This window comes from Streptomyces sp. NPDC025793 (assembly GCF_055558375.1).
In genome coordinates this window covers 1-41,271 of sequence record NZ_JBVHMR010000051.1, presented here as the reverse complement: position 1 = coordinate 41,271, position 41,271 = coordinate 1, and the positions used below count along the sequence as shown (strand labels likewise).

The 41,271-nt window shown below is 70.0% G+C and carries 42 protein-coding genes and 1 pseudogene; 16 read left to right on the top strand and 27 right to left on the bottom strand.

Annotated features, from left to right (window positions below; translation table 11 throughout):
• The 12 genes and pseudogenes from ACZ4MF_RS42860 to ACZ4MF_RS42805 form a co-directional block, all read right to left on the bottom strand.
• Nucleotides 1-269, bottom strand: a pseudogene (locus ACZ4MF_RS42860) (dehypoxanthine futalosine cyclase); the annotation flags it as partial.
• Between the two features lie 70 nt (nucleotides 270-339).
• Nucleotides 340-1,077 carry a prepilin peptidase gene (locus tag ACZ4MF_RS42855; protein WP_467498998.1) on the bottom strand — a complete coding sequence of 246 codons (738 nt, stop codon included), beginning with the start codon at nucleotides 1,075-1,077 and terminating at the stop codon, nucleotides 340-342.
• On the bottom strand, nucleotides 1,074-4,037 hold the full coding sequence (locus ACZ4MF_RS42850) for a BTAD domain-containing putative transcriptional regulator (RefSeq protein ID WP_467498996.1): 2,964 nt from the start codon (nucleotides 4,035-4,037) through the stop codon (nucleotides 1,074-1,076). The genes ACZ4MF_RS42855 and ACZ4MF_RS42850 overlap by 4 nt, the downstream gene beginning before the upstream one ends.
• Before the next feature lie 105 nt (nucleotides 4,038-4,142).
• The gene (locus tag ACZ4MF_RS42845) at nucleotides 4,143-4,604 is read right to left on the bottom strand and encodes a pilus assembly protein TadG-related protein (protein WP_467498994.1); all 462 of its coding nucleotides are present in this window, start codon (nucleotides 4,602-4,604) and stop codon (nucleotides 4,143-4,145) included.
• Nucleotides 4,601-5,023, bottom strand: a complete 423-nt coding sequence (locus ACZ4MF_RS42840) for a TadE/TadG family type IV pilus assembly protein (protein ID WP_467498993.1) — start codon at nucleotides 5,021-5,023, stop codon at nucleotides 4,601-4,603. The genes ACZ4MF_RS42845 and ACZ4MF_RS42840 overlap by 4 nt, the downstream gene beginning before the upstream one ends.
• Entirely contained in the window at nucleotides 5,023-5,403 is a 381-nt protein-coding gene (locus ACZ4MF_RS42835) for a TadE family protein (RefSeq protein WP_467499005.1), read from the bottom strand. The genes ACZ4MF_RS42840 and ACZ4MF_RS42835 overlap by 1 nt, the downstream gene beginning before the upstream one ends.
• A gap of 147 nt (nucleotides 5,404-5,550) precedes the next feature.
• Nucleotides 5,551-5,802, bottom strand: a complete 252-nt coding sequence (locus tag ACZ4MF_RS42830; RefSeq protein ID WP_467498991.1) for a hypothetical protein — start codon at nucleotides 5,800-5,802, stop codon at nucleotides 5,551-5,553.
• A 64-nt stretch (nucleotides 5,803-5,866) separates the two neighbouring features.
• On the bottom strand, nucleotides 5,867-6,790 hold the full coding sequence (locus ACZ4MF_RS42825; protein ID WP_467498989.1) for a type II secretion system F family protein: 924 nt from the start codon (nucleotides 6,788-6,790) through the stop codon (nucleotides 5,867-5,869).
• Complete coding sequence (locus ACZ4MF_RS42820; protein ID WP_467499004.1) at nucleotides 6,787-7,731, bottom strand: type II secretion system F family protein; 945 nt, start codon at nucleotides 7,729-7,731, stop codon at nucleotides 6,787-6,789. The genes ACZ4MF_RS42825 and ACZ4MF_RS42820 overlap by 4 nt, the downstream gene beginning before the upstream one ends.
• Before the next feature lie 2 nt (nucleotides 7,732-7,733).
• A complete protein-coding gene (locus tag ACZ4MF_RS42815) occupies nucleotides 7,734-9,041 on the bottom strand; it encodes a CpaF family protein (protein ID WP_467498987.1) in 1,308 nt (435 codons plus the stop codon).
• The gene (locus ACZ4MF_RS42810; RefSeq protein WP_467498985.1) at nucleotides 9,038-10,027 is read right to left on the bottom strand and encodes a hypothetical protein; all 990 of its coding nucleotides are present in this window, start codon (nucleotides 10,025-10,027) and stop codon (nucleotides 9,038-9,040) included. Before ACZ4MF_RS42810 ends, ACZ4MF_RS42815 begins: the two co-directional genes overlap by 4 nt.
• Nucleotides 10,028-10,047: 20 nt before the next feature.
• Nucleotides 10,048-10,800, bottom strand: a complete 753-nt coding sequence (locus tag ACZ4MF_RS42805) for a hypothetical protein (protein ID WP_467498984.1) — start codon at nucleotides 10,798-10,800, stop codon at nucleotides 10,048-10,050.
• 263 nt (nucleotides 10,801-11,063) lie between these two features.
• Here ACZ4MF_RS42805 and ACZ4MF_RS42800 point away from each other — a divergent pair, with 263 nt between their 5' ends.
• From ACZ4MF_RS42800 to ACZ4MF_RS42785, 4 genes are all read left to right on the top strand, one after another.
• The gene (locus tag ACZ4MF_RS42800; protein WP_467498982.1) at nucleotides 11,064-11,453 is read left to right on the top strand and encodes a hypothetical protein; all 390 of its coding nucleotides are present in this window, start codon (nucleotides 11,064-11,066) and stop codon (nucleotides 11,451-11,453) included.
• A 317-nt stretch (nucleotides 11,454-11,770) separates the two neighbouring features.
• The gene (locus tag ACZ4MF_RS42795) at nucleotides 11,771-12,421 is read left to right on the top strand and encodes a hypothetical protein (protein ID WP_467498980.1); all 651 of its coding nucleotides are present in this window, start codon (nucleotides 11,771-11,773) and stop codon (nucleotides 12,419-12,421) included.
• Nucleotides 12,409-13,476 (top strand): hypothetical protein, encoded by a 1,068-nt coding sequence (locus ACZ4MF_RS42790; protein ID WP_467498978.1) that lies wholly within the window; start codon nucleotides 12,409-12,411, stop codon nucleotides 13,474-13,476. The genes ACZ4MF_RS42795 and ACZ4MF_RS42790 overlap by 13 nt, the downstream gene beginning before the upstream one ends.
• Before the next feature lie 120 nt (nucleotides 13,477-13,596).
• Nucleotides 13,597-18,042 (top strand): FtsK/SpoIIIE domain-containing protein, encoded by a 4,446-nt coding sequence (locus ACZ4MF_RS42785; protein ID WP_467498976.1) that lies wholly within the window; start codon nucleotides 13,597-13,599, stop codon nucleotides 18,040-18,042.
• A 91-nt stretch (nucleotides 18,043-18,133) separates the two neighbouring features.
• Here the strand turns inward: ACZ4MF_RS42785 and ACZ4MF_RS42780 are convergent, their stop codons facing one another.
• Nucleotides 18,134-18,409: a WXG100 family type VII secretion target gene (locus ACZ4MF_RS42780; protein WP_071383406.1), complete on the bottom strand. Its 276-nt coding sequence runs from the start codon at nucleotides 18,407-18,409 to the stop codon at nucleotides 18,134-18,136.
• Nucleotides 18,410-18,813: 404 nt separating this feature from the next.
• On the opposite strand from ACZ4MF_RS42780, the gene ACZ4MF_RS42775 reads away from it, so the two are divergent.
• Genes ACZ4MF_RS42775 through ACZ4MF_RS42765 form a run of 3 tightly spaced genes read left to right on the top strand, consistent with a single transcriptional unit; the run spans nucleotide 18,814 to nucleotide 21,288 of the window.
• Nucleotides 18,814-19,131, top strand: a complete 318-nt coding sequence (locus ACZ4MF_RS42775; protein ID WP_467498973.1) for a hypothetical protein — start codon at nucleotides 18,814-18,816, stop codon at nucleotides 19,129-19,131.
• Nucleotides 19,132-19,173: 42 nt separating this feature from the next.
• Nucleotides 19,174-20,793 (top strand): alpha/beta hydrolase, encoded by a 1,620-nt coding sequence (locus tag ACZ4MF_RS42770; protein WP_467498971.1) that lies wholly within the window; start codon nucleotides 19,174-19,176, stop codon nucleotides 20,791-20,793.
• 9 nt (nucleotides 20,794-20,802) lie between these two features.
• Nucleotides 20,803-21,288 carry a hypothetical protein gene (locus ACZ4MF_RS42765; RefSeq protein WP_467498969.1) on the top strand — a complete coding sequence of 162 codons (486 nt, stop codon included), beginning with the start codon at nucleotides 20,803-20,805 and terminating at the stop codon, nucleotides 21,286-21,288.
• Between the two features lie 192 nt (nucleotides 21,289-21,480).
• Here the strand turns inward: ACZ4MF_RS42765 and ACZ4MF_RS42760 are convergent, their stop codons facing one another.
• Both ACZ4MF_RS42760 and ACZ4MF_RS42755 read right to left on the bottom strand, forming a co-directional pair.
• Nucleotides 21,481-22,518: a hypothetical protein gene (locus ACZ4MF_RS42760; RefSeq protein ID WP_467498967.1), complete on the bottom strand. Its 1,038-nt coding sequence runs from the start codon at nucleotides 22,516-22,518 to the stop codon at nucleotides 21,481-21,483.
• Complete coding sequence (locus ACZ4MF_RS42755; RefSeq protein ID WP_467498965.1) at nucleotides 22,506-23,159, bottom strand: hypothetical protein; 654 nt, start codon at nucleotides 23,157-23,159, stop codon at nucleotides 22,506-22,508. The genes ACZ4MF_RS42760 and ACZ4MF_RS42755 overlap by 13 nt, the downstream gene beginning before the upstream one ends.
• 887 nt (nucleotides 23,160-24,046) lie before the next feature.
• Between ACZ4MF_RS42755 and ACZ4MF_RS42750 the strand changes: the two genes are divergently transcribed.
• Entirely contained in the window at nucleotides 24,047-24,577 is a 531-nt protein-coding gene (locus ACZ4MF_RS42750; RefSeq protein WP_467498963.1) for a hypothetical protein, read from the top strand.
• A gap of 157 nt (nucleotides 24,578-24,734) precedes the next feature.
• On the opposite strand, the gene ACZ4MF_RS42745 is transcribed toward ACZ4MF_RS42750, so the two are convergent.
• Nucleotides 24,735-24,965: a winged helix-turn-helix domain-containing protein gene (locus ACZ4MF_RS42745; RefSeq protein ID WP_467499002.1), complete on the bottom strand. Its 231-nt coding sequence runs from the start codon at nucleotides 24,963-24,965 to the stop codon at nucleotides 24,735-24,737.
• A gap of 214 nt (nucleotides 24,966-25,179) precedes the next feature.
• Between ACZ4MF_RS42745 and ACZ4MF_RS42740 the strand changes: the two genes are divergently transcribed.
• From ACZ4MF_RS42740 to ACZ4MF_RS42730, 3 genes are read left to right on the top strand one after another with little or no spacing between them, the layout of a single operon-like run.
• On the top strand, nucleotides 25,180-25,515 hold the full coding sequence (locus tag ACZ4MF_RS42740; RefSeq protein ID WP_467498961.1) for a hypothetical protein: 336 nt from the start codon (nucleotides 25,180-25,182) through the stop codon (nucleotides 25,513-25,515).
• Nucleotides 25,512-25,853 carry a hypothetical protein gene (locus tag ACZ4MF_RS42735; protein WP_467498959.1) on the top strand — a complete coding sequence of 114 codons (342 nt, stop codon included), beginning with the start codon at nucleotides 25,512-25,514 and terminating at the stop codon, nucleotides 25,851-25,853. The genes ACZ4MF_RS42740 and ACZ4MF_RS42735 overlap by 4 nt, the downstream gene beginning before the upstream one ends.
• A complete protein-coding gene (locus ACZ4MF_RS42730) occupies nucleotides 25,850-26,080 on the top strand; it encodes a DUF7848 domain-containing protein (protein ID WP_467498958.1) in 231 nt (76 codons plus the stop codon). The genes ACZ4MF_RS42735 and ACZ4MF_RS42730 overlap by 4 nt, the downstream gene beginning before the upstream one ends.
• Nucleotides 26,081-26,271: 191 nt before the next feature.
• Here the strand turns inward: ACZ4MF_RS42730 and ACZ4MF_RS42725 are convergent, their stop codons facing one another.
• Nucleotides 26,272-26,415 (bottom strand): hypothetical protein, encoded by a 144-nt coding sequence (locus ACZ4MF_RS42725; RefSeq protein WP_467498956.1) that lies wholly within the window; start codon nucleotides 26,413-26,415, stop codon nucleotides 26,272-26,274.
• Between the two features lie 89 nt (nucleotides 26,416-26,504).
• The gene (locus ACZ4MF_RS42720) at nucleotides 26,505-27,353 is read right to left on the bottom strand and encodes a menaquinone biosynthetic enzyme MqnA/MqnD family protein (protein WP_467498954.1); all 849 of its coding nucleotides are present in this window, start codon (nucleotides 27,351-27,353) and stop codon (nucleotides 26,505-26,507) included.
• Between the two features lie 286 nt (nucleotides 27,354-27,639).
• Between ACZ4MF_RS42720 and ACZ4MF_RS42715 the strand changes: the two genes are divergently transcribed.
• Nucleotides 27,640-27,843 carry a cold-shock protein gene (locus tag ACZ4MF_RS42715; protein ID WP_003974443.1) on the top strand — a complete coding sequence of 68 codons (204 nt, stop codon included), beginning with the start codon at nucleotides 27,640-27,642 and terminating at the stop codon, nucleotides 27,841-27,843.
• A gap of 121 nt (nucleotides 27,844-27,964) precedes the next feature.
• Here ACZ4MF_RS42715 and ACZ4MF_RS42710 read toward each other — a convergent pair whose 3' ends face one another.
• On the bottom strand, nucleotides 27,965-28,528 hold the full coding sequence (locus tag ACZ4MF_RS42710; RefSeq protein ID WP_467498952.1) for a helix-turn-helix domain-containing protein: 564 nt from the start codon (nucleotides 28,526-28,528) through the stop codon (nucleotides 27,965-27,967).
• A 68-nt stretch (nucleotides 28,529-28,596) separates the two neighbouring features.
• Here ACZ4MF_RS42710 and ACZ4MF_RS42705 point away from each other — a divergent pair, with 68 nt between their 5' ends.
• From ACZ4MF_RS42705 to ACZ4MF_RS42695, 3 genes are all read left to right on the top strand, one after another.
• Entirely contained in the window at nucleotides 28,597-29,340 is a 744-nt protein-coding gene (locus ACZ4MF_RS42705) for an AzlC family ABC transporter permease (RefSeq protein ID WP_467498950.1), read from the top strand.
• Nucleotides 29,337-29,651 carry an AzlD domain-containing protein gene (locus ACZ4MF_RS42700; RefSeq protein WP_467498948.1) on the top strand — a complete coding sequence of 105 codons (315 nt, stop codon included), beginning with the start codon at nucleotides 29,337-29,339 and terminating at the stop codon, nucleotides 29,649-29,651. Before ACZ4MF_RS42705 ends, ACZ4MF_RS42700 begins: the two co-directional genes overlap by 4 nt.
• 224 nt (nucleotides 29,652-29,875) lie before the next feature.
• Nucleotides 29,876-30,079, top strand: coding sequence for a hypothetical protein (locus tag ACZ4MF_RS42695; RefSeq protein WP_467498946.1), 204 nt, complete (start codon nucleotides 29,876-29,878; stop codon nucleotides 30,077-30,079).
• A 102-nt stretch (nucleotides 30,080-30,181) separates the two neighbouring features.
• Here ACZ4MF_RS42695 and ACZ4MF_RS42690 read toward each other — a convergent pair whose 3' ends face one another.
• From ACZ4MF_RS42690 to ACZ4MF_RS42670, 5 genes are all read right to left on the bottom strand, one after another.
• The gene (locus tag ACZ4MF_RS42690; RefSeq protein WP_467498944.1) at nucleotides 30,182-33,238 is read right to left on the bottom strand and encodes an AfsR/SARP family transcriptional regulator; all 3,057 of its coding nucleotides are present in this window, start codon (nucleotides 33,236-33,238) and stop codon (nucleotides 30,182-30,184) included.
• A gap of 158 nt (nucleotides 33,239-33,396) precedes the next feature.
• Complete coding sequence (locus ACZ4MF_RS42685) at nucleotides 33,397-34,191, bottom strand: AfsR/SARP family transcriptional regulator (RefSeq protein ID WP_362823413.1); 795 nt, start codon at nucleotides 34,189-34,191, stop codon at nucleotides 33,397-33,399.
• Nucleotides 34,192-34,304: 113 nt separating this feature from the next.
• Nucleotides 34,305-35,123, bottom strand: coding sequence for a hypothetical protein (locus tag ACZ4MF_RS42680; protein WP_467498942.1), 819 nt, complete (start codon nucleotides 35,121-35,123; stop codon nucleotides 34,305-34,307).
• Nucleotides 35,124-35,249: 126 nt separating this feature from the next.
• Nucleotides 35,250-36,152 (bottom strand): LysR family transcriptional regulator, encoded by a 903-nt coding sequence (locus ACZ4MF_RS42675; protein ID WP_467498940.1) that lies wholly within the window; start codon nucleotides 36,150-36,152, stop codon nucleotides 35,250-35,252.
• 198 nt (nucleotides 36,153-36,350) lie between these two features.
• The gene (locus ACZ4MF_RS42670) at nucleotides 36,351-38,294 is read right to left on the bottom strand and encodes an AMP-dependent synthetase/ligase (RefSeq protein WP_467498939.1); all 1,944 of its coding nucleotides are present in this window, start codon (nucleotides 38,292-38,294) and stop codon (nucleotides 36,351-36,353) included.
• 233 nt (nucleotides 38,295-38,527) lie between these two features.
• On the opposite strand from ACZ4MF_RS42670, the gene ACZ4MF_RS42665 reads away from it, so the two are divergent.
• Nucleotides 38,528-39,346 carry a MaoC/PaaZ C-terminal domain-containing protein gene (locus ACZ4MF_RS42665; RefSeq protein WP_467498938.1) on the top strand — a complete coding sequence of 273 codons (819 nt, stop codon included), beginning with the start codon at nucleotides 38,528-38,530 and terminating at the stop codon, nucleotides 39,344-39,346.
• 196 nt (nucleotides 39,347-39,542) lie between these two features.
• On the opposite strand, the gene ACZ4MF_RS42660 is transcribed toward ACZ4MF_RS42665, so the two are convergent.
• The 3 genes from ACZ4MF_RS42660 to ACZ4MF_RS42650 form a co-directional block, all read right to left on the bottom strand.
• Entirely contained in the window at nucleotides 39,543-40,193 is a 651-nt protein-coding gene (locus ACZ4MF_RS42660) for a TetR/AcrR family transcriptional regulator (RefSeq protein WP_467498936.1), read from the bottom strand.
• Between the two features lie 10 nt (nucleotides 40,194-40,203).
• Complete coding sequence (locus tag ACZ4MF_RS42655) at nucleotides 40,204-40,512, bottom strand: DUF4229 domain-containing protein (protein ID WP_467499000.1); 309 nt, start codon at nucleotides 40,510-40,512, stop codon at nucleotides 40,204-40,206.
• Nucleotides 40,513-40,586: 74 nt separating this feature from the next.
• Complete coding sequence (locus tag ACZ4MF_RS42650; protein WP_467498934.1) at nucleotides 40,587-41,111, bottom strand: GNAT family N-acetyltransferase; 525 nt, start codon at nucleotides 41,109-41,111, stop codon at nucleotides 40,587-40,589.
• Between the last annotated feature and the right edge of the window lie 160 nt (nucleotides 41,112-41,271).

Genomic DNA, 41,271 nt, shown 5'->3' with positions numbered 1-41,271 from the left:
TCCTTGGGGGCCGCGTAGAAGGCGCAGAACTTGCACGCCGTGACGCACACGTTCGTGTAGTTGATGTTGCGCTCGATGATGTACGTCGCGATGTGCTCGGTCCCGGCGTACTTGCGGCGGCGTACGGCGTCGGCGGCCGCGCCCAGCGCGTGCAGCGGGGCGTCGCGGTAGAGGACGAGAGCTTCCTCCGGGGTGATGCGTCCGCCGTCGGCGGCTCGGTCGAGCACGGCTGTGACATCAACAGAAGCGAGGTCGGCCTTCTCGGTCACCGGGCTGCCTTTCCGCAAGGAACGTGGACGGACCGAACCAGCCTACGCCAGCCGTTTCACCCCGCTGACCTCAGGCCGCGCAGGCGCCGATCAACAGTCCGGCCAGGGCGCCGGACAGCAGGAACGGCCCGAACGGGATCGCCGTCCTGCGCCCCGCCCGCCGTACGACGACCAGCGCGCCGCCGTACACCGCGCCCAGCAGGAAACCGGCGAAGGCGCCGAGCAGCACGACGGACCAGCCGTACCAGCCGAGCATCGCGCCCATCCCCACCGCCAGCTTCACGTCGCCGAAGCCCATGCCGGAGGGATGGACGAGGAACAACAGGAGATAGCCCGCGCCCAGGGCGAGCGCACCGTACAGCGCGGTCAGCCAGTGGCCGGCGTGCTCGGGCAGCAGCGCGGCGAGGCCCAGCAGGGCGAGGGCGGCCGGGGCGAGCGGCAGGGTCAGCGGGTCGGGCAGCCGCTGCACCCTGAAATCGACCACGGCCAGCAGCACCCCGACGGGCGCGAGCAGCAGCCAGACCGCCAGTTCCGGCCGGGTTCCGGTGGCGGCGGTGAGGGCGGCGCACAGGAGAGCGGTGACCGCGGCGAGGAGGGAGGCCTCCCCGGTCCGCCCGCGCTCCCCGCCGCGCACGCACTCCCCGCAGCGTGCCGGTCCGAGCCAGCCGCGCAGCGCGTGTCCCCGCGGGCACCGGTCTCGCCAGCCCTCCCCCGCCGGGACCGCGAAGCGGCAGGCGGCTCTGGGGAGCAGCGCCCCCGCCGCCGCACCCCACAGCACGGCGGCGGTCCAGAGCGGCACGCCGCTCATCCGGCCGCGGTGGCGCCCTCGCGCCAGGTCGGCAGGAGTTCGTCGAGAAGGGCCTCGGTGCGTGGCGGGAGACCTCGGGCGCCGCTGCGCGAGCGGAGATCGGCGGCGCGGGCGCGCAGTCGGTCCGGGTCGCCGGTGGCGTGGGTGGCGCGCAGCACCTCGTTCCACAGGCGCTCGTCCGTCGGAGCAGTCCGCAGCGCCGCGTCGAGTGCCTCGATCGCCTTTTCCGCGCGGTCCTTCTCCAGGTGGAACGCCGAGAGCGCGAGGCCGATATCCGCGATCAGCAGCGGGAGTTGGGCGTCGATGATCTCGTGGCCGAGCCAGTCGTAACGACCCTCCGGCCGGTCGGCGAGGAGCGGGCCCCGTACCAGCACCAGCGCGTCGGTGAGCATGCGTCCGCGGACCGCGCGGTTTTCGGCCCCCTTGCCCTGGGTGGCCTCGTGGTAGAGGGAGCGCAGCACGTCCAGGTCGGAGACGACGGACGTGGCGAGAGTGAGCCGGCCGGTCTCGTCGGCACGCAGTCGCGGGCTGCCGTCGGGGTCGGTGCCCAGCCAGGCGCGCAGCCGCTCGACGAGTGCGTCGCGGACGTCCTCGGTCACACCACGGGGCCACAACGCGGCGGCGAGCACGCGCGGGTGGACGCCTTCCCGGTGCATGAGCAGCAGCGCGAGCGCCTCCCGGAGCAGGGTGCTGCGGTCGTCGTCCGGGGTGTCGAGGCCGATGATCTCGTACGGCCCGACGAGGCGCGCGTAGACCGCGGGCCGGCCCTGTTCGGTGACGTCGACGAGGAAGGGCGGGGTGGTGGCCGGGCCGTCCGGATCGTGCTCCGGGTCGGCCTGGGCGAACAGTTCAACGACCGCGCGCTGCTGCGCGGCCGGCAGCAGTTGGGCGTCCAGTTCCAGCCCGAGAAGTGGCGCGAGCAGCTTGCCCTCGTGCGTGATCTGCATCTCCCAGGCGGCGCCGGGCAGGTCGTCGGCCTCGGTGCCGACGAGGTAGCCGATGCCGAGGCGGCTGGCGTCGGCGGCGAGTTCGGCGAGTTTGAGCGCGTCCTCGGCGGAAGGCTGGGCGGCGAGCAGCACCAGATGAGGGGCCCAACGGGTGTGCTGGGCGGGGCCGGTGCGGCCGGTGAGGACCGAGTCGTGGCCGGCGGCGCCGAGTGCGCCGCGCCGCTGCCGGGTCTCGGCCTCCATGGTCTCGGTCAGCGCCTCGATGCCGTCGAGGTGGCGCAGCCGGTTGGGTGCCAGGGCGGTGAGGTCCTCGCCGAAGCCCACGAGGGTGATGGTCATGCGGTCCGACCAGCCGTTGGTGGCGAGCTCGGCGGCGACCGAGGCGAACACCGCGGCCCGGTCGGACGCGCGACCGCTCAGCGAGACGATGCCGGGCACCGCCTCCAGGTTGAGCAGCAGCCGGGAGTCGTCCATGGTGCCGAGGCTGACCAGGCCGGGGTAGGGAGCGGCGGTGTCCGTGTCGCCGTAGCGCTCGGCGTCCGTGCGGGACAGCACCCAGAAGGTCTGGTCCTGCCCGGGCCGCCAGGGTGCCGGCGGTTTTCCGGCGGGCTGGGCGAGCTGCAGGTGCAGATCGCCGCGGCTGAGCCAGGCGGCATAGACCACGGGCAGCGGACGGGACTCTGCGGCGAGGGCGGCGGCGAGCCCGCGCAGCGACCGGTCCAGCAGCCGTACGCCCTCGGGGTCGGCGCCGACGAGCAGCGCGTCCTGGGCGCTTCGGGCGTCGCCGGTCGGGGTGGGGGGTTCCATGCCGCGCCGGCCGCCGACGGCGGCGAGCGCCGACTGCCACAGTGCCTGTCGGCGCCGGTGGCCGAGGGCGGCGAGCAGTCCGGCGGCGAGCAGCGGGGCGCCGACAAGGGCTTCGGACAGGCCGAAGGAGGATGAGGAGGAAGCGTCCCGGGCGGCGGTGGCGTGCTGCCGGCCCGCCGCTGCGGCGCCGTCGCCCGCGGTGCTGGTGGCCGGCCCCCGCTGCGCGGGTACGGACGCGTGGCCGTCGCCCTGGGCGTGCCGGCCGTTCTGCTCATGCGCGTGGGCGTGGTGGCCGGATTTGTCGTACTGCTGGATCTGCTTCTGCGCGGCCGGGGAGACGTGCGCGTCGGGCATCTCGACGAGTTCGCCGCCGTGGGCATCGCCGGGCATCTCCATGATCCAGCCGGGACGGATCAGGCTGGCCTCGGTGAGGCGTGAGCCGTCGGTCTGGAGACGGTCCTTGTTGAGTTCGTAGATCTCCTTGTACCGGCGCCCGTCACCGAGGTGGCGCTGGGCTATCTCCCACAGGGAGTCGTGGTGACGGCCCTCGGGCGGCTGGATCCGGTAGAACTTGGTGCCCTCGTGCTTGCCTCCGTCCGACCGGGCCTGCGCCGCGGCGTGGTCCGCCTGCTCGGCGACGGCCGCTGCCGCGCGCTGGGCCTCGGCCTGCTGCGGGGAAAGGAGACCCGGCGTCTGCTGGGCGGCGGCGACCGTGCCCTTCTGGTTGCCCTCCAGGCCGGCGTGCTGCCCGAGCTGCGACAGCCCGGGCGTGAGGCTGGCGGCGGTGGCACCGACGAGGAGCAGCGCGGTGACGAGCTGCCGTGCGAGCAGCTGGCTCGGGCCGGCGCCCGGGACGCGGCCCGGCAGGCCGACGCCGGAGACGGCGGCCTTGATCTCCACGAGCACGCAGGCGGTGAACTGGGCCCAGGCGAGCCAGACGACGACGGTGAGCACGTGCAGGAAGGTCTGCACGGTGATCTCCTGTGTCAGCCAGTCCTGCGACGGCAACCCGTGCGGCAGCGGCCAGCCCACGAAGACGGCGAGCGCACCGGGTACACCGACGACGAGCGCGAGCAGGGCGACGAACGCGAGGAACGCCATGACGAAGTCCCCGAACGTGCGCCGTCGTACCTGTACCGGGTGAGGTGTGCGGTTCCGCGGGCCCGTCGGGCTTCCCGTCGAGCCTGATGTGCTGCGTCGCGCCATGGCGGGTGTCCTGGGTCGTGGGGGCGGGAGTGTGCGGTGGGGCGTTGTCGAGAGCCTGCAGAGATCCTATGGACCGGGACTGACAGTGTGGAAACAGCGCATTCCTCAGCCGACCTCGTTCTTCGCCACGGACCGCCCGCGCACGACCACGTCGCCGCCGTAGAACAGCCCTGTGAACACCGGCTGGTACGTCAACTGGACCTCGACCTCCACCTGGTCGGCGTCCGCGGCGACGCAGTGGGTCGCGCCGATGTCGGCCGTGCTCATGCCCATCTCACGGGCGAACGCCTTCACCCGGGCGTCGCAGTCCTGGTACTTGATCGGCGCCGCGCCGCCCTGGTTCTCGTACAGGGCGTTCTTGTCGATGTCCTGGGCGGCGTACCGGGCGGCCTGTTCCGCGATGTCGGCGGCGCGTTCCCGTTTGGAGATGGACAGGCCGCCGTCTATGACGAAGGCCGCCAGCGAGAGGAAGACCAGGGCGAAGATGATGACCGCGCCCGCGCCCGAACCCCCGTCGTCCAGACGGCGGCGGCGCGCGGCCCACCAGGTGCGTACGACGTCTCTCACGCCGACCTCCGGAACGGGTCGAGCGGGGAGGAGAAGCTGGCCGAGAGGTGGGTGGGGATGTCCAGGCCCAGCATGGCCAGACCACGCACCTGGCAGCTCACCTCGACCGTGAAGATGCTGTCGGGCGCGAAGCCCTGGCTGGTCTGGACGACCGAGACCGGGCCGGAGCAGACGTCCGACAGGTCTGCCTCGGCGGCCCTGCGTGCCTCCTCCATCGCCGTCCCATGGTCCTTCTGGATCGAACCCGCGCGGGCCGCGTCGCGGGCGGCGCCGTCGATCGCGCCCCGGCCGTCGACGAGTTGGCCGAAGGCCACCAGCACCAGGATGAAGAGGATCATCACGGGGGCGAGGATGACCACCTCGACCGTGGACAGCCCGCGGTCGGCGGCCGCGCAGCGCCTTCTCAGCCAGGAGCGCATCAGTTCCCGGGCTCCTTCACGAACCGCTCCACCGGGCCCGACGACTGGGCGTGGACGGTCAGGTCCAGCCCGGGGAAGACCGTCGGTACCCGCGCCGTGATCACCACGCCCACCGTGTGCTGCTCGGGCTGCACCGTCTGCACGTCCGGCGAGAGCACCAACTGCGGACCGAGCTGCTGGATGTACGAGTCGACCACGTCCCGCGCCTCACCGCGCCACGCGCCGGGCTGCGCATCGGCCGTGGCGCGGGCCTTGCGCGCCCCCGCCTGGGCCGCCGCCTGGGCCACGTGGTCGGCGAAGAAGTACAGCGCGAACTGGACGGTCGCGAAGATCATGAAGAAGAGGACGGGCGTGAGGAACACGAACTCGATCGAGGTCATGCCGGAGTCGCCGTTCCGGCCACGCGCGGCCGCGGCCCGCCGCCGCACCCGTCTGCCGGCGTTGCCGAAGACGTTCACCGGCGCCCCCGTCACCCCGTCACCCCCCGTACCCCGTCGCCCGAGCCACCCGTCGTGTCGTACGTACGCTCAGCAGGTCTTGGACGCGCTCGCGCCCTTGATGCAGTTGCCGACCTTGTTGGCGCCGTCGCTCAGCGCGCTGTTGATGATGGCGGCCACCACGCCGACGATCGCCACCACGACCGCGGAGATGATGACCCACTCCACCGCCGAGGCACCGCGGTCCAGTTCACCGGACCGGGCCCGCTCCACGCGGCCGCGCAGGTAGGTGACCAGAAAATCCACTGCCGGGATCCCGGTACTGAAGTTCCGTCCGTTCATGATGAGTTGTCCTCTTTGTCGTCTCGTCTCGTGCAGCAGTTGGTCGAAGTTCTTCCGAGACCGCTCACACCTGGAACACCCGCATCGCCGCGGGGAAGATCAGGAACACCAGGAAGCCGGCACACAGCAGCAGCTGCGCCACGAGCATCGACTGGGACTTCTCGCCCGCGCTGCCCTCGATCTCGGCGAGTTCGCGGTGCCGCATGGTCTCGGCGCGAGAGGCGAGCGACTCACGCACCTTGGCACCGTCGTCCGCGACGAGCGCCAGCGACGCCGACAGGTCCTTCAGCTCCTCCACACCCAGTTCCTCGCCCAGCCGGCCCAGCGCCTGCCACTGGCTGTGCCCGGTGATCCGGGCGTCGGCCAGGGCGCTGCGGATGCGCTGGTTGGCCCAGCCGTCGGAGATCTCGGCCGCCGCCATCAGGGCCTCCGGCAGGCCGCGTCCGCCCGCCAGGCTCATCGACACCAGGTCCAGGTACGCCCCGATGACCCGGCGCAGGTCCCGGCGCTTGTCGGCCGCGTCCCGCCGTACCTCGACGTCGGGCAGGAAGAAGAACACCGCCGCGCACGCCAGGGCCAGCCAGACCGGGATGACCGGGCTGGAGCCGATGCCCATCGTCCAGACCACCGCGAAGAGGAACGGCCCGAAGAACAGACCGGCGACCGCCAGCAGCACCTTGGTCGCGAGGAACCTCTCCCAACTCCGCTCCAGGACGGCCAGGTCGGCACGGAGTGAGCGCTGCTCCCAGCCCTGCTGGAGGTAGAACTCCGAGACGCGGGCTCCGACACGGGCGCGCAGCGCGCCGAACCGGCCCTCGTCCTCCTTCGTCCGGCGCGCGGACTCGTACGCCGTTCCACGCGCCCGCAGCGCGTCGATCCGCGCGACCTGGGCGACCGCGCTGCGCCTGGTCGGCATCAGCGCACGGATCAGGGCGTAGATGCCCAGCCCGAAGACGACGCCGACGACGATCGGCAGGGTGAGGCTCATCCCCGCACCCCGTCTTCCTGGGCCACCGCGGAGCGGGGCCGCACGAACAGCACCGCCGACTCGTCCCGGACCAGGAACCGCTCGGGCGTCTCGATCGTGGACAGCTTGCGCAGCCACCAGAACCCGAGCGCGAACAGGGCGCAGACGAGCGCGAGGACGAGCTGTCCGACGGGGGTGCCGTACGGTGCGACGAAGTCCCGGTTGAAGACGGCGAGTCCGAGGACGAACGCGACCGACACGGCGACGACGATCTGCACCGAGCGCCGGGTGGAGGCGCGTTGGGCCATCACGCGCTGACGCATGTCGACCTCCTCGCGCGCCGACTTGGCGAGCGCGCCGAGCACCTGGCGCAGACCGGGGCCGCGCAGCCGGGCGTTGAGGATCAGCGCGGCGACGATGATGTCGGCGGAGGCGTCGTCGATCTCGTCGGCGAGCAGCTGCAGCGCGTCGGGCAACGGAGTGCGGGCACGCAGCCGGTCGACGAGCGCGTCCAGATGAGGCCGCAGCACCGGGGCGGCCGCCCGCGCGGAGGCGGGGATGGCCTGCTCCAGGCCGACGGCGCCGGCGATGGTGTCGCGCAGGGACTCGGTCCAGGAGGCGAGGGCCTCGACGCGGCGCATGGCGGCGCGTTCCTCGGCGGCACCGCCGAAGAGCCGGTTCCAGAAGAAGACGAGGACGCCCGCGGCGATACCGGCGACCACCCAGCGGGTCAGCAGCAGCACGACAAGGCCGACACCCACGGCGAGCGAGCCGCGCCGTCCGGCGAACCGGGCGAGTTCGGCGGCGCGTTCGTTGGCACGCTGCTTCTCGTGCTCGGGCTTCGCCGGCAGGCCGCGGACAGCGATCAGGAGCAACGCGAGTCCGCCGCCGGCGGCGACACCGCTGCCGATGGCGTACAGGACCGTGGTCGAGTACAGGGCGCCGAGCGCACCGAGGTCCATGCTCACCCCCAGCTTCCGTGGGGCCGGTAGCCGTGCGGCATCAGGTCCTCCAGGCAGGCGATGGGTGCATGTGGCACGACCCGTCCGTCGGCGGCCTCGGCGAAGACCTCGCTGGACAGGACGCGGCCGTCGACGCCGTTGACCTCACGGACGGAGGTGACCATGCGCTGCAGCCGGCCGCCGCTCTCGTAGTTGTTGCGCCGCTGGATGAAGACGACGAAGTTGACCGCGCCCGCGATCAGCATCTGGCTGGCCTCGATGGGCAGCCGCTCGGACGCCTGCAACGCGTAGGTCGAGATACGGTTGAAGACCTCGCTGGAGCTGTTGGCGTGGATCGTGGACAGCGAACCGTCGTTGCCCTGCGACATCGCGTTCAGCATGGTGACGATCTCGTCGCCCAGCACCTCGCCGACGATGACGCGGGAGGGATTCATGCGGAGGCTGCGGCGAACCAGTTCGGCCATGGAAATGGCGCCATGCCCCTCGGAGTTGGGCAGTCGCTCCTCGAACGCGACGACGTTCGGGTGCAGTTCGGGGAAGGTGTCGAGGCCCAGCTCCAGGGCGCGCTCGACGGTGATGAGCCGCTCGTGCTGCGGGATCTCGTTGGCGAGCGCGCGCAGCAGGGTGGTCTTTCCGGCGTTGGTCGCACCGGCGATCATGATGTTCTTGCGGGCCCGGACCGCGCAGGCCATGAAATGGGCGACCTCCGGCGTCAGCGTGCCGTTGCCGACCAGGTCGGCTATGAACACCTTGCCCATGCGGGCACGCCGGATGGACAACGCGGGCCGCCGGGCCACGTCCATGACCGCGGAGAGCCGGGAGCCGTCGGGCAGCCGCAGGTCCAGCTGCGGGTTGGCCGAGTCGAACGGCCGCGAGGACAGACCGGAGTAGGCGCCGAGCACCTGGATCAGCTCGATGAGCTCCTCGTCGGTCTCCGCGACGGGCTCGCCCTTCACCTCACGCCCGTCGGCGTACCCGACGAAGACCTGGTCGCAGCCGTTGATGTCGATGTTCTCGACCTCGGGGTCGTCCAGCAGCGGCTGGAGCCGCCCCACGCCGAACAGCGCCGCGTGCACGGCGGCGGCGTACTGCTCCTCGGTCTCGGCGTCCAGCGGCGCACGGCCCGCGTTGATCTCGGCGCGGGCGTGCTCCTCCAGGATCTGCGCGATCACCGCGCGCGCGTACTGCCGCTCGTCCTCCGTGGACATCGGCGCGACGCCACTGACCTGGTCCAGCCGCCGCTGCTCGGCGATCCGGTCACCGGCGTCCTGCCGGAACCGCTTGACCAGCTGATGGTCGACCGCGGTCATCGGCCGGCCCCCATGTGCCCCTGCCGGTGCTGGTACGGCGGCTGCGGCTGGCCTTGCTGGGGCTGGCCTTGCTGAGGCTGGTACGGCGGCTGGTACTGACCCTGGTGGGTCTGCTGAGCCTGCTGGGGCTGCTGACCCTGGTGCGGCTGCTGCATGTGGTGGCCCTGCTGGGCCTGGGCGGAAACAGCCCAGGCGGCGCCGTACTGCTGGTTCAGATCGCCGGCGATCTTACGGGCCGAGCGGACCAGCAGCGACTTGTCGAGGCGGCCCCGCTTGCGCCCGGCCAGCATGTCGGCGCCGGCCGGGTCGTCCGCGAGGGTGCCGACGACCCTGGCACCGGTCTGGGCGTGCACCAGCATGTCGTTGACCTGGTTGACGAGCTTGCCCGAACCCGCCGGGTCGGCGATCAGGACGACGCCGACGAGCGGGGTGGCGAGCGCCGCGGCACCGCGCGAGCCGCCGTGCAGCCGCGCGGACAGGTGGGCAGCCCGGTCCCGGACCCGGGCCAGTGCCTCGGGCTCGGTGCGGGAGAGGAGCAGGACGAGCGCCGCGTGGGGGAACAGCTCGACGGCCGGGGTGTCACCGCTGACGCGTCCGCAGTCGGCGATGACGTCGGCGGGCGCCTGGGGCGAGTCCGCGAGGGCGGCGAACGAGCGCCCGAGCGTCGGCCACAGGCTGACCAGCCCGGCGGCCTGTTCGGCGACACCGAGCCCCACGAGCACTTCCAGCCCACCGCTCAACGGCTGGACATGGTCCCAGAGTTGATCGGGCACCAGCCCGCGCCGGGCCGTCGCGGCGATCGACAGCAGTCCGGTGTTGGGATTGAGCGGCCCGCCGTGCGCGGCCGTGCTGCGGTACACGAGATCGCCGCCCGCCGGGTCGGTCTCGGCGAGCAGAACACGGCGCGGCCAGACCGCGGCGAGCGCGACGGCCGCGGTGGTGACGCCGGGGGAACCCTTGTCGGCGGCGAGAGCGATGAGCGCCATGAGATCCGGGGTCCGCCTTACTAGTTGCCGGAGCCGGAGCCGGAGTCGGAGACGTGCACGACGGCGACCGCGCCGTTCGAGGCGGCACGGGTCACGGCGGCGGCGTCGGCCTGGTCGACGATCAGGGTCAGCGAGAGATTGCCGCTGCTGATGGTGGCGTCGCCGCCGTCCTTCTTGTAGCCGACCTTGGCGGTGGCGACGGGGGCCCCGGAGGACGCGGAACCGGAGGACGAGGACCCGGTCCCGGCCCCCGTACCCGTCTTGCCCGACCCCGAACCGCCGCTGTCGACGTTGTAGACGGCGACCGTGTCACCGGCCTGGATGTCCGCCGGGTACTGGCCGTCCTTCAGAGACACACCGACGACGGCCTTGCCGGCCGGCAGCACGTCGCCCTTGGTGAACATCTGGCCCACGACGACGGTGCCCGGGTAGATCGTGGTCCGCGCCTTGTAGTCCTTCAAGGCGCCCAGCTGGTCCCACCGGACGTAGTCGATGCTGTTGTCCGCGGCCACCATCACGGACGTGGAGTTGCTGCTGTTGACGGACTGCCCGACCTGGATCGGCTGCGTCACCTTGACGACCTCGATCCGGTTCCCGGCCCGCAGCACGAGCGTGGTCGCACCGAGGGCACCGAGCAGGATGAGCAGCACCGCGAGCGCGGCGAGGGCGGGCTTGCGCTCACGGGGCGGGGTGGGGAGGCGGTCACCGACGGGTGACTGCGCCGGAACGGCGGCACGCCCGGCACCGGCCCCCGTACGCTCTTGGATCTTCACGCAATTGCCCCCGAACAGCCAAAGAATTCTTCAAGTAGCTGGTTACTTCGTCAAATTACCCTGTGTGCAGCCAAGTTCAGGCGTCGAGCCTCCGCACGGTATCAACACCATATAGACCACTCAAGGGCGATCCCCTCCCGCCCTGAGACAGCGGACTTGACCACACGTCACATCGTCACTGCAGTTCCGCACTTGGTGCAGTCATTACGAAAACGCCGATGACCAGGGCTCGCCAGATCCCCGAACCACCCAGGAGAGCCCGCATGAAGCGTTCGACCATCCTGGCCGCGTTCATGCTGTCGCTGCTGCCCCTGGCCGCGCTCACCGGGTGTGGCGGCGCAGGCGCCAAGCGCAGCCCGGACACCCCGACTTCGCCGACATCGGCCTCCCCCACAAGGACAGTCAGTCCAACCCAACAGGTTCAGCAACGAATCCCCACCGGCACGGACGCGGCAGGGTACCTCGCGTCGAAGCCGCACTCCGACTACGGCCCGGCCACGTCGCAGAAGGACCTGACGATGGACAAGCCCGCCTGCTTGTCGGCGGGTTACGCGATGAACAGCCTCCCGATCGGCTCCCCGCAGGCGTCCCTGACCCGGATAGCCGCCAAGAAGGAGCCGGACGGGGTCAGAACCGTCCCCCACGGGCGGTGACGAGGCTCTCGCCCTCGCCACCGACTTCGACGACGCGTACGGTCACACCCAGACCGTCCGGACGCAGGTCTTCCGCTTCGGCGACCCGATGGCCACGTACTTCGCCATCGACAGTCAGGCCTTCCTCCAGCGGACCACCGGCGACGCCAAGGTCCCGCCGGCTGTCGTCAAGGCGCAGAACGCAAAGCCGACCTGACTAATTCTTTTGAATTTCCGTGAGTTTGCTTGACCTTGAGAGTATCTGCCTGCAGAAACCGAACAGCGCACCGGTAGCGTCATGCATCCTGACTCAACTCACGTCTCCGGGGGAGCCGATCGTGAAGAGCCGTTCCGTGCCCGTAGCTGCCGTGCTGGCCGCGACAGCATCCCTGTTGTTGACCGCGTGCGGTGGTGGCGGCAGCTCGTCAAAGGGCAACGACAAGATCGCCGGCGCCGGCACTGCGAACTCCTCGCCTTCGCCCAGCACTTCGCCGAACGATGGCGCACCCCGCCCCAGGATCACGCTGCCCACCGATGTGCACGATGTCTTCGCAGGCTGGAATACCGCAGACCCCAAGACCGGCCCAGTACTCGCCGACTCCGAACGGCGTATCGACGCCACGAACTACGCCCTCTCCCAGGCAAACCCCGACGAGCCGTCGCTCGGCTTCTACTACACAGGGGATGCCCTCGTGGGAGCGGCTCAGTGGGTCAAGCAGGTCAAGGATGCGGGCCTCACTCTGACAGGGACGACTCGCTACTTCGACCCCCAAGTCAACGTGTACGCGGCGAACAGCGCGACGCTGAGCTACTGCTCATTCGAAGGCAAGGCATACGGGAAAAGCCGGAAGACGGGAAAGATCGACACGACTCCGGTGACCGACAAATCGTACATTCTCTACACTGCGCGCCTTGGAAAGAGCACTAAAGGCGTCTGGCAGACATCCGCTCTCAGGAGCGACAGGGGGAACAAGGCATGCATGCCCTGATCGGCGGTCGCTCGACGACCACCTGGCAGAGATGGACCATCGTGGCAGGCGCCACCGCCCTGACCTGCGGCGTGATCGCACCGCCCGCCTGGGCGGACCTGAGCCCGGGCGGCGGCACCCAGGGCAAAACGAGCACCAGTGCGCGACAGGACGGCCACACGATCGAGTCCCGCGTCTCCTTCTCCGGCTCCACCCGGTCCGCCGGCGACCCGTCGTCCTCCGCGGTCACCCCCGTCGGCAACTGGACGCCGCCCGCCTGCTGGTACGAGCCGATATCGGCGCAGCAGTTCTCCAAGGAAATGGAAGACGGCTACAACCAGGTCGTCAACGACCCGGGCCAGCCCGACTACGCCAAGGAGGCGACGGGCGAGTACCGGAACATGTACAAGAACGGCAAGTACAAGAACTACAACCTGGACAAGTCCAATGAAGGCAACTGGTGGGTCTCCACACAGGACCCGTCTCGGTTGAACGATCCGGCGGCCTGGGAATGCAGTGACCTCCCCTTCTGGGTGAAGAACGGCGACACCCCGCCGGTCAAACAAGCGATCTCGCCGGAGATCCTGGCCGAACTCGCCTACAACCGAATCAAGTTGCCGGACACCAAGGTCTCGCTCGCTCCGGCCGACGTCACCAAGGTCAATCTCCCCACCTGGGCCTGGCTGGACAAGGCCACGTTCAAAAAGGTGTCCGTTACCGCCTCGCTGAACGTCCCCGGCCTGAACATCCAGGCCACCACGACCGCCGAGCCCGTCTCGCTGAAGCTGGAGCCCGGCACGCCCGATGCCAAGACCTTCCCTTCCTCCGGTGAGTGCGCCTTCAGCAGCGATCATTCGATCGGGCAGGCCTACGCCAAGGGGATGGCCGACCAGACCCCACCCTGCGGCATCACGTACCTGCGCTCCTCCGGCAACGGAACGTTCCCGCTGAAGGCCACGGTCACCTGGGCGATCACCTGGACGGGCACGGGCACGCCGGGCGGAACACTGCCCGATGGAACGTTCGGCAAGGAACAGGACGTGAAGGTCCAGGAGATCCAGTCCGTGAACCACTGAAGTGCGGAACTGAGTTGGCACTCGAAGGCGGCCCGTCGACGTCGGGCCGCCGACCGGGCCGGATAGCCTTGCCGGCATTCGACGTGGCGGCGCCACGGTCCCCAGGAAGGAACACGGCCGATGCGGCTGTCCGTGACGGTGGTCCGACAGGGCACGGATCCACAGGACGTCATCCTCGACTTCGGTGAGGACGCGAGCGTCGCCGAGGTGGCCAAGACGCTGGCACCCTCGGCCGCCCCCACCACCGTCACCGCACTGCGGCACGGTCGGTACGACCCGTACGACGCACGACCCGGCGGTGCGTCGGCACCCGGCGCCTCAGACGGCCTGTGGGCCGACGGCCGGTACTGCGAACCAGACCTCCCGGCGGGCGACGTGCTCCGCGATGGCATGCGGATATCCGTCGACGACGCCATCGGACCGTTTCTCCGGTCCGGTGAACCTTCCGGGCGCTACGAGTTGCGGGTCACCGGAGGTCCCGGCGCAGGCAGAGTCGCCCGGCTGGCCGCGGGCGTGAGCACGATCGGATCGGGGCCCGGTTGCACCGTCACAGTCCCCGATCCCCACCTCCCCCACGAAGCGCTGCGGGTGAGCGTCGCCGTCGACGGCCGGGTCACCCTGACGCCGGGAGCGGCGGGCGCCGAGGTTCTCCTCGACGGGGAGGCCGTTGCCGGGGAACGCGAGTGGCCGCTGGGCGCGCTCCTCACCTGCGGCAGTTCCCTGCTGGTCCTCGACAGTCCGGTGGAACCCGACGCGCACCTGGCACCCATGGGCGAGGGCGGACTGGCCTACAACCGCCCGCCCCGGCTGAGTTCGCTCCCGCCACGCGCGAGGCTCGTGGTTCCGGACTCCCCCGGCAAAGCCGAGCGCCACCGCTTCCAACTGATCGCCTCGATCACCCCGTTGATCTTCGGCGTGGTCATGTACCTCATGACCAAGCAGACGTACACGCTGCTGTTCTGCTTGATGAGCCCGGTCATGATGGCCGGCGAATGGGTCAGCCAGAACCGCGAGGGCAAGAAGAAGCACCGCACCACCATGAAGGAGTACAAGGCCCAGAAGGCAAAGTACGACGAGGACCTGTCCCGCCTGTGCGCCGCGGATCAGCGAGCCCGGCGTGACGCCTACCCGGACGCCGCCTCTCTCCTGCTGTTCGCGACCGGACCACGGCGACGTCTGTGGGAACGCAGGCTCACCGATCCCGACGCCCTGGTGCTGCGCGTCGGCGTCGCCGATCTTCCGGCGAACATCGAACTCGCCGCCTCTCGGTCGAGGGCCGACGAGGGGCCGCCTGCACCGCCGCTCGTGCACGATGTGCCGCTACCGCTGCCGTTCACCGAACTGGGCGTCGTGGGTCTGGCCGGAGCGCGTACCCAGGCGCTGGCCGGCGCCCGTTGGTTCGCGGTCCAGTCGGCTGTCCTGCACAGCCCGCGCGATCTGTCGATCGTGGTGCTCTCTTCCACCCCGGACGCCGGGGACGCCTGGAGCTGGGCGCACTGGCTGCCCCACACAGCGCCGCGCAACGGGCAGGACTGCGTCTCTCTCGTGGGCGCCGACTCCGAGACCGTCGGGCGACGCGTCACCGAACTGCTCAACGAATTGAATCGCCGTAAGGAGGCTGCCACTCCCGCCGGCGGCATGGGTCGGCTGCGGCCCGACCCGTACACCCTGATCGTTCTGGACGGGGCGCGGCTGCTCCGCCGAGTGCCGGGCGTTCCCCAACTGCTGCAGGAAGGGCCGCTTTACGGCATGTTCGCGCTGTGCGTGGACGAGGATGAGCGGCTGCTGCCCGAGGAATGCCGCGCGGCGATCTGCTGGCCGACCGGCTCCGCCGACCGCGTGCTGCTGCGCGGTGCGGGACTCGACGCACTGGGTGAGGTGCTGGCCGACCAGGTGTCCCGGGAGTGGTGCGAACTGGTGGCCCGCTCACTGGCTCCCGTCCGCGACGTCAGCCGCGACGACGCCGACAGTGCGCTGCCGTCGGCGGCACGTCTGTTGAACCTGCTGCAGATGCCTGATCCGACGGGCGCCGCCATCGAGCTGATGTGGCGCTCCGGCGGTGCCACCACCCGCTTCCCGGTCGGCGTCGGGGCCGAGGGCACCTTCTCGCTCGACCTCCGGCTGGACGGGCCGCACGGGCTCGTCGCCGGCACCACAGGTGCCGGCAAGTCCGAGTTGCTGCAGACCCTCATCACCTCGCTCGCCGTGCACAACCGGCCCGACACCCTGAACTTCGTTCTGATCGACTACAAGGGCGGCGCCGCTTTCCAGGACTGCGCCCGCCTTCCGCACACCGTCGGCATGGTCAGCGACCTCGACGCGCATCTGACCGAGCGCGCCCTGGCCTCGCTCGCCGCCGAACTGAGACGGCGCGAGGAACTCCTGCTCCAGGCTCCCGCGAAGGACATCGAGGACTACACCGACACCCGTCAGCTGCGGCCCGAGCTGGAGCCGATGCCCCGGCTGGTCATCATCATCGACGAGTTCGCCTCGCTGGTCGCCGAGCTGCCCGACTTCGTCGCCGGTCTGGTCGACATCGCACGCCGCGGGCGCTCTCTCGGTGTGCACCTCATCCTCGCCACACAGCGTCCCGCGGGCGTCGTCAGCCAGGACATCCGCGCCAACACGAACCTGCGCATCGCACTCCGCGTGACCAACCGCGACGAGTCCGCGGACGTGATCGACGCGCCGGACGCGGGGAGCATCGCGAAATCCACTCCGGGCCGGATGTACGTACGCTCGGGTGCGAACGCGCTGGTGGCCGTCCAGTCCGCGCGCATCGGCGGCCGTCGGCCCGGGCAGTCGTCACGGCCCGCCGTCGGCCTCGTCCCGCTGCCGTGGAACGCGATCGGCCGTCCCCTGCCCAAGGCAGCCGCCGACGGCGACGACGGCACCATGGTGACGGATCTCGCGGTGCTGGTGGACGCCATCGCGGACGGGTCACGCCGCATGGGCTTCGGCGAGCCGCACAGCCCGTGGCTGCCGCCGCTGCCCACCCACGTCGCCCTCGCCGACCTGCGTCAGGAAACCGGTCCCGCACAGGGCGACCTGTCCCCGGCCGTCTTCGGCGTCATCGACGTACCCGCCCGGCAGGCCCGCTCCCCGCTTCACCTGGACCTGGTGGACGGCGAGCACCTGCTGATCGTCGGCGGTCCTCGCTCCGGACGCTCCACCACGCTGCGTACGCTCGCCGCCTCCGTGGCCATGACCACGTCCCCGTCCGACGTGCACCTCTACGGCATCGACTGCGGAGCCAACGTTCTCCTGCCGCTGACCAGGCTGCCGCATGCGGGCGGTGTCGTCACCCGCGACGAGACAGAACGCCTGGTACGGCTCCTGGGCCGCCTCCAGGGCGAGGTGACACGGCGCCAGCAACTCCTCGCCCACCTCGGCTTCTCCAGCGTCGCCGAGCAGCGGGCGTCGGCGCAGGGCGAGGACAGGCTGCCGTACATGGTGCTGCTCCTCGACGGCTGGGAGAGCTACGTCCAGACGTTCGAGGGTTACGACTACGGCAAGCTGATCGAAGCCGTCACCCGCCTCTTCCGTGAGGGCCCCGCCGTCGGCCTGCGCGTGGTGATGACCACGGACCGCAGCGGCACGACCGGAACCGTGACCAGCTCTTTCGGTGAGCGGCTGATCCTGCGGCTCACCAACCCCGACGACTACGGCATGGTCGGCATCAACCCGCGTTCCGTGCCCAAGGACATGCCGCCCGGCCGCGCCCTGCGTCTCACGGACGACGGCGTCCAGGAATGCCAACTGGCCCTGCTGGCCGCCGACCCGGCCGGCAAGGCCCAGGTGGAGGCAGTGCAGCAGATCGCCACCGAGGCCGCCCGTGTGCACCCGCGGCCGCCGCGACGGCTTCGGCCGATGCGGGTGGACGCCCTGCCCATCCGGTGCACGGCCAGGGAAGCCCTCGCCCTCGACCCGGAGTTCGTCCCCGCCTCGGACCTGTGGGCTCTGGTGGGCGTCGGGGGCGACGAACTGGCGCCGCTGGGGGCCGACTTGTCGGAGGCCGGTCCCGGCTTCGTCATCGCCGGCCCACCGAAGTCGGGCCGGTCGAGCACGCTCACCACGATGGCACGGTCACTGACCCGGCGCGGCCTGCCCGTCGTTCTGGTCACCCCGAAACGCTCTCCACTGAAGAACCTGGAGGGCGAGCCCGGCGTCCTCGGCGTCCTGACCGGCGACGCCTCGCAGCACGATCTCACCGAACTCCTGTCACCGGTGTCGACCGAGCGTTACGCGGTCCTCGTGGACGACGCGGAACTCCTCTACGACTCCGCGCTGGCCGAGGGTCTGGAGGAGGTCGTCCGCAGCGGACTGGACGGCGATCACGCCGTCATCGCGGCCGGTTCGGCCGAGGTCCTGGGATCCCAGTACCGCGGCTTCGTGGTCGAGGCGCGACGCAACCGCCACGGCCTCCTCCTCGCTCCCACCCCGGACGCCGGCGAACAGCTCTTCGGCCTTCGCCTGCCCCGCACGACCGCGGCAGGCCCCGCGGGCCGCGGAATCCTGGTCCAGGGCAGCTCGACGACTCAGGTGCAGGCGGTCGTCGACGACTGAGGACGCCAGAGAGACCCACGGCACGAGAAACGGCCCGGGGGCGGGGAGTCCGAAGCTTCGGACTCCCCGCCCCCGGGCCGTAACTACTGGCTCAGTGACCCGAAGTGGCCCGGCGGATGTTCTCGTGGTGGGTCTGCGAAGCCTGGTGGGCCTCGTGCAGCAGGTCCACGATCTTCTGCAGGTGCGGCTTCATCGAGGACCACTCATGGCGGAACTTGTCCGCCAGCGGGCCCGTCCAGTACGCCTGGCTCTCGTCAGAGGCGGAGTTCAGACCGGAGAACACCGACTCCAGGTTGATCTTCTGGCTCTTGAAGTGATTGACCAGCTTGTTCAGCGCTTCGAGATCGGCACCACTGATATTAGCCATGGCTAACCGCTCCTCCCCGTATCAAAAACCTCTGCTGCGAACCCGTCGTCCGCGAGTGGCACCGTACTCTACGCCACTCGCGAAACCTCAGTGCCAGCCTATTCCTCTACAACACACGCCACCTGTATGCCCGTTGGTTCCCACATGCCATGATGTTGCTTCGCGGTGGTACATGCGCATGCGACGGAAGCGGGGAGAGGTCATGGGGGATCCGGCAGCCCAGCAGAAGGTCGACCTGCCCGGCAGAAGAAAGACCACCACGATCAGTACCGGCTCCGGCCGGCGACTGGGGGCAACCCGTAGAGCGTCCACCGATCTCGGAGCGGTTCACCCCAGATCCTGCTTGGTTCCCCATGGCATCATGCTGGGAACGTCAAGGACCGATGGAGCTTGAGAGGGAGCCCATGGGGAGTACCGATGGTCAGGCGAACGTGGACAACCCGTACCTTGCAGCCCTGAAGTCGCTGAAGGCCAGCCTGCAGAAGCAGACCGCAGACCTCAGAACACTGCTTGAGACGACATCTAAAGACATTGGTTCCGGGAAGGTATGGGTTGGCAAGGCCGCCGATGCCTGGCATGCGGAACTCGAAGGTCGGCGTACCCACATGAAGGCCCTGATCGACAAGGTCATCCCGGCAGTCGACGCTGAGATCGCCAAGTGCCCGGACAAGGTGACCCCTGGCCTGGCCAAGATGATGCGAATGGACCTTGAACGCAACTGATAGGCACGGCCGACGTACGCGCATGCAACGGGGAGAGGCAGCATGGGGGATTTCTCCGGGATAGACCCGGATGCTCTACTGAGGACAATCGGCTCCTTCAAGGGAGACAAGGAGAAGCTGCGCAACGGCGCATCATCGATCAAGAGCCAGTTGGGCCGATTCGGCATAGATGTCCAGGCGCTGAACAGTCTGACTGCCATCTGCGGCTGGCTCGACGACCAATTGCCCATGCTCCAGCGCCGACAGGCTCTGGGAGCAGCCCTGGAGAAGCAACACCCAGGGCTCAGTACCGTCCGCATTCCGGAGCCGTACTCCATGGGAGCGGCCGACGCGGCCCTGCTCCAGCAAGCGCTCGCGAGCAAGGATCAGGCCGCGGTCAACCTGGTTAAGAGTGACCTCCGGAAGCACCTGAACGACCCGGAGTTCCTGAAGGCATACTCTGACGCCGCTCCACCAAACGATGTAACGGCGTTTCAAGGGTTGCCCTCCGATGTGGCGGACAAGCTCAACCGACTGCGCCTCCAGGCGGCGGTTCAAAAGCCGGACTGCCCGCAGGAACTTAAGGATCTGTGGCAGCACCTGACGGATCCGAACGACAAGTTGTACAGGTCGGACATGTTCTTGCTCGGCTTCGACGACGTAGGCAGGGGGCACGTCGCAGTCTCATACGGAAACCCGGATACGGCGGCAAACACGGCAGTATATGTGCCTGGCACGGGATCGAGCCTGGGCGGTGCATCGGGTGACTTCAATCGAGCCCTGACGCTCTACGGCACGGCAAACACGCAAAAGCCAGGCTCCACCGCATCGATCTATTGGCTCGGCTATGACGCTCCGCAATGGGACGTCCCCGGTCCGGCCTCGCAGAGTAACGCGGACGCCGGAGCGCCCAAGTTGGCGGCCTTTGTCAACTCCCTCAAGCCCAACCACATCGGCGCGGACAATGTGACACTTATCGGACACAGCTACGGCTCGACCCTCGTCGGCGATGCCTTCGCGCACGCAGGAATGAAAGCCGACGGCGTCATCTTCGTGGGTTCCCCCGGGGTCACGGTCGACAAAGCATCCGATTTGCACCTCGACCCCAGTCACGTCTGGGCAGGCAAGGCGAAATTCGACCCCGTTCCGGAAGTGTCCGCATCGCTCAATCCACTTGAGTGGTTCGACGACCATCACATCAGGTTCGGCAATGACCCGACATCCTCGGCCTTCGGCGGCCAAACCTTCGACACCGGCGACGGGAGCGGGGTCGGCCACGCGCACAGCGAATACTGGGATCAGGGCCCGTCCCTGAACAACATGACGGACATCGTGCTCGGCCAGACGGACAAGGTCACGGCGATGCCGACCGAGCAGAAGATCGGCGCGATACCCAATCTCGCGGACCTCGCTATGCCCCCAGTTGTCTCCGTGCCTGACATGGGCGGTGCGGTCCTGCAGAACGTTGGACACGCGATGGGGGACTGGGGAGCGCCGGTCGAGCACACAGGCGACGCGTTGCATGCGTTCGGGCAGGCGGAGAACAACGTGATCGGCGCCGGCGGTGATCTCGTAAGCGGCGACGTGGATGGCGCATTGGATGATCTCAGCGATGTCGGTGATGACCTGAAGGCCAGCGGCAAGGGGATATTGCACGCTGGAGAAGACCTCTTGGATTGGTGAGATGTGAAGATGACGGAACGGTTGTCGAAGGGAGCTGCGGCCGCCGCCGTAGCAGCGTTGGCAGCGACAGCGGGCTGTGGAGGGGCAGGGGTCGACGGCACCGATCCCAAGTCGGTGGTGAAGAAGGCTCAGACGCTTGCGCAGGAGACACTTGAAGCGGTTCGCCCGACCATTGGATCCGCTGCCACGTCGGTCGACAGCAGCCATTGGGCGAAGTGCTCGACCGAGACACCTGGTGTGCACAGGTTCACCTACGCCTACGTCCTGAAGGTCCATGTCCCCAAGGACAAGTCTCAACCCGTGATGGACGCAGCGAAGGCGCACTTCACCAAGGCCGGATACACACTCGACATCCCGGACCCGAAAACGGCCAGGGTCGGAGGCAAGCTACCCAAGTCCGAATGGTGGGTCGGCGTAGGCGTACAGAACGAGTCGTCCATGTTCATCAGCATCGACTCAGGATGCGTCCCCACGTCCTCCGATCCGAAGGTCTGACGGAGCTGGCCCGAGAGCACGGACAAGTTTGCGACCACTATCCTCGATCTTTCTGCCGGTCCGCCTACGGAGTCGACGGACCGGCACGAAAGATCGAGGATAGAAACAGATCAAAAAGCGCTTCACGCTTCCCAGGGACTGGTAAAGGGTGTCCGAGCGCACGCACTCGGCTCCGCACGCCCGGCCTCGTATTCAGCGGTTGACCGCCTGCGCCTCTTCGACGACGACGTTCTGGGTCCCCCCGAACGCACCGTTGGGCAGGCCAGTCGGGTTCGGGTGACCCGTTCCAGTCCAGGTGACCTGCCAGGTGATCGTCGCCTTCAGAGGGAAGGACCCGCCGGCTGACGAACGCAGGTACTTGATGCCGCAGGGCGGGTCCTGGTCGCCAAGTCCCGGGGCCCAGGCCTTGCCGATGGAGCCGTCGTCATTGAACGTGCACTCGCCGCCGGCCGGGTAGGTCGTCGCGTCCGGCGTGCCGGGATCCAACTTCAGCGAGATCGGCTTGGCGGTCGTGGTGGCCTGAAGGTTCCATCCGGGTACGTTCAACACGGCGGTCACCGAGACCGGCTTGAAGTCCTTCTTGTCCAGCCACGCCCAAGTCGCCAGGTTCACCTTGGTGGGGCCGGACGGTGCGAGCGTCACCTTTGTGTCCGGCAACTGAATCTTGTCGTATGCGAGTTGGGCCAGGACCTCTGGGTTGACCGCGTTCTTGACGGTAGGCGTCTCCCCATTCTTCACCCAGAACGTGGCGGTGTCACAGGCGAAGGCCGCCGGATCACCGGCCTTCTCCCGTGCCGGATCCCGCACCGCGTCCCACCACATGCCCTTGCCGGTCTCGGCCTTGTTGAAGTCCTTGTACGGCTTCCCGTTCTGGAAGTGTTCCTTGGCCATGTTGTAAGCCTCGCCGACCCCACTGGCGTCGGGGATGTCCCACTCCGTGTGGAAGTGCTTGGCGAACTCGTCGGGGTTCCACTTCGGCTCGTACCAGCACGCGGGCGGTGACCAGTTGGTCACCGGCGCCAAGCCGCCGGAGTCGCCGCCGGAACCGCGGGTCGCCCCGTGGAAGGAGATGCGCGAGCCGATGGTCTGGCTCTCGCCTTGCTGGTTCTCGCCCGAGACGTCGAACTGGGAACCGCCCGGCCCCGTGGCGAACGCCAGGTTCGGTGCGAGGGTGCCGGCGAGGATGAGCGCGCCGACGAGCAACGTGCCGCAGCGCTTCAGCGCATGCATGGCTGACTTCCCCTCACGGACACTCCGTCCGCCGTCTGCCAGACGCCCTGGGCGTTCTTCTCCAGGCGCATGTTGTACAGCACGAACGCATCCTTGCCGGGCGCGGAGTGGTCGACCTTGCCGGTCTTGCGGTTCTTGTTGAACGCCTTGGTCTCGTCCGAGCAGAACACGACCCCGGCCGCGTTCTTGCCGAACAACTCGACCTTCGGGTTGAAGTAGGACGTGGTTCCCGTGAAGGTGAGCCCGGCATCCTTCCACTTCTGCACCCACTTCACGGTGGAGACGAGGGCTTTGTCCTTGTAGTAGAAGGACATGGCCGACGTATTGGGATCACCCTTGAGGATCGCGTCGTTCATGGCATTCTGCGCGCCGCTGGCGTCGGTGAGGACCGCGTCCTTCGTGCCGTCCCCGGTCTTCCAATTTTCGAAGTCGTCCTTCACATCGCTCGGCAGTGAGATCGCCGGGCGATCGGCCACCGCCGACGCACTCGGGCTGGGCGACGCCGACTGCGTCGTGTCGCCGCTTCCGGCGCCGGCGATCTTGTCGCTGCCCTTGTCCTTGGAACCGCTGCTACAGGCGGACAGCGACAGGGCCGCGGCGCTCGTCAGCGCGGCCGCGATGAGCAGAGGGCGGCGGTTCACGTGTGACTCCCAGTGAGGCGAGGGCTTCGTAGTGGACATGACGATACCCAGGGCACAGGGTGTCACGGTGGCGAATGACCATGGGTAGCGGGATCGCAACGTGGCCGATATTGGCCCAATCCACAGTCTTCGAGGGGCAGCCGAGCGCTATGTTCCGTTTTCATCAAGCTCACCACATCCCTGCACGTCAGCCAGCTTGAAGGTATCGGGCCCTGAGTCGGCGGCCCGGCTTCCGGGTCAGCAGCAGGGCGGCTCCGGCGTCTGCGTACGTTCTCTACGCAGGGCTGACATTCGCCCCTCGCTTTGGCGCACGCGAGACTGGCTTGCGGAAATCCGGGAGCGGAGAGGGCCACCTCGCCTCTGCGCCGGACCATCTACCCTGCCGAACATGATTCGCGCAGTGGTGTGAGACGTCAGTGAGTGCCTCGTGGACGAGACGCGGAAGCACGGGACCGGGATGGGAGCCACCGAGCTGCTGGTACGCGGCGTCCGTCTCAAACATTCGGTCCGCCATCAAGGCCATCAACAACCTGATCAGCTACGAGTCTTGGGTCGGTGCAGACGCCGACAAGTGGGGTAACGACTTCCATGGCCGCATGGGGGCTCTGAGCAAGTTGTTCGACTCCTACCCTGCGGAGGAGAACCGTCTGGTCACCAAGGCTCAGGCGAGGCAGGCCGCCATGAATCGCAAGAGGACGAGTGACGGTGCATAAGGCGAGCGCCACGGGTGGCTGGCTCCGGGATTGCCGGCTAATCCAAGAAGCAGCCCCTAACGAGTTCGTTAGGCTGACGGTCGGGTCTGTTCGAATGGGGCGCCGTAGATGGTAATTGCTCAGCCGTTGCCGGTTCAGGGGATACACACGGGCCCCTTCCCGATCGGGCCTGCCGTGGGCATGCTCGTGGTCGGTGGGGTGGTCGCCGCCTCTGCCGCGCTCTTGGCCAGGGGATCCGGACCGAAGGGCGATGGCAAGTCTCTGAGAAGCTGGCTACTCGGACTCGGCACGACGTTGTGCGTGCTGGGCGGACTCGGTTTGTTCGACCACTACATCGAGAACCAGCGGACGAGCGACGGACTGCATGCCGCCGGTCGCCAGGTCATCGACGACGCGGTGGAGGAGGCTCGGCATTGCGACCCCTCTTCCCCTGAACCCACCTTCGTCTATCCGAGCGGTTCGGTGCCCGGCGGGGCTTCCACGTACGTCCCGTCGCCGTGCAGTACCTCTCCGCGTGACGTACTGCTGTCGACCCCGACGACATTGACCGCCCAGATCGGGTACAAAACGGAGGAGGGAGATTCCTTCTCCACAAATGGGCACGTGACGGTGACCGACGAGGACAGCGGCAAGCAAGTCTGCGCCACCGTTCCGGACACGGTGAACGGCAGCGGCTCTGTTACCGATGGCCCATGCCGGGACTAGGCAGCGGACGTCGCACGTTGAAGTAGCGGTCCAGGAAGATGATCACTGCAGCAAGAGCGGCAAGGGCATCGGTGCCTCGGCCAGCGGCTGATAGTCCCGCCGCTGTCGAGGACCTCAGCCTTACCCCTGTTTGGCCAGCAGGTCTCCGGCTCTTGCGCTATCCCTGGCCGCCGTCTGGCACCCCGTCCAATTCTCGGTACGCCACGAAGGTGCCCTTGGATGGAAGCGTTACGACAAGCCCGCGCTCCCGAAGCTCTCGCGTGGCTCGCCGCGCAGTCAGGTGAGCGACGCCATATTCCGCAGCGAGATCCCGCTCTCCAGGCAGCCGTGCCCCCGGCCGCAGTTCGCCTGACTTGATGCGCGCGGCAATGTGGTTCGCGACCTGCATGTATACGTAAGCGATCTCGTTCGGGTCGATGGGGGACCCACTCGGGTGCTCTGCCATATCGAACAACGTACGACAGTACTGACCTGCACAGTTCGATGGAGCACGGCACACCGCTATACATCACTAATAAGCACCCTGTATCTTGGAATGGGAAGACCCCGGCGAGGTGGACAGACCTCCCGGGGAGTGGCCGATCTGAATGGACCAGACCGACATGCGCAAGCTTATCCACCGGATCCTCGACCGACTGAGCCTGATGCTCGCCCCCGGCACAGGTCGACGCCGCGCCCGCAACCGCCCTCTCCCACCGGCGCCCGCCGCCCGGCCCACCGTCTCGCACACACCCGTGCCACTCCCCACCCCCCGCTCCCCTTACAGCCTTCACGGCCCGATCGACGGCAGCACGACACTCCTCGTACGCCCCTACCTCGCTGCGCTGGAGAGGGAATCCACCCGGCAGGCACGTCGGCGACTCGCGCTTGTTCTCGCCGCCGACTTCGGGATCGACCTCGACCAGCACCTGATCGGAACGCAGGGGGTGGCCGCGTGACGGAGTCAGTCACCACCGTCCGTCTCCTGCCCTGGCTGTCGTCCGAGGGCAACCCCTGTTACCTCGTACCGGACAGCGAAGGCGGGCACCTGTCGCGTCTGGCCGATGACATCGAGGCCGTTCTGGTGACCTCGGGCGCGGACGTGCTCGTCCTCGCCCGCAAGGTGCTCGACGATCCGAAGGCGCCCTGCACCGAGGTGCGGTTCGCCGGGGTCCGGCTCGCCGAGTGCCTGAGCGACGTCCTGCGCGTGGCGGAATCGCGCGGCATGCGGCTGCCCGGGGCCGAGTTCCAGCCCCTGGCGATCAGGGGCAACACAGGCTCGGGAAGGTGCCCGTGAGTCCGCGCGCCGTCTATCGCTACGTCCCGCACACCATCCGGCACGACACGGAAGGCGGGATGGTCTACGAGGTGTACTGCACCGCTCTCCACTGCGGCGCGTACTCGGAGCCTCGGGAGGCCCAGGAAGCCGCCCAGGACTGGGCTCTGCGGCACTCCGGGCGTACCGGTCACACCCTGTTCCGCCGGGTCGTGACCGATCACGCCCGAGTGTCCCGCGACGAGTGACTCCGAGGCCACCGAGGCCATCGGCGCCGCCCCGGCGGCACGGGCAGGCAGTGGAAGCGAAGGGTTCCGCGGCCTGCCCGTACAGCGTCTTGCCGGCCTTGAGGAACGTCTGCGATCCCCTGGAACTCTCCTCGCAGAGCCAGATCCGCTTGCCCCCGGTGGCGTCGACGGCCCAGACGCCGCGGTCGTGGTCACGCGTACAGCACGCCGTCTATCACGGTCGGGTTCCAGAAACCGCGCCGACCGTTGGGCGACAGCGTCCAACGGGTGCTGCCGGTCTCCGGGTCCACGGCCGTCAGCTTGTCGCCCGGCAGAAAGCTGGGCGCCGACGCCACACCTCGGTGATCTCGGAAGAACGGGGCCGGGGCGCCTGATCGCCGATACAGCGGATGACGCGGCGTCAGCGGGAGCAGACCCCGGCGGCTCACGGCGCCAGCAGGTCCACCTTCACGTCCGCCGGAAACCCCGTCGTCGGGCCCACCCGGCGGGCGAACTCGGCGACGGCCGTCAACTGCGGGGCGCCGAAGCTGAAGTCGAGGGTGGTGAAGTACTGCGCCAGGGTCGCCTCGTCGAAGTTCTCCCAGCGGGCGGCCTGTTCGGCGACCTTGCCGACCTCCTCCAGGGAGACGTTGCGGGAGTCGAGGAAGGCCTCGTGGACCTGGCGGGTGATGAGCGGCTCGCGCTCCAGGTACTCCCTGCGGGCCGCCCAGACCGCGAAGACGAACGGCAGGCCGGTCCACTCCTTCCACATCCGCCCGAGGTCGTGCACGGTCAGGCCGTAGCGCGGGCCGTCGAGGAGGTTGGCGCGCAGTGCCGCGTCCCCGATCAGGACGGCGGCGTCGGCCTCCTGCATCATCAGGCTGAGGTCGGGCGGGCAGGTGTAGTACTCGGGGTGGACGCCGTAGCGCTCGGCGAGCAGCAGCTGGGCGAGCCGGACCGAGGTGCGGGAGGTCGAGCCGAGGGCGACCCGGGCGCCGTCGAGGCGGTCGAGGGGGACCTGCGAGACGATCACGCAGGACATGACGTCGCCGTCGCAGCCGACGGCGATGTCGGGAAAGGCGACGAGATCGTCCGCGTTGCGCAGGAACTCGACGAGGGTGATCGGACCGATGTCGAGATCGCCGCGCACGAGCTGCTCGCTGAGCTTCTCCGGGGTGTCCTTGGTCAGCTCGAAGTCGAGGAGCGTGCCGGTTCTCGCGAGCCCCCAGTAGAGGGGCAGGCAGTTCAGGAACTGGATGTGGCCCACGCGTGGCCGGGTGCGAGAATTGTCCACATCGCGAGGCTAGACCCCGTGCGGTACGGTGCTGCGACCGACCCCGACATCGAACGGAGTAACAGCCGTTCAAACATCCGGGTGAAGTGATCTTGCCCTCTATTGCTTTCGGCTGCCCGCGTGCTAGGCTCGCCGCAAGTTGCAGTTTGGTTTCCCTTGCAGTACAGAGCCTGCGGAGCATGTGACCGCGGGCTCTCGTCGTTTTCAGACGAATGCAGTTGTGCAGCACCGTTTCGCACGTGCAGGTTCTGGAGCAGGGCAACCCTTTTGAGCCCAAGGAGGGCTTATGGCTACCGGAACCGTTAAGTGGTTCAACGCCGAAAAGGGCTTTGGCTTCATCGCCCAGGAGGGCGGCGGCCCCGACGTCTTCGTTCACTACTCCGCGATCAACGCCCAGGGCTTCCGTTCCCTGGAGGAGAACCAGCAGGTCTCCTTCGACGTGACGCAGGGTCCGAAGGGCCCGCAGGCGGAGAACGTCACCCCCGTCTGATCACCGCCTGATCGCAGAACCTGAGTGCAGTACCCAAGGAGCCCCGCGCCGTACGGCGATGGGGCTCCTGCCTTTGCCGGGAACCCGCCTTCTGTGAATTCCCGGCGAATTCTCTCCTTCTCTACACGTGCTGCATGACGAGGACGAAGGCCGTGCCCGGCACCAGCGCCTCGTACGAGTGGGCGACGTCCCCGCGATACGTCATGTAGTCACCGGGACCCAGTTCCACCTCTTCCCCGACCGGTCCCGCCTTCACTCGTCCCGAGCCGACGATCAGATGCTCCACCGTGCCCGGAATATGCGGCTCCGCCGCGCGGGCCGATCCCGGCTCCGCGCTGATCCGGTAGAGGTCCCGGCGCGCCCCGGGCGGACTCGCCGACAGCAGCGTGCCGACGAAACTGGCCTGCTCGGAGGCGACGCCGGGGCCCTCGCCGGCGCGGATCACCCGGACACTCTGCACCGGCGGCTCGACCAGCACGCTGAACGGCACCCCCAGCGCCACCGCGAGGGCCCACAACGTCTCGACGTTCGGATTCCCGCTCGCGGCCTCCAGTTGGGACAGCGTGGACTTGGCGATTCCGGCGCGCTTGGCCAGCTCGGACAGGGACAGCCCGGCACGGGTGCGCTCGCGCTTGAGGGACGCGGCGATCCAGTCCATCGGGAGCCGGTCGGGGACCTCGTGCATCTCGTTCGCTCCATCGGTACGATCGTTCGCCTTGACGGACAGGGCGCTCACTGTCCATTGTAGAAAACATGCGTTCGCCACAACGAACAACCCTGATACCCCCGACGTCCCCCACTCTCCCGGCGCCCTCATGCGTGTCCGAGGACCGGTCGCTGATCCATGACGCCTCGCTCGTCTGGCTGGCCAGCGGCATCGTCGGCGTCTCCTTCGGCGCGGTCTCCGTCGCCGGCGGGCTGCCGCTGTGGGTGCCGGTGCTGATGTCCGTGCTGGTGTACGCGGGATCGGCCCAGTTCAGCGCGGTCGGCGTGCTGCTCGCCGGGGGCGGGCCGGTCGCGGCGGCGGCCACCGGGCTGCTCCTCAACACCCGTACGGCCGCGTTCAGCCTGGCCGTCGCGGAGATCCTCGGCACCGGCCGCGCGGCCCGCTTCCTCGGCGCGCACCTGGTCACCGACGAGACGGTCGCCTTCGCTCTCGCCCAGCGCGATGTGGTACGGCAGCGGCGGGCCTTCTGGATCTCCGGGCTCGGCCTGTTCGCCGTGTGGAACATCGGCGTGCTCGCGGGAGCACTGGCCGGCAGCGCGCTCGGCGACACCGCGCGCTACGGCCTGGACGCCGCCTTCCCGGCCGTCCTGGTCGCCCTGGTCCTGCCCGCGCTGCGGGCCGACGCGGCGGTACGGCGGTGCGCGCCGGCCGGCGCCGCACTGGCGCTGGCCGTGACGCCCGCGGTGCCGGCCGGGGTGCCGGTGCTGGTCGCTCTGGCCGGGCTCCTCCTGCACCGGGGACCGGTCGCCCGGAAGGAGGCCTCCGTATGAACGCCACGGTCGTCGTGATCCTGGCCCTCGCCGTCGGCACGTACGCCTTCCGGCTGGTCGGACCGGTGCTGCACGGGCGGGTGACGGTTCCGCCGCGCGTCCAGGAGCTGGCCTCGGCCGGGGCGGTGGTCCTGCTGGTCGCCCTGCTCGCCACGGGGGCGCTGACCGAGGGCGGCGGCTTCGCCGGCTGGGCCCGGCCGGCCGGGGTGCTGGTGGCCGTCCTGCTGGCCTGGCGGCGGGCACCGTTCGCCGTGGTGGTCGTGGGCGCGGCGGCGACGACCGCGCTGCTGCGGGTGGCCGGGGTCGCCTGATCTCCCGCCGCCCTTTCCAGGGGAGAGACGGAGATCCGGAGCCGCTTGAGGACCGCTTGAGGAACGCTTGAATCCGGGAGTACCGGGGGGCTGACCTGGTACGGGAACCAGCGGGGACGGCATGGGGATCGTTCCCCAGGAGCATCGGTCACGGCGTCGGGGAGAGGCCCGGCGACCGGATCACGAACCGTCTCTGCTCTTCCTGTCTTCCTGGGGGATACACCATGCGTTCCATCGCACTGCGTACGAAGACGGCTCTGACCGCGCTCGCCGGCGCGGGTGTCCTGACGCTCGCCATCGCCGCGTCCGGTCCGGCGAACGGTGTGGAGCGCGACCTGGCGCATGTCGCGGCCGGCCTGTCGGGCGAGCACGCGGCGTCGGGTCCGGTGCTGGCGGACGACCGTCAGCCCACCCTGGTCCACGCCTGACCACACCACGGCATCGACGGCACCGGCCGGGCGCACGCCCTGTTGGTGCCGTTCGACGTGAGCACGCGCCGGAGCGCGCGCCTCGACAGGCGGCGCCGTCGACTAGAGGCGTCGCGCCGCTTCCGTGACCCCCATCGCGTCGTAGAGCGCCTCCGCGGCCTGCCGATGCTGCCGCGCCGCTGGTTCGTCGTCCAGGGCCTGCGCCGCCTCCGCCATACCGGACAGGGCGCGGGCGATCTCGATGCGGTAGCAGAGGCGCGAAGCCAATTGGTGCGCCTGGCGGTACATCTCCATCGCCCGGTCGGGAGCGCCGCTGCGTAGCTGGACCAGGCCGACCACGTTCACCACGGCTGCCTGCCGCAGGGCCGAGGTGTCGGCGGAGACCAGCTCCAGGGCGCGTTCGGCGTGTTCGGCGGCCGAGCGTGCTTCGCCGAGGCGCTGGCAAAGCCGGGCCCAGTGGGCAAGAACAAAGGCCACGTTCCCGGGCTTGCGGGATTCGTCGCACAGTTCGAGGGCCTGAGCGAGACAAGCCCGTGCCCGCTCGTCCTCACCCGTGCCGAGGTGGGCCAGCGCCAGCCAGGTCAGCGAGTGGATCTCGTTGCTGCGTGCACCGACGCGCCGGTTCAGCTCGGTGGCCCGGGCAGAGTGCCGGACGCCCTCGGCATAGTGCCCCGACCAGGTCTCCACGGTCCCGAGGTTGTCCAGCGCCTGCGCCTCCATCCGGTCCAGGCCCAACTCCCGGTGCAGGGGAATGGCTTGGGTGAGGTAGGTACGAGCCTCATCGAAGTTGCCGAGTGCACCGTGCAGCAGGCCCAGCACGTCGAGGCAGCTCGCCTCTGATCCGCGGTCCTTGCCGGAGACCAGTTCCAGGCCTTCCTGGGCGGTGGCGATCCCGTCCCGGAAGTCGCCGAGCCACCAGTGGGCCACGGCCAGGTTGGACAGGCTCACGCTCAGCAGCCTCGGGTCGGCGAGCTCTCGGGCAGCGTCGACCGCGATCCGGCTGACGACACGGAACTGCTCGTAGTGCCCTCGCATGTCCAGGTAGAACAGGAGATTGCGCGCCAGCAGCGCGGTCGGGCCGGGCCGGGCCCCTGCTCCCGCCCGGGCAACGACCGCCAACAGCGCCTCGTGTTCACGGTCGTACCAGCGAAGCGCCCGTGCGTCGCTGTCCAGCCGAGGCAGTTCCGGCACATCACCGACCGGTGGCTCGCCGAAGCGCTCACGCCCGGGAAAGAGCACATCGCACGCCTGATCGGTCGCCAGCGTGTAATACGAGACCAACCGCCCCACCGCCCCCTCCTCGTCGTCCTCCACCTCCCGCACGCTCATCGCGTAGGTGCGCACCAGGTCGTGGAAGCCGTACAGCCCGGCCTCGTGCTGTTCCAGGAGGTGGGCGTCGAGGAGGTTCTCCAGGGTGTCCTCGGCGTCGTGGACGTCGGTGCCGAGCAGCGCGGCGGCGGAGTGGACGTCGATGGCGCTGCCCGGATGCAGGCCGAGGAGGCGGAAGGCGATGCGCTGGTCCGCGTCCATCGCCTGGTACGACAGCCGCAGCGTGGCCTCGACGCTGCGCTCCCCGGCGCTCAGTTCGCGCAGCCGCCGGGTCTCGTCGGCGAGCCGGTCGACCAGGTACTGCACGGTCCAGCGGGGGCGGTTGCGCAGCCGGGCGGTGGTGATGCGCAGGGCGAGGGGCAGTCCGCCGCACAGACCGGCCAGCCGGGCGGTGGCCTCGGGTTCGGCGGTGGTGCGGTCGGCGCCGAGGGTCCGGGTGAGCAGGGTCGCGCTGTCGTCGGGCGAGAGGAGGCCGAGGGAGAGCCACTCGGCGCCGTCCAGGTCGAGCATCCGGACCCGGCCGGTGAGGATGGCCAGGCAGTCCTCGGCGGCGGGCAGCAGCGGGCGGACCTGGGCGGCGTCGGCGGCGTTGTCGAGGAGGAGCAGGAGTCTTCGCTGTGCCGAAACGGTTCGCCAGAGCGTCGTACGCCGCTCCAGGTCATCGGGTATCCGGTCGTCCGGGATGCCGACGGCACGCAGCAGGGAGTGCAGGACGGCGGACGGCTCCTGCGCCTTCTCGCCGGGGCTGAAGCCGCGCAGGTCAACGAAGAGCTGCCCGTCCGGGTAGTCGGCGGCGAGCAGATGGGCCGCGTGCACGGCGAGCGCGCTCTTGCCGCTGCCGCCCATCCCGTCGACGCCGACGATCCGGGTGCTCCCGCCGGCCGGGGCCCGCCCCACCTGGAGGATCCGCGCCAGCTCCGGTTCGCGCCCGGTGAAGTCCGGCAGGTCGTAGGGCAGGGTGCAGGGGGCGGGCTCGGAGGCGGACGGCTGGAGGTAGGCCGCGGGGGCGAGGAGCGCGGCGCGGTCGGCCACGGACTGCGGTACCCGCGGGGCCACTTCGGGGCTGTCGCGCAGAATGGCCTCGTACAGCCGGGTCAGTTCGGCGCCCGGGTCGATGCCCAGCTCCTCCACGAGCAGCGCGCGCACCCGGCCGAACTCCTCCAGCGCCTCCGCCTGCCGGCCGGCCCGGTACAGGGCGAGCATCAGGCGGCCGCGCAGGGTCTCCCGCAGCGGATGGGCGATGATCAACTCACGTAACGGGCCGACCAGTTCGGCGGACTGGCCGAGTTCGAGCTGGAGCTCGAAGTACTGCTCGGCGACCGCCATGTGGCGCTCCTCCAGCGCCGCGGAGGCCGCCGTGATCACCGTGCCGCCGGCGCCCGCCATGACCGGGCCGCGCCACAGGTCCAGGCAGGCCCGCAGATGGCCGACCGCCTCGGCGGCGCGCCCGGCGGTCACCGCCTGCCGGGCCTGGCGGGCCCACTGGGTGAACTCGTGCAGGTCCAGCTGGTGTTCGCCGAGCATCGCCCGGTATCCGGCGCCGTCGGTGACGATCATCGAGGCGCCGTCCGGGATGCGGGTGCGCAGCGCGGCGACGGACTTGCGGATCTGGTGGCCGGCGGTCTGCGGCGGCGCCTCGTCCCAGGCCGCGGCGACCAGCCGGGGCAGCGGCACCATGCGCCCCGGCTCCAGCAGCAGGGTGACCAGCACGCGTTCCTGGGTCGGGCTGCCGAGCCGCAGCCGGCGCTCGCCGTGCCAGCCTTCCAGCGATCCGAGGATGTTGAACCGTACGACAGGACGACCCGATGCCGACGGTGCCGCCGAATCCACGAATGCGTCCCCTCCGCCCCGTCGCACCGCTCGGCCCGAGATGTTCGGGACCACCTAGGTTGTACCGGAGCGAGCGGCGCGGAGGGGGCGATTCCGTCCTCGCGGCGCACAGCTCGGCCCTGGCGGACAGCTCTGTCCCGACGGACAGCTAACCATCTTCACGCGAGCTGGAGGAGGGTCGCGTGCGCATCGCCTGCCAGCGCCGGGTCGTGGCGCAGGATCGCGTTCTCCACCCGGCGCAGCGCCGGGGAGGGCTGGATGCCCAGCTCGGCGTCCAGCAGGCGGCGCATCCGGCGGAAGACGTCGAGGGCGTCGGCCTGCCGGCCCGCGCCGTACAGGGCGATCATCAGCTGCTCGCAGAACCGCTCCCTGAGCGGGTGGTTGGTGTGCGCCTCGGCCAGCTCCGCGAGGACGGCGGCGTGCCGGCCGAGGCGCAGCTCGGCGTCGAAGCGCAGCTCCATCGCGCGCATCCGGTACTCCTCGTAGCGGGCGGCGGCCAGCTGGCACAGGGCGCCGCCGGTCAGGCCGCCGAAGACGGGCCCGCGCCACAGCGCCAGCGCCTCGCGCAGCAGCCGGGCGGTGTTCCCCGCGTCGTCCGGCGGGGCCGCCTCGGCCCGCCGTACCGCGCCGACGAACTCGGCGGCGTCCAGCTCGCCCGCGGCCACGGTCAGCCGGTAGCCGGAGGGGTGGATGGTGACGCGCGAGGCGGGCCGGTCCGGCTCCAGGGCGCGCAGCTTGCGGCGCAGCCGGCTGACGTGCGCCTGGAGGGCGTTGGCCTGGTTGTCGGGGACGGCCTCGCCCCACATCTCCTCGACCAGGCTCTCCCCGGAGACCGGCTGGCCCTCGCTGATCAGCAGCGTCTGCACGAGGGTGCGCTGCAGGTCGCCGGAGATCTCCGCGGGACCGGACACGGTACGGACATGCAGCGCCCCGAGGACCGAGAACTTCAGCATCCTGACTCCGCCTCCCGTTGGTGTCGCTGGCGTCGTCGTCCTTCTTCCGGCGACATACCGACGGTGCCCCCGGGCCGTACCGGTTCGTTCCCGATCCGTTCCCGGTCCCCGGATCAGCTCGCGTCGCCGGTGACCAGCGCCTTCAGCGAGGTCACCCGCCGGGCCGCCACCTCGGGGGAGTCGGCGTGCACGACGAAGTGCCCGGGGGCACGGGCGTCGGGCGGCGAGACATGGCGCACATGCGGCAGGACCCCGACCTCGGCGCTCTCCAGCCGCCACGGCGGATTCAGCACGGCCGCCGCCGCGAACCGGCCCGGCCGTACGGCGTCCACGAGCCGGCCGCTCAGCACGTCGACGGCGCCGGCCGCGAGGTCGCAGCCGCCGGCCACCTTGAGCAGCTCGGGCACCGGGTCCCTGGCGAGACCCGCCCGGCAGCCGGTGATGACCGGGCCGCGCGGGGTGAGCGCGACGCTCGTGTGCGCGGGCCCGTACTGGTAGCCGGTCAGGTCCAGTAGGGCGGTCACCACGGCGCGCACCTCGGCGGCGGTGTCCTCGGTCAGCGGGGCCGGGTGGAGCAGGCCGTAGGGCATGCGCGCGGTGATCCCGACGGCCTGGTGCATGCCGTGCACGCTCAGCGTCTCCACGGTCAGCCCGAGGGCACCGGACGGCACCTGGGCGCCGCCGGGCGAGAGCCGGTTGTCGCGGACGAGGCGCTGGACGGCGTCCTGGTCCGCGAGCAGGGCGAGGGAGCGGGCGGAGTTGACGAACAGCCCGGCGTCGGCGGCCTCGGCCAGCAGGGCGCGCAGGGCGGGCTCGTCGCGGGTGTCGGCACGGGCCGAACGCACTTGGACCCCGGCCTCGGCGGCCTCGCGGACGAGACGCAGGTCCGGGTTCAGCAGGAAGATCCGGCGGACGTCGTTGTCTTCTTTCATGCCTCTGCTCGGGGTATGAGGTCGGCGAGGGTGGAAAGGCAGGCTATGAGGGGGCGTTACCGTTCCGGTCCCGGACGGATCCCCGGGTGACGGGGTCCAGGGAACGCTATCGGTTTTCCGACCGTACTAGCGGTTTTCCCCGAGGTCCCGCGGCTGGATGCGCACGGTGTCGGCGAAGGCCCGGGCGGGCGGGCTCAGCGCGTCCCAGCGGCGCACCGCCCAGCCGACCGGCAGCGGCCGCAGCCCGGCCAGCGGGATCAGCCGCAGCGGTCCCGCGCCGGGTACGGGCGGTCCGGGTACGGCGGGCACCACGGCCCTGCCCGCGCCCAGTTCGGCGAGCAGCAGCGCCGTGTCCCAGTCGGCGACGGAGGCGTCGTAGGCGAAGCGTACGCCCGCCTCGGCGCAGGCGGCGTCCAGATGGGCGGCGGAGGCGGAGTTGGGCGGCAGCCGGATGAGCGGGACGTCGGCGAGGTCGGCCGGATCGAGCCGGGAGCGGGCGGCCAGCGGGTCGGCGGCCGGTACGGCCAGCACCCAGGGCAGCTCGGCCACGGTGCGCTGCTCGATGCCCCGCACCGGCGGGCCGAGGGTGATCCAGGCGAGGTCGAGGGTGCCGTCGGCGAGCGCGTCGAAGGTGCCCCGGCCCGAACTGACCGTGCGGAACTCCAGGTTGACCCTCGGGTGCCGGCGGCGGAAGGCGACGACCGCGTCGGACATGAAGTGCCGTACGGTGGTCGCGCCGGTGGCCACGCGAACGTGCCCGCTGTGCCCGTCGAGCAGATCGCGCAGCTGCCGTACGGCGAGGTCGAGCCCGGAGATGCCCTCGGCGGCCGCGGCCTCCAGGATCCGCCCGGCCTGGGTCGTGACGACGCCGCGCGGCCGGCGCTCCAGCAGGGCGAGGCCGGTCTCCCGCTCCAGCCGTTTGACGTGCTGGCTGACCGCGGACTGGGTGCAGCCGAGGTCGCGGGCGACGGAGCTGAGGCTGCCGGCCCGGCACACGGCCACGAACACTCGGAGGTCCTCAAGAGTCACAACACCCAAGCTAACACTGGGGTTTGCCGACACATCTCAAGGATTGACTCGGACTCCAGCGCGGTACGAGGATCGGTGCCGGGCCGCGATCGACCCAGGCGGCAACCCGCTCCCCGCAGCACACCGGGCGTCCGGACCGAGGTGTGCACCGGCCGGGGAGCGGGTGCCGACCCCTCGGCCGGCCCCTCGGCCAGCCCCTCACCGAGCGGACTCGTACAGTCCCTCCACCTCGGGCGCGAAGTCCCGCATGATCTGCTCGCGGCGCAGCTTCATCGAGGGCGTGAGATGGCCCTCGTACTCGGTGAAGTCCCGGGGCAGCACGGCGAAGCGGCGGATGGACTCGGGGCGGGAGACCAGCTTGTTGGCCTCGTCGACCGCCCGCTGCAGGACCGCCTCCAACTCCGGGTCGCCGACCAGCAGTTCCGGCGGCACCACGTGCTTGCCGAGCATCTGCCGCCAGTGGCCGACGCCGTCGGGGTCGAGGGTGATCAGCGCGGAGACGTACGGGCGGCCGTCGCCGACCAGCATGACCTGGGAGATCAGCGGGTGCTGGCGCAGCCAGTTCTCCAGCGGGGCCGGGGCCACCGACTTGCCGCCCGCCGTGATCAGCAGCTCCTTCTTGCGGCCCGTGATGGTGAGGTAGCCCTCGTCGTCCAGTTCGCCGATGTCGCCGGTGGCCAGCCAGCCGTCCCGGGTCGCGGGCACGACGCCGCCGGCCTGCGGATCCCAGTAGCCACGCAGGACGTGGTCGCCGGCGACGAGGATCTCGCCGTCGGCGGCGATCCTGACCCGGGTGCCGGGCAGCGGCCAGCCGACGGTGCCGAGCCGGGGCTTGAGCGGCGGGGTGCAGGTCGTGGCGGCGGTGGTCTCGGTGAGGCCGTACCCCTCGAAGATCTCGATGCCGGCGCCGGCGTAGAACGCGGCGAGGCGCCTTCCGAGCGGGGAGCCGCCGCAGATGACGTACCGGACGCGGCCGCCCATCGCGGCCCGGATCTTGCGGTAGACGAGCGGGTCGTAGAAGCCGCGGGCGGTCTTCAGCGAGCGGCTCGGGCCGCCGCCGGTGCCGGTCTGCCGGGCCTCCAGCGCCTCGCCGTAGCGGACGGCGGTCGCCGCCGCCCGGTCGAAGACCGTGACCCGGCCGCCCGACTCGGCCTTGGCGCGGGCGGAGTTGTAGACCTTCTCCAGCATGTACGGGATGGTCAGCAGCGCGGTCGGCCGGAAGGCGGCCAGGTCCGGCAGCAGGTCCTCGGCGGCAAGGCTCGGCGCGTGCCCGAGCCGCACCCGGGCCCGGACGCACGCGATGGCGACCATCCGTCCGAACACGTGCGACATCGGCAGGAACAGCAGCACCGAGGGGTCCTCGTCCTGCGACTTGAAGACCGGGTAGAGCAGTTCGACGGCGTTGTCGACCTCGGCGAGGAAGTTGCCGTGGGACAGCGCGCAGCCCTTGGGACGGCCGGTGGTGCCGGAGGTGTAGATGAGGGTGGCGAGGGTGGCGGGCCCCATCATGCCGCGCCGCACGGCGACTTCGCCGTCCGGCACCTGCGCGCCCGCCTCCGCCAGTCGCTCCACGTGCTCCTTGTCCATCACCCACACATGGCGCAGATCGGGCAGGTGCGGCAGCTCGGGCCCGATGGCGGCGGCCTGCGCCGCGGTCTCGGTGACGAGGGCACGGGCGCCGGAGTCGTGCAGGATCCAGCGGGTCTGGAAGACGGAGGAGGTGGGGTAGACGGGCACGGTGACGAGCCCGGCGGCCCAGGCGGCGAAGTCGAGCAGCGACCACTCGTAGCGGGTGCGGGCCATCACGGCGATCCGGTCGCCCGGCGTCAGCCCCTCGGAGATCAGCCCCTTGGCCACGGCGAGCACCTGCTCGGCGAAGTCCGCGGCCGTCACCTCCTGCCACCGGCCGTCGGGCATACGGCGGCTGAGCGCGATCGCGCCGGGGGCGGCCTCGGCGTTGTCGAACGGCAGGTCCGCGAGCGAGCCATGGGTGACCGGGGGCACGAACGGCGGTACGTGCACCTCGCGCACGGCGCCGTCCAGCCGCTGGATCCAGGGTTCGACGAGGACGGGCTTGCCGTCGTAGTCGACGGCGGAGACGGCGGCGGAGGAGACGGGGGCGTTCGGGTACGGGGTGGACACGGGCGGCTCCTCTGGCGTGCGTGCACCTGCGGCGGGCCTCGACAGACAGGGAGTTACCGCTGGTTAGGCAGGTGATCGTACGGGGCCACTGTGCGGAGGTTGTGCGGGTTCGGAGGTGGTCCGGGGACAGGGATGTGCAACCTCGGGGTTTTTGTGACAGGGCCTCACGTTAAACTTACCGGCGGTAACCTTACTTCAGGGTAAGCAGTTGGGGGACGGACGTGACAAGTACGTTGACGCATCTCATAACGGGCGCCCTGCGCTCACCGTTCAAACGCCCCTCCCCCGACGCCGACTTCCCGCGCACCCGGCTCGTGCTGCCCGGGGTCCGCGTCGACCTGTCCCGCCTCGCCGCCTACGAGCGGGTCTGCGGCTTCCCGACCGGCGAGAGCGGCCTGCCCGTGACCTACCCGCACGTCCTCGGCTTCCCGCTGGCCATGCGGCTGATGAGCGACCGCGCGTTCCCGCTGCCGCTGCCGGGCCTGGTGCACACCTCGGTCGACATCGCCCGGCACGGGGCCGTACCGGCGACGGAGGCGTACGAACTCGCCGTCCACATCGAGGGGTTGGCACCGCACCGGCGCGGCACGGAGGCGACGGTGGTGACGGAACTGATGTCGCGGGGCGAGCGGTTGTGGGAGTCCCGCAGCACGTATCTGGCCCGGCACCGGACGCAGGAGGCCGCATCCGGCCACCGGGACGAACAGCGACCGGCGCCTGCGCTCCCGGTCCTCGACGAGTGGCGGCTCGCCGGGGACGTCGGCCGGCGCTACGGCGCGACCTCCGGCGACCGCAACCCCATCCACCTCCACCCGCTCACCGCCCGCCTCTTCGGCTTCCCGAGGGCGATCGCGCACGGCATGTGGACGGTGGCCCGCTGCGTCGCCGCCCACGGCACGAGCGGCTCCGTCGTGGTGCGGGCGCGGTTCATGGCGCCGGTGCTGTTGCCCGGGGTGGTGACATACGGAGCGGATGCCTCCGGCCGGTTCGAACTGCGGGACGGCAGTGGGGAGCGGGTGCATGTGCGGGGGGAGGTGCGGGCGGTGGGGTGAGCCGTTGGGGGTGCGTCGCCGTTGCCGGGTGCGGGTGGCTTGTGGCTGATCGCGCAGTTCCCCGCGCCCCTTGAGGTCGGCGAGCTGCAGCATCTTTCAGGGGGGCGGGGCTGTACCCGATATGCGGCTCCGCCGCGTGGGCGCGAGCAACCCATCACTCACCCGCGCCCGGCAATGGCGACGCACCCCAACGGCGCTACGCCTCGCCCCCCGACGGAGTCCAGCGGTTGCCCCGCATCAGATTCCCCAGTCCCGCCCACGCGAAGTTCATCAACGTCGTCGCCGCCTGCCGGGCGGTGACCCCCGGTGTCGCGTTGGCCCAGGCGGCCAGGGATTCCGCCGCGCCCACCAGGGCCTCGGCCAGGCCCGCGACCTCGTCCTCCGGCAGGTCGGGATCGCTGTGTGCCTCGCGGGCCGCGACGACGACCAGGCCGGTGACGAAGGCGACGATCTCCGTGCGCATCGCGGCGACCTCGGCCGCGAAGGGCTCGCCGTGGGTGCGGGCCTGCAAGTGGAGGACGGACCAGGCGTCGGGGTGCTCGCCGGTGTGCGTGAAGAAGGCCAGCAGACCGTCCCACAGCCGGCGGTCGGCCGGCAGGTCCGGGCGGACCCCGGCGCGCACCGCCCGCGTCAGCGCGTCGGCCTCCCGGCGGATGCAGGCGGTGAAGAGGTCTTCCTTGGAGTTCAGGTACAGGTAGACCAGCGGCTTGGAGACACCCGCGAGTTCGGCTATCTCGTCCATCGACGCGGCCATGTAGCCACGCCGGCCGAAGATCCGTACGGCGGCGTCGAGCATCTGCTGCTCGCGCACCGCACGCGGCATCCGTCTGGTCCTCGCCCCGCCCATGAGGCCAAGACTAGTTGGACGCGGCCGCCTCGCCCCGCGCCCGGGCGCCGTCGTCGGCCACGTCCTCCTGGCTGCGGTTGGCTTCCAGGTTGGCCTTCATCCGGTCGACCTTGTTCACGATCTGCACCGAGGCCCGGTCCCGCTCCTTGCGCAGCACGACCCAGCTGATCGGCGCCGAGAGGACCAGGGAGAGCAGCAGCACCCACAGGAAGTTGGAGTCGCCGAAACCGCGCGGGAAGATGCCGGAGTAGACGGCTCCCCAGACGACCACGAGGCAGCCGACGAAGACGCCGAGGCGCATCAGCGTGTAGCGGAGCATCTCAATCCAGTCGTCCGATTCCAAAAGGGTCAGAGTCCAGTGAAGCACGCCCCGGGGGCGATCATGCAGGGGGGTCACATGAGGGGCAGCAGCATGGTGATGTCCTCGCGGTCGTCACCGGGAGCGACCCGGATGGCGCCGGGCACCCGTCCGACCTCCTTGTAACCGCAGGAGCCGTAGAACCGCTCCAGGCCCATGCCGCCCCGGCAGGTGAGGCGGATCGCCTCGATGCCGTCGAGTGTGCGGGCCGCGTCGGCGGCGGCCGCGAGCAGGTCCCGGCCGTAGCCCTTGCCCTGGTGCCGGGGGTGGACCATCACCGTGTACAGCCACGCCCAGTGCGTCATCAGCGGGTGCGTGTTGAAGGTGATGAAGGCCGTCGCGGCGAGGCGCCCCTCCTCGTCGTGCCCGGTGAGCAGCCGGGTGCGGCCCTCGGCGAGCTGGGTGAGATACCGGACGACCTCGGGGCGGATGTCCTGCGCGGTCACCGGCGGCACGAAGCCGACGGCCCCGCCCGCGTTGGAGACGTCCGTCCACAGCTCCAGGAACCCGTCGCGCAGGTCGGGGGTGAGGGCGGGATCGAGCGTAAAGGTAAGGGGCATGTGGGCATCGTATCTATTACCCACATGCCCCTTCAGACGGAAAACCAGCCGTGCCGTGTCACACCCGCATCGGCTGCGGCGACTCGCGCCGGGCCGGGTCGGGGCCGTCGTACTCGCGGATGATCTCGTAGCGCGTGTTGCGCTCGACCGGGCGGAAGCC

Coding starts and splice junctions, on each gene's coding strand:
- ACZ4MF_RS42825 (WP_467498989.1), bottom strand. CDS start 6,790: ATGAGCCTCACCCTGCCGATCGTCGTCGGCGTCGTCTTCGGGCTGGGC.
- ACZ4MF_RS42790 (WP_467498978.1), top strand. CDS start 12,409: ATGCATGCCCTGATCGGCGGTCGCTCGACGACCACCTGGCAGAGATGG.
- ACZ4MF_RS42820 (WP_467499004.1), bottom strand. CDS start 7,731: ATGGACCTCGGTGCGCTCGGCGCCCTGTACTCGACCACGGTCCTGTAC.
- ACZ4MF_RS42740 (WP_467498961.1), top strand. CDS start 25,180: ATGCGCAAGCTTATCCACCGGATCCTCGACCGACTGAGCCTGATGCTC.
- ACZ4MF_RS42715 (WP_003974443.1), top strand. CDS start 27,640: ATGGCTACCGGAACCGTTAAGTGGTTCAACGCCGAAAAGGGCTTTGGC.
- ACZ4MF_RS42680 (WP_467498942.1), bottom strand. CDS start 35,123: ATGAAAGAAGACAACGACGTCCGCCGGATCTTCCTGCTGAACCCGGAC.
- ACZ4MF_RS42650 (WP_467498934.1), bottom strand. CDS start 41,111: ATGCCCCTTACCTTTACGCTCGATCCCGCCCTCACCCCCGACCTGCGC.
- ACZ4MF_RS42760 (WP_467498967.1), bottom strand. CDS start 22,518: ATGCATGCGCTGAAGCGCTGCGGCACGTTGCTCGTCGGCGCGCTCATC.
- ACZ4MF_RS42840 (WP_467498993.1), bottom strand. CDS start 5,023: ATGCGCTCCTGGCTGAGAAGGCGCTGCGCGGCCGCCGACCGCGGGCTG.
- ACZ4MF_RS42770 (WP_467498971.1), top strand. CDS start 19,174: ATGGGGGATTTCTCCGGGATAGACCCGGATGCTCTACTGAGGACAATC.
- ACZ4MF_RS42800 (WP_467498982.1), top strand. CDS start 11,064: ATGAAGCGTTCGACCATCCTGGCCGCGTTCATGCTGTCGCTGCTGCCC.
- ACZ4MF_RS42745 (WP_467499002.1), bottom strand. CDS start 24,965: ATGCAGGTCGCGAACCACATTGCCGCGCGCATCAAGTCAGGCGAACTG.
- ACZ4MF_RS42765 (WP_467498969.1), top strand. CDS start 20,803: ATGACGGAACGGTTGTCGAAGGGAGCTGCGGCCGCCGCCGTAGCAGCG.
- ACZ4MF_RS42775 (WP_467498973.1), top strand. CDS start 18,814: ATGGGGAGTACCGATGGTCAGGCGAACGTGGACAACCCGTACCTTGCA.
- ACZ4MF_RS42685 (WP_362823413.1), bottom strand. CDS start 34,191: ATGCTGAAGTTCTCGGTCCTCGGGGCGCTGCATGTCCGTACCGTGTCC.
- ACZ4MF_RS42855 (WP_467498998.1), bottom strand. CDS start 1,077: ATGAGCGGCGTGCCGCTCTGGACCGCCGCCGTGCTGTGGGGTGCGGCG.
- ACZ4MF_RS42655 (WP_467499000.1), bottom strand. CDS start 40,512: ATGCTCCGCTACACGCTGATGCGCCTCGGCGTCTTCGTCGGCTGCCTC.
- ACZ4MF_RS42695 (WP_467498946.1), top strand. CDS start 29,876: ATGCGTTCCATCGCACTGCGTACGAAGACGGCTCTGACCGCGCTCGCC.
- ACZ4MF_RS42780 (WP_071383406.1), bottom strand. CDS start 18,409: ATGGCTAATATCAGTGGTGCCGATCTCGAAGCGCTGAACAAGCTGGTC.
- ACZ4MF_RS42850 (WP_467498996.1), bottom strand. CDS start 4,037: ATGGCGCGACGCAGCACATCAGGCTCGACGGGAAGCCCGACGGGCCCG.
- ACZ4MF_RS42710 (WP_467498952.1), bottom strand. CDS start 28,528: ATGCACGAGGTCCCCGACCGGCTCCCGATGGACTGGATCGCCGCGTCC.
- ACZ4MF_RS42705 (WP_467498950.1), top strand. CDS start 28,597: ATGCGTTCGCCACAACGAACAACCCTGATACCCCCGACGTCCCCCACT.
- ACZ4MF_RS42660 (WP_467498936.1), bottom strand. CDS start 40,193: ATGGGCGGGGCGAGGACCAGACGGATGCCGCGTGCGGTGCGCGAGCAG.
- ACZ4MF_RS42835 (WP_467499005.1), bottom strand. CDS start 5,403: ATGACCTCGATCGAGTTCGTGTTCCTCACGCCCGTCCTCTTCTTCATG.
- ACZ4MF_RS42700 (WP_467498948.1), top strand. CDS start 29,337: ATGAACGCCACGGTCGTCGTGATCCTGGCCCTCGCCGTCGGCACGTAC.
- ACZ4MF_RS42785 (WP_467498976.1), top strand. CDS start 13,597: ATGCGGCTGTCCGTGACGGTGGTCCGACAGGGCACGGATCCACAGGAC.
- ACZ4MF_RS42830 (WP_467498991.1), bottom strand. CDS start 5,802: ATGAACGGACGGAACTTCAGTACCGGGATCCCGGCAGTGGATTTTCTG.
- ACZ4MF_RS42815 (WP_467498987.1), bottom strand. CDS start 9,041: ATGACCGCGGTCGACCATCAGCTGGTCAAGCGGTTCCGGCAGGACGCC.
- ACZ4MF_RS42810 (WP_467498985.1), bottom strand. CDS start 10,027: ATGGCGCTCATCGCTCTCGCCGCCGACAAGGGTTCCCCCGGCGTCACC.